The following is a 57671-nucleotide window of genomic DNA, read 5'->3' on the forward strand; positions in this document are numbered from 1 at the left end:
ATTTAATTTTAATTGTGCCTGTTGTTGTTTCGAAAATAAATTCTTAGTCATACTATTTACCACCGCTCGTTTTTTTCTTCATTATAAACAAAAATACCCTATAAGATGACCTTTTTGAAAGTGTCTATCTTATAGGGTACATTTTAAACTTCTAGTATGCCTTATTACTGTTAGTTTAACAGCGTTATTATACATTCACCAATTTAATTTTATTTGCTACACGATCTGTTAACATTTGTGTTGCTTTTGGTACGATTGGCTTAAAGATTGGATTTAAAACAGGACCAGCTAATCCTCCTGCTGTTACTTCTAAGAAGCCTGTCATTTTTGTATTTTCTGCATCAATACTTTCTGCTAGGAAATAACCGTTTCCTGAAAAGTTATCAGAAAGCCCTTTTAATTCAAATGATACTTTTGTAGGTGCTACCCATTCTAAAATAGTAATCTCTACTTGTACAGTTTTTTTCAGAACACCAACATTGCCTTTAAACGTCCAATTTGAATGTTTTTCATCAATCATTTCATGTGCATTATAACCTGGGACAAGCTTTGCCCATTTTTCCATATCACTAACGAAATCCCATACATTTTCAATTCCTACGGGTACTTCGACCATATGTGTGCCAGTTGCCATATCAATTCACTACTTTCTTTTACGAATAGCTATATTATATACGATTTCGCCCACAATTTGGCTATGCTGAAAGTTATAATTTTAATAAATTTTTTTAAATAGTAAACGATTATTTTCATTCATTAATAATCCAATGCACTTTTTAACGGGCAAAAATAAAAATCATTGCAGACAAAGGCATGTTGCATAAATTTATCAACAAAAAAATAACCTGCCAGAAAATATTTCTAGAATGTTATTTTGAAACAACTTGTTATCTTGCTAATTGCGCAAATACTTTATGGAAAGCATCAACTAATAAATAAACCTTCAAATTGAGATGGCGGTAAGAAGATGCCTTTCAACTCAAATGAAAGAACTTAATCACCTTTCATATTCTGTGGTGTAGTACTGGTTTTGCGCTACATGGATGGCTAACGGGGCAGAATAGTTCAACAAGCATTTGGATTATTTTGGTACAATCTAATTAAATGAGAGTGAGGGGGTTGAATAGATGAACAAAAAATTAGTTGGAATATTTATAGTAGGAATTTTAGGCATTGGGAGTTATTTTCTTTTTGGACAAAGTGGAAGTGATGAAAAGCTCACTTATGAAGGGGAAAATGAAAATTGGAAAGTTGAATATACAGTCAATAATATAGGTAAAGAAGAAGTGCATCGTTCTATTAACTTAAAAAATCAGGATTCAGATTTAAGGAGTATTGGAGAATTTCAATTCGCAGTACAAACTAAAATTGGTAAATGGGGCGAAGGTACAATTGAATTAGATGGAAACGGGCTGTATACAAGCTCTAGTTCTGTAATACGGAAAGAAACTTTAACTGAAAAGGATAAACCAGTCTTCACAATTAGTTGGAATGATAATGAAGAAGAGATTATCTTAGAAAGTAAATAATGAATAGTTATCTTATAAAAATTACCTCAATAATAATTAATATCATATGTAGTAGTTTGCGAAACTTATTAAACTAAAGGAGATTTTATTTAGTAAGAACAGGGCTTGTGCGTATGAAACAACTATACAACTCAAGTCCTATGGTTATGCTTCCACAGTCAACATTGTAGCCCCATACATAACTTGACAGCTCCAATCAGAAACCTGTGTAAATGATTCCTTTTCATGTACCCAAGTCCTTCCCTTATGTCCTCACAAACTCAAAGTTATGCTTCAACAGCCCCACACATGGCTTTGTAGCTCCAATTAGACAACCGTGTAAATGATTCCCCTGCTCTTGATTCAACGTTCATAAGGTGTTAAAAAACTCATAGAACCGTCCTGAGAGCAATCCATGCAACCAAGTAACCGTATTCCTGATTCCTGATTCTCACATCGTCTGAGGGCTGTTCTGAGAAGTTAGACAACAATATAAAACGCACTAACTTAATTGTGATGCGCTTTTCTTAAGCTATAAGGGCTATCCTTCAAGAAGGAGAATGCCATTAGTAAAGTGATAGTTTAGTGGAAATAAATTAATTATCATATAATTTGAAACGATAACCATGAAATTCAGTCTAATTTATTAAAGGGAGTGATGATATTGAAAAAAATCAGCTTAATTTTATCTTTAATATTATTATCTATAGGGTTATTGGGCTGTCAACAAAGTGGTAATGAGGAGAAACTCAACAAAGAGAGTTCAAAATCAACACAGGAAATAACAGATAAACCTACAATCATAGGCGAAATTGTTCAAATAGAAGGCGGAAGATTTTTAGTGGAAAGCAAAACCGAAAAATTACCAGACGGGAGACCAGAGGCGATATGGTTTTCAACGGGTGAAATTGAATCTTTAAAAGTAGGACAAAATGTTTCTGTTTGGACAAATGCACTAGAGGATAGTTATCCTCAAAAAGCAAATGCCGAAAAAATTGAGATAAATGAATAATATTTTAGTAGGGAGAGATTTGTTATTATAAAAAATAATTTGCTATTACTATCCCTGTTGGTTTTATTCTTGGGAGGATGTGCAAACAGTATTTTTGAAAATGATACTACAATTACAAGTATTGAGATTTTGAAATTCTCAAGTGCTTCACCAAGTCCTGAAGAATATAGAGAGCAAGAAGGTGAAGTTATTTCAGTCATTAAATCAAAAGAAGAAATAAAGCGATTTATTAATTCGATTGAAAGAGCAGAACAAGAAAGTACCGAAAGCATGAATATTGCATTGCCTAATCATTTAATTATATTTAAAGAAAACGAAAATGTAATCTCAACACTTGGCTATTACCCCAATATTAGTAATGAGAAGGATGAATTCCTTGATTTAGACAAAGATAAAATTTATATAATCAACGCACTGAATTTGATTCAAAAATGATAAATATTAATACCATCTTGTTCAACTAATAAGGACTTTACTTCAATAAGAATAGGACTTGCGTTTATGATTAATCTTCATATATGTAAGTCCTTTTGTTATGCTTCCTTTAACCACCCTTTTAGCTTCCCCCATCGCTCGAATGATGTTCCATTGAATCGATCAACCAATCTGTCATGGTATTCTTAAAGCGTCATTTGGTTTGTATATGAACCTGTGACAGGACAATATAGAAGCAATAGCGCAAATACTCTAGAACAGTAATCCATTCAATCAAGTATCCTTCTACAAATGGATCAGATTAGTTAAACGGAAATTTGTAACTTTATTCCACTTTTTTCGTCTGATTTATTATGAAGTTTGATTGTACCAATATTATTAAAATCATAGGAGGATATTAGTATTAAAACTTTTTATCATTGTTTAATAATGTGGATACCTTTTGGATTGTTGTTTTCCTTTGCAGCATTTGGATTAGATGTAGTAGAAGGAAATAAAATCATTACGTCAGGATATGCACTTTTTTATTTGTTCATTGCGGCATCTTTTACGTTTATTTTATATCCTATTTCATTTTTACCACTAACATTAGTCGTAAGTAAGTTTGTAAAATCCTTACTATTGAGAGTAGTGATATTTACCTTTTTTAGTGGAGTAATAGGGGCATTTGCTTTTGAAAAAATATATAATTTTCTTTTTATAGAGGAATATAATTTAAGCATTATTACTTCGATTATCATTTTTGGTATTGCAGGTTTACTCTATGCTTTTGTAGAAAATTCCTTCAAGAGAAATATAAAATTTGTTTAAATTAACGGAAGCTTTTATCTCGGATAAGCCAATGATTGGATTTAGCGGAGGTTTAGACTTCATCGTCTCGCCCTGCTGTAACAGTAAATCTTTCTCGTTAGTCATACTATTCACATTACCTAATATTTATAAATGTAGTATACTAGAATGAAACTTCTGATTATTCAGTCATCTAAGCACAGCAATTTAGTTTAAGAAAAATGTTTTAGCTTGTTCAACTATTGAGCAAAATTATGTAGTTTATCTACAAGTATAAAAAGGTGCAAGCTGAATATAGATGGAGGGGAATATGGTGAAAAGACAATGTTCAAACAAAATATTAATTTTATTTGAGTTGATTTTTTATGCAGCATTACCCTATGTTATATGGAATTTTGGTAGAGAGCCTTTAGGTGACTATACAGCAATGCTGATTTCAACCATTCCTGGTATTGTTTATACCATTTATCGTTTTATTTTAGATAAGCAATTTAACATTACTGGCTTATTTATTTTAGGTTCACTAGCACTAGGTACGACGGTAAATTTACTATCAGGTTCAGCAGAGCAAATGATTTGGAATGGTGTATATCTAAGTCTCTTTTATACATTGCTTTATATTGTTACGCTATTGATTAAGCGTCCTCTTTCTTTATATATTGCTGTTGATTTTGTATATTTGCAAGGTTATGCACGAATGGACAGAAGAGCATTATTTTTTCAAAAAGGAATCTTTAAATGGTTTCAATTTATTCAGGTTATTTTCATTATCAGAGGGCTTTTTATGGCAGGATTAACAGTATACCTACTCAATAAATATGGAATTGATGGTTATGGTGGCATGTTGATATATAAGCAAATCGCAGGGTGGGCTTTCTCGATTTTCATTATAGGCATGTTCTTTTATATAAATGTCCCAGTACGAAACTTTTTTGCTATGCAACAAAATCAATTACAAGACAACAATAATCTACCTCTCTAACAATCAAACGCAACTGTTGAATAAAAGCTTCATTTTCCTCTCCTAACAAGGACTAGTTTAATAAGAATAGGCTTGTGCTTATAAAGAAATCTCATACACAAGTCTTTTTTTATGCTTCACCACAGAAGATGAAAATGTACTCAGAACGGGTATTGAATATTACCGCTGGGAGAGGAAGCTATGGTGGCATGTGCCCTTCCGTTAGTCTGACTCCAACGACCACAGTGTATCACTGACTGTCTCCCCCTCGCGGGAAGCGCTCATGGAAGATTCATCCTACTCAGGTTGCTACACCAGCCAATGGATATATAAAACTACAGGACAAGTTGATGTATTAAGACTTAGAATCGTCTATCTGCAATAAAGTCCTCATATGTAAATTTTAAAAGCATACAAAAAACCACCTCCTATCAAATTTTTAGAATTGATAAGAAGTGGCTATTAATTAGTTACTTTGGTTGAGAATTACATATACTCGCTCAATCTGTTATCTTGCTAATTGTGCAAATACTTTATGGAAGGCATCAACTGTTTTTGCGATATGCTCTTCCGTATGTGCAGTAGAAATAAATAAACCTTCAAATTGGGATGGCGGTAAGAAGATACCTTCTTCTGCCATTAGACGGAAGTATTCAGCGAATAATTGTAAATCAGACGTTTTTGCTGATGCAAAATCAATAACATCTTCGTTCGTAAAGAAGAAACCGATCATTGAACCCGCACGATTTACAGTATGCGGAATATTGTATTTCGTTGCTGCTTCACGGAATCCAGCCTCTAATTGATCTCCTAGCTTTTTGAAGTATTCATAAGAGCTATTATCAAGGCGAGATAATGTTTCATAGCCTGCTGTCATTGCCAATGGATTCCCTGACAATGTTCCAGCTTGATAGATTGGACCAGCTGGTGCTACTTGCTCCATAATTTCCTTTTTCCCTGCAAATGCTCCGACAGGAAGTCCACCACCAATTACTTTTCCTAATGTTGTCATATCTGGTGTTACATCAAAATAACCTTGTGCACAACCATAGTCAACACGGAAGCCTGTCATAACTTCATCAAAAATCAACAATGATCCATGTTCCTTTGTTAATTCACGTAAGCCTTGTAGGAAGCCTGGTAGTGGAGGTACAACGCCCATATTTCCTGCGACTGGCTCAACAATTACTGCTGCAAGATCTGAACCAAACTTTTCGAAAACTTGTTTTGCCCCTTCTAAATCATTGTACGCTACTGTTAACGTATTACGTGCAATATCCGCTGGGACACCTGGGCTGTCAGGTAAGCCTAATGTAGCTACCCCTGAGCCTGCTTTAATAAGCAAGGAATCTCCATGACCATGATATGAGCCTTCAAATTTTAAAATTTTATCGCGCCCTGTAACACCACGAGCTACACGTAAAGCAGACATCGTAGCCTCTGTCCCCGAAGACACGAAGCGAATCATTTCCATACCAGGTAGTCGATCTAACACTAATTTGGCTAATCGATTTTCTGTATAGCTTGGTGCTCCAAACGAAGAGCCTTTCGCTGCTGTTTCAGCAATGGCTTGTACAACTTCAGGATGTGAATGACCTAAAATAAGAGGTCCCCATGATAATACATAATCAATATATTCATTGCCATCAATGTCTTTAATAATAGCACCATGACCTGATTCCATGAAAATTGGATCCATATTTACGGATTTGAATGCACGTACTGGGCTACTAACACCACCTGGCATTAAGTTAATTGCTTCAGCATAAGCTTGTTTTGATTTTTCGTAAGAACGCGTCATTTATTTCTCCTCCAACCAACGTACAACATCTTTAGCATGATACGTAATGATTAAATCTGAGCCTGCACGTTTCATGCTAAGTAACGTTTCAAGCACTACTTTTTTCTCTTCAATCCAGCCATTAATAGCCGCTGCTTTAATCATTGCATATTCACCAGAAACGTTGTATGCAACAATCGGTAATGTATAGTTATTTTTTACATCACGAATAATATCTAAATAACTTAGAGCTGGCTTAACGATTAAGAAATCTGCACCTTCTGCAATATCCGACTCTGCTTCACGGAATGCCTCCATACGATTCGATGGATCCATTTGGTATGATTTACGATCACCAAATTGAGGTGCACCATCAGCTGCTTCTCGGAATGGACCATAGTAGCTAGATGCATATTTTACGGCATATGACATAATCGGAACATTTTCAAAGCCTGCTTCATCTAGACCTGCACGAATCGCTGCCACAAAACCATCCATCATATTGGAAGGAGCGATGATATCTGCACCGGCTTTTGCTTGTGATACTGCTGTACGTGCTAAAACATCTAATGAAGGATCATTTAAAATTTGATCGCCTTCAATTACGCCACAATGACCATGATCTGTAAATTCACATAAGCATGTATCTGCAATGATTAAAAGCTCTGGGTAGCGAGCTTTAATAAGTCGTGTTGCTTCTTGCACAATACCATGATCATGAAATGCACCAGTTCCGACTGCATCTTTTTCTACAGGTAAGCCAAATAAAATAACCGCAGGAATACCTAAAGCAACAACTTCATCAATCTCAGCTTCAAGTCTATCTAATGAAAATTGAAAAACTCCCGGCATAGAAGATACTTCATTTTTAATATTTTCGCCTTCAATAACGAAAATTGGATAAATTAAGTCCTCTTTGTGTAAGTATGTTTCTTTTACCATTGATCGTATTGCAGCATTTGCACGCAAACGACGATGTCTTTGAAATTGTAATTTTGTCATTTTCTTTCTCCTACTCTCGTTATTTCCTCGATGACTGCTTGCATTGTATATACGCTCGGCATAACATCCACAATAGCACCGTGATTCAAAATAGCTGCTTCTGTAATATGACCGATTACGGCTACACGTACTGCCTCCCAACCAATTACCGAAGCTACATCCTTGGCGTAGACATCAACAGCGGAAGGGCTAGCAAAAATCACTGTGACATCGCTATTCGCATGGATACATTCAATCATTAGTTGTTTTTGGTCGTGCCGCTCAATCGTTTCATAAACTGTCCATTCCTTCAATTTAAATGGTAGCCCTTCCTTTAATGTCTTTTTCGCTTTTTCTCCACGAATAAATAGACACGTAGGATTGCTACCTGCTACACTAGGAAATTCTTGAACAAATACATCTGCACTAAATATAGAAGGCATAAAGCTCACATGGAATCCTAGCTGTTCTAAAGCTGTAGTAGTTTTAGTTCCAATAGAAGCAATTTTCCCTGGAAAATACGCTGCATTTACATTAAATCGGCGCATCTTACTAGCAAAAGCTTCTACAGCATTTTGACTCGTAAAAATGAGCCATTCAAATTGACGCGCAAACTCTAATTGCACAGCATCGTTTTTATCGATCAGCTCACAAGTTTCTATCAATGGGGCAATTACTGCTTGGCCACCTAATGCTGTAATGTCATCTATTATTGCTGTCGTCTTAGATGTCCCTGTCAAAATAATTGTTTTACCTTCTAAAGGTAAATTACTTTGCATCTTGCTCTGCCTTTACTCGTTGAATTAATTCAAAAGCACCTTGCTTCGTTAAAATCTCAGCAAGCTCTTTCCCAACTGCTTCCGCATCAGAGCCCACAACTGTTTCCTTATAAACAACTGAAGCGTCTGGTGCAGCAACAAGGCCAGTTAATGTAATTTCTTCCCCATTAGACTTTGCGTATCCTGCGATAGGAACTTGACAGCCACCATCCATAGCAGCTAGGAAAGCACGCTCTGCATGTGCTTCTTGCCATGTAATACTATCTGTTAACTTGCCTAATTCCGTTAATAGCTCCGTATCGTCTCCACGGCATTCAATACCCAGAGAGCCCTGAGCTACTGCTGGTAGACACTCTTCTACAGATAAAAACTCAGTCACTACATCATCGCTCCAGCCAAGGCGTTTTAGTCCAGCTGCCGCTAAAATAATAGCATCATATTCATCAGTTTCAAGTTTAGCTAAGCGTGTATCTACATTTCCTCGAATCCATTTAATTTCTATATCTGGACGGACGGTTAAAAGTTGAGCACTGCGACGAAGAGAACTTGTCCCCACAACAGCTCCTGCTGGAAGATCGGCAAATTTCACATGTCCTTTTGAAATAAATGCATCACGCGCATCTTCACGTGGTGGAATACAGCCAATTACTAATCCTTCAGGCAGTACTGCAGGCATATCCTTCATAGAATGAACAGCAAAGTCAATTTCTTTGTCGTAAAGTGCTTGTTCTATTTCTTTTACGAAAAGCCCTTTACCACCTACCTTAGATAGCTGCACATCTAAAATTTGATCACCTTTCGTGACAATTTCTTTTACTTCAAATTCAAATGGTACACCAGCTGCTTTTAACTCATTGATAAACCAATTTGTTTGTGTTAAAGCTAGCTTACTTCTTCTAGAACCTACAATAATTTTTCTCAACAGTCTCCAACCTCTCTTCTAATACCATAAATGGAATCGTGATAAACTACTTCCTAAAAAGAAATTAACGACAACTAATAGATAAGCGTATATATGTACCCACGCATAAGTTGTCCCTGTCAGTTTACCTTTACGATTCACATACAATATAGAGCAATACAAAATTAAAATAATAAAGGACCCAATAATCTTCGCATCAAAAATTGAAAAACTCTCTAGCGTTAGTAGTGCCCATTCAAACCCTAAAACTAAACTTACAAATAGCACTGGAATAGCAATGAAAAATGAAACATTCATCCAGTTACTCGTCTGCTGTAGTGATGGCAACCTTGTCCATATATGTGACCATTTTTTCTTTTTAAGCAAACGATATAATACTACATACAATATCGCAAAAACAAATGTTAACGAAAACACTGCGTACGATAAAATTGCAAATGATATATGAATAAACAGCAATTCCGAAATTAAAGTATCGCTAACTACTCCTGTTGACCGTTTCGGCATAAAAGTAAAGATACTAGCGAATAAAAATCCTAGTATATTAATAATAAACACCGGTAGATCAACCCGTGCAATACAATGCAAAATAATTGATAATGTCACGAGCAACCAGGAATAAAAGAGAATCCCTTCTGACAAGGATAAAATCGGAAACCGCTTCGTTTCCACAAAAGTTAATAGTATAATGGCACTTTGAATCACCCATACGAATGAAACAAGCCAAAAAGCAATTCGCCTTGCTCGTATTTGCTTATAAAAGTAATCAGTAAAGTAAAATACTAGACTGATCCCATACAAGACGATCATTACTTCATAGAGCCTTGTCATTGTCAAATCAGCCAATAGACATCCCTTCTTTATTTTGAAAGTGCTAAAGTAGTGTACTTTAGCCTAGAAAAAAAACGTTTTCGTATCCTTAGTTTACCATACAGATACGAAAACGCCTCATTTAAAAATCAGTAGAAAATCTCGTTCGCGGGAAAAAGCTCGAAGGGCAACTTTTCTAAAGTTGCACCGCGAACACATAGACATCTATCAATTATGCCTTGGCATAATTGCGTCCGGAATCGGCTTTGTGCTTGCACAAAGAACTCCTTCCCAATTCTGTGACATCCGCCGGAGGCTTTAACTTATTTCAGCGGATGTTTGGACACCTGCTGAAAAGTAACTTTAACCTGCATTCATCTCACAACCTATAGAGGTGGGAGACTTCTGTAGCCCACGCTTTGCTTTATCTACAAAAGAGATTTGCTGAAAGAAGTTAGAAAGAATACTTTGGTTCAGTGGAAGATTGTGACGACTGTAAGCGCTCTTTGCGTTCAAGCTCTTGTTCTGTCATCGCAGTAACTTCAGCTTCCACAGCATCCTCAATACCGAAAATTTGTTGGAATAAACGTAACTGTTCATTTGCTTTTGGTGAATTTGCCATTTCCTTAGCTTGTAAAATTGGTTCTTTTAACAATTGATTAATAATAGACTTTGTATGCTTACTTAAAATTTTACGTTCTCGATCCGTTAAATCAGGCATTTTATTTTCGATACTAATCATTGTCTCTTCTTGAATATGATTCGCTTTTTTACGTAAAGCCGAGATGACAGGGACAACGCCAAGAGTCGCAACCCAATCTTTAAATTGCACAACCTCATTGCCAATCATTGAAGAAATATCAGCCGCGGCACGTTCACGTTCAGCTAAGTTTGCTTCGACGATGCCTTGTAAATCATCTATATCATATAAGAAAACATTTGGTAAATCTCCAACACGTGGATCAATATCACGAGGAACCGCAATATCTACCATAAATAATGGTTTACCTTTACGCAAACGTTCAACAAATTGCATCAATTCATAGTCAATAACATAATCTGTTGCACCTGTAGACGTAATTAAAATATCCGCTTCTAATAACGAACATTGTAGTTCCTTCATAGATTTTGCTTCACCGTCAAATTTAGCTGCCAGACTTTCTGCTTTTTCGAACGTACGGTTAATTACGGTTACTTTTCCTACACCGCTACCGTATAGGTTCTCAATAGCAAGTTCCCCCATTTTTCCTGCACCTAAAATTGCTACATGTTTACGTTGTAAAGATCCAAATATTTTCTTCGCTAATTCAACTGCTGCATAAGAGACAGATACCGCGTTCTCACCGATAGCCGTTTCATTATGTGCACGCTTCGCAAATGTCACCGCTTGTTTAAATAGCTGATTGTACACCGTTCCTGTTGTTCCAATCTCTTGTCCATTTAAGAAGCTTTTTCGTACTTGTCCTAAAATTTGAGTTTCGCCAAGTACCATCGAATCAATTCCAGCTGTCACTTTGAATAAATGTTCGATTGCCTCATCTTCTTCACGAATTGTTAAATACGAAGAAAATGACTCCATAGGAAGGTCGAACCAATTTGCTAAAAATTGTTTCACAAAATGACGCCCAGTATGCAATTGATCAACTACAGCATATATTTCTGTACGGTTACATGTCGAAACAATAACGTTTTCTAATATACTTTTTTGCTTTTGCAGCGCTTCCATTGCCTGTGGTAGTTCACTCTCTATGAATGATAACTTTTCACGAATCTCAACTGGCGCCGTTTTATAATTCAAGCCTACTACGATGGTATGCATGAATAACACCTCTCACGTTCTAATTAACAAATCTCATTATAGCACAGTTCGACAAGAGTTCATCAATAATTTGTGAACATGTCATGAAGAACTGAAATTCGTCATCTACATTAGAATTATTATAAACTAAGTGTAACAAATTATACTTCCTGTTTCAAATTTAATGTTTGTACAGAACATTGTCTTAAAAGGACAGAATTAAATGGCTCTTAACCAAAACGTGTGGTTGATTTCCGTTCCGGCTTGGCGCTTTGTAGCTGTCGCTTTGCTTTCGCTACAGAAAACATTTGTTGCTGTCGCTTCGCTTTCGCACAGATAAAACATTTGTTGCTGTCGCTTCGCTTTCGCACAGATAAAACATTTGTTGCTGTCGCTTCGCTTTCGCACAGATAAAACATTGCCCGCTGACACTTCGCTTTCGCGCAGAGCTTCCTGGGGGCGTCCGATAAGCCGCTTCGCTGCAGGGTCTCGGGCCAACAGATGTCTTTTGCGCGAAAGCGTAGTGCTAACGTAGCGGCAGCAGCAGGATGTTGGTCACGAAGGAGTCGCCAAGCCTCCACTACAATCAACTTTTCCATATGACAACCGTTTTAAAAAGATCATCCTAATAGAGTCGAACTAATTTGAACGTCTCCATTATTAATTTGAACAGTTTAAATGAAATTTATTTTAAGATATAAAATAATAGCCTTTGTTTAATTATTTTTAACAAGGCTATTTTTATTTTTCTATACTATTGTTCTCGAGTCACATCAAAATGTTTGTTCCATTTAATAATCAATAGAATTGGCTATGTCCACTAAAGTTTCAGAAGTTACTTTATTCGAAACTCGTTTATCTATACTTAGCATATACTGCAAATTGTCTCTCTCAAAAACGAGGACATTAAAACCTGAAATGGTCATATATGTGGCCACAATCTCATTTTTTAATTCATAAGTTTTTACTACATATTTCTCTCTTAGAGGCAATTTATACTTAAGTGGTCGAATATCAATTTTATAGTGATTTTCGGATAATTGATCATTGATAAATGTCACTTCAAGTGTGTCATTGCCTTCATACTTTAAATCGGAGAATCGTCCAAAATGATGTGTAAAGCTTATAGGGGGTACTCTAAGAGGTAGCTTTAGTTTTTGGCTAAAGTGCTGTTCAAAATCACTCACTGCTTCTTCCACCGATTTGTATCCTATTTCCGGATATATTTCTTCATAAGGACTTGGTTTATCTTTTGCAGATGCATGTAATGTTATTAAAAAAAATGTACAAAATGAAACTAAGAAAAGATAAACAGTTCTGTTCATTTGTTTTCACCTCAAAATATCTTTAGGTGTAACATTCCCGAATTTATTAAATTTATTAGATGAACGTTTCATTACCGAAATTTTGGATGAAATTTTGGATAAGTTGATTGGGGGATTAGCAATAGAGGAACGAAGGCAAAAAACTTCATATACTGTGATAACACCTTCGTTTAGCGTAAAAAAACATCTGTTGGCCCGACGCCCCCAGGAAGAGCTCAGTCGGAACGGAAATCAACCCCACGTTATGATGAATGGCTATATCAATTTTTCATAATCAAAAAAAGCTGAACTAATTGTTAGAATTAGTTCAGCTTAAAAATAATTTTTATCTATTAATCTGTTATTGTCACGGTTTTTATAGCAATAATTTTACCGTCTTTATCATATGCTACGAATTCAATCTCATTATTAACTTTGAAGTCCTGCATTGTTTGAACTGTTTTTGTTAACATGTAAACACTATCACTACGCTTATTCAATTCAAACTGCACATCTCCACTTAAAGATGGGAATCGTACATTAACCTTTGCAACATTTGAGCAATTGCCATTAATTCTTGCATTCATTGTAATATTGCCTTTGCGTAGAGTCACTGTTGCTTCTTCAAATAAATTTTCAGGAGTCACGCAACTTGAAGACGAAGTTTTACATAAAATAGAATCAATAATTTTTTGGAAAACTTGATGTAATTGTAAGTTATCGTTAGCGTGGTAATAAGTACCACCAGTCTCAGTAGCCAGTTGCATTAAAATTGCATCATTGACTTGAGATTTTTTACCCATACTTACAGTGTAAACCTTGACCCCTTTATTTTTCGCATCGTTCAGCACTTTTGTCATTTTCGATTTACTAGTTTTGCCATCTGATACAACAATTATAGATTTAGAGGTTTTCGAGTCATTTGAGAATTTAGACAGAGCGAGATCTATACCTGCAAAAATATCTGTGGCACCTTTCTCTTTCGATGCTTTATACAGATCTTTTTTCAATACATTGTCTGTACTGCCCTCTCCAAGAACAGTAGCTTTTGTATTTGTTTCAATCACAATATTATTTTTTGCCTTTATTTGATTGATGACTTCCATCATTTTCTTACCACGGTAATTTGTTTGGTCAGAAGCTTTCATGGAAGCAGAGTAATCAACTACATAAGCGACTTCTGTTGCTAAAGAACAAGAATTTTTACTAAAGTAAGGGTTTGTGAAAATTTCCTTTGTAATTGTTTTATCTTTTAAATCCTTCAATATTGTTGCATAACGAGGATCTATTTTGTTTACTAATGTTGCCTCAGCTTTTGATTTCCCATAAATAACCGAGTCAAAGTACGCTACAGCTGTCCCTGGGCTTCCTGTATTATTTAAATAATCCGAAGTATTTGTAACAAATGAAGCTGTTTTCTCAACACCATCAAATTTAATTTTCACTGTTCCTTGATAGTCAGTAATAATTTCTCCACCTGGTCTCACTAATGTAACCATTACCTTAGTATACCGATCTTTACCAGACGGTCTTGATGCCGCATCCGCACTTTCCTTTAATGCTTCCACTCGTTTTTTATAGGCTTCTACTTGACCTAGTAATTTACCACCTTGGTATTTTAATAATACTGTTCGATCATAGTTACTCAAGCTTGTGAAAATAGCATAAATTTTCATGACACTATCATAATGCTCGAGCGTCAGTTTTTTTTCATCTGGCATATAGCTCATAAGTTGAATAATAGCGCCGACTGGGTTAATGTTTTCAACCTGCGAGGCAATCGCATCATCAATTCCTTGAATACGATAAATTGGACGCCCATCATCTGAAATCATATACATAATTTCAATCGTATCATTAATCGAATCCTTCAAGCGTTTTTCTATAATTTCTTCGAACAGCCAAACTGAAATATTATAGTTTTCAAACTGTAAAATGGCATTTTCATAGCCTAATGCAGGGTATTTTTTATCACTACCACCATATTGTAAATATATATTTTCAACATTTCCTAGAGCATTTGTTACATTTGTTTGCTGCCCAATACTAAATAGCTTTTCTTCTCTATCCATCCAATGGACGTTCACAATATTTTCTTTAAAGAACTCTGGTAATTTTTCATACGGTACATATGGAGGTGTTACATTTCCATTTTCGTCATCCGTATTTGCAGGATCATACACTTGATAATCAATGCGCATTTCCGGCTGTGGTGAGTAACGGACATGTGCATTCAGTTTTTCACCTACAAGACATTTCATACCAGGATCTGTGTTGTTAATAAGCTCAAATGAAATTGTATCACGTACAGATTTTGTTAATTTTGGTGCTATAACAATCGCAGAAACAGTAGAGCCATCTGATTGTACATTTCGAACAGCTTCACCAGATGTGTCAACGATTTTTGCACCATATGATGAAGTTACACGGAATGTATAAGATTTATCATCAGGTATTGGATCACCATTACAAGCTTTTAAAGATACTGTAATGAGCGTTGAATCTTGGTCATTTGCGATTAAATCTGGTTTTTCAACATCAATACTTTGTAGAGCATTATTAACATTCTCTGGTCCAGTAAAATCATTGTTATTATCCTTTGGCTCTTCAAATTCTGTGTTGCTTGAGCCCATGAAGCCCGGAGGTAATGTAATTTCATCGTTATCACGGCCTGCTGCAGTACGTTTTAATCCTATTACAGCAAAGTTACCGTTTTGTACACTGCGATATAAAAATTCAGCACTATCTCCACGAGTTAGTTTTGTAGAAGGATTGAAATTGGCAAATGTCTTTTTACCAGTGCTTCCTGTTGAAATTTCATTTGTGTATAAATATTGAACCGCCTGAGGCTCATCTAAATCTAAGCCTTTAAAGGCAGCATATATACGCGCAAATTGTCCACGTGTAACAGCTTTTGTCCGATTGGCTGTTGTGTAGGTACCGTTAAATGGTAAATATAAATCACTATAGAAGTTATAAGCGACACTGTCGTTATATGTTAATGCATAGTTTCGATCAAGCTTTGCAAACATGACAACAAGCTCTCGCTCAGTTAGCTGCTCATTAGGTAAAAAGTTATTAGCGCTATTCAATGAGAGTAAATCATTATCGACTGCCCATGAAATAGCTTTGAATTTACTATTATTAGTTGGTACATCATTAATTTTCGTAGCTGCCTGAGTTATAACTGGAGTTGCTGTCATCAGGACTAGTACGAAACATAGTATGGATAGAAATGCTTTTTTAGCATACGTCATTTATTGTTCAGTCCTTTCTTTAATTAAAGAACAATATGTCATCTCGATAGTTTTGTTTTAAGTCACTTTCCAAGTAATTCAAAAAACGTTCTAGTACTACTGATGCTTCTGCTCTCGTTAATGGTTGATTTGGATTAAATCGACCTACAGGGTCACCAGTCATTAAGCCTAACTCATTTACAATGTAAATACCGTCTCTTGCGTAGGCTGGAATTTGCGCATCATCCTTAAACTTTGTTATATAGCCTGGATCTGGGGCCTTATTCTCAAGCCCTAAGGCACGCACATAAATCGTAGCAGCTTGTGCTCTAGTAATTGCATTATCAGGCTTGAAATACTCTGGTGATACACCTTTAATAATTCCTTTATGAACCGCAGACTCAATATAGGCATAATCTTTTACTGTACGCTTGATATCTTTAAAAATACTTGTAGTAGTTTTCGATTTTTTCGTTTTCGGTTCTGCCATAACACGTAAGTCAACCGCCTTACCAATCGCCGCTGTAAAGTCAATACGCTTCATAGGGGTATTTGGTGAGAAGAAGTTACTTGCATCAGAGTAAATACCTAAAGAGTATAATTTTTCAATAGCTTGTTTCGCATAATGATTTGATAAATCACGGAACTTAGGAATGATTAAACGTTCAATTGTCGGCATGTATTCTGTATCTAAGTCCATATTACCATTTTGCCCAGAGGCTAAATCATACGTATATTCAGAAATAACATCCTTTTCACTTACTACCGCATATCCACCATCAAAGCTCCCTAAACTCCCTAGGTTTTCTTCATAGTTTAATACACGTGATTTGCTTGTAGATAAACGATTTTTCACATGACTTGTCTTACCATCGCTATAACTATAAACAGCTTCTGTAATTTGTGTTTCTGTTGCTCCCCAGAAATTTTCATAGCCAGCATGACGACTATCAGTATCAATTGTTACAGTATTTTGGACTGCATTTTTTCCAGTCCCTGTTTGATAGGCATATGTTTTTCTCGAAATCACATTACCTGAGAAATAATCAGAGGCTACACGATTGTCCGTTACAGTCCCTTGTGAAAATTGGAAATCAACCAATGTATATGTTGTTTTCCCAGAAACAATTTTCTCTGAATATTTTTTCACAACACCATTCGATGTTTTTTGACCAATCGTAGCATAATCTACAACATCTGATTCATATGCAATATTTCGTGTCAATGTAGCACCGTTACTTGCTGTTAGCTTTACACTATATGTTTCAGTTAACTTTCCTTTAGATTCTTTTTGTGTAAAATTAATGTCTTTACTAGTGCCTTTAAAAATAATGGGTGTTCCTGTAATGAAAACAGCTTCCTCATATGTATATTCATTTTTTACAGCACCTGTTGTTTCTAATGAAGAAGCCGATGCATTTTCTGGGATAGTAGCTCCAATAATAAATACAGCAAGAACCACTAACATTAATTTAGATAAATGTTTTCGCATTCTTTTTCTGTTCCTCTCTTTCAATCCATGCATATCCGCATCTGGAGCTGTCAATTATTTCTTTAAGATTACAAAATAATCAGGTGTGTTGATGTAAGAAAATCAATAGGAACATAACCCTTGTACCCCTGAATGAGCCTATTTTTTCCTAATCAACACACCTAAAATATTCAAGGTTAACATCTGCTCGCCTTCTACTCCTAGAGTAGCTGACGCTACGCTTTCGTTACATAAAACATTTGCCGAAAGAAGTTAATCAACTAATATTAAATGAGCTTTGACAAAACGATCTGATAATACTACTAAACGATCAGAAGGTTTTAGATCAGATGCTTGAATAACTTTACCAGCTTTAATAATTGTTGCTTGGTCTATATTCATATCAATCATTTCACCAGCTTCATACCAACGACCATTTTGCCATTGACTAACGCTCTTCACATTGATTACAGCTGGGTATTTCGATTTAACTGACTGCATTTTACCAGTTAACATTAATGGAGCAACTGGCTTAGCTTTATTAAGAATATGAAGGGCCTGTACATGGCCATCCTTCACATAGAAGTATCCATATTCCCCTTCGTATAAATGAAGCTCAATATCAGGAATGACATTATATGTTTTGTTACCATCATCTACTTTTGCCTTTGTTGAATTACTAACCGATAGTACAGTACGTTCTGTTTTCTTGAAGACATTTGACTCGATCTTCATCGCATCATCAATTTCGATTAAATAGCCATCTGTTTGTGATAAACGTCCATAATATAACTCATGACCTGCTAAGTTTGGTGACATAAAGCTATCACTTGTTACTTGTACAACTTGAGCATAATGATCACGTGCAGCTCCGTCCGAAATAACAAAGGCTGTACCATAAGCTAATAAGCCATTAGGTTCAATTAAACGACCATTTCTAATTAAAATCGTTCCATCGTGGAAGTATAATGTGCCAGCAGATTTAAGTTTTAATACTTGATATTTAGTATCCACAGAAAGCATAGGCTCATAGTAAGTTCGCTCATTGTTTTTCAATACAACAATTTTTTCAATCACTTCTTTGCCAAATTGTTTAATTGTTGCATAATATGCTTCACTGCCAATGTAATTTTTTAACTGACCTTTATCAATTTTTGTATTTCCAACATATATCGGTACCTTCGATGAAAAATTCATCGTTGATAAGGCCGTTGTTGTATCAGAACCAAATTGCCAATTTATAAAAGCATGTTGGTTTTTAACAGTTAATTTATTTGCATTGGCATTTACTGTTTGTAGCTCACCTTTATATAGGTTTTCAACTAATGTACCCGTCTCACTAATTTCGATTTTCGTGACAATGGATGTGTTTCGATTTTTAAGGCTAAGCTTAACACGATCCCCTACATATAATGCGCTAACATCAACTGCAGAGGAGTTTTTTTGGTAGCTTGTATCTTTATTTATATAGTAGGTTGTTTCTTCTCCTAAATCTGGCTTCAACATAATGAACAGTCCATTTGGATCAATACTTGTCACTACCCCAGCAAGTGTTTTAGTGTTTTGTGCAACTGTTGGAGATTCTGTTTCTTTTGTAGAATTAGAAGTACCTCTAAGCTCAACAACACTTCGAAGGGAAATTTCCGCTTCTACTTTCATCCCCATCTTAAAGCCTTCGATTGTTGTCTCTGTATTATTAATATACAGGCGGGCACTATTATTTATATTGTATGTAACCTGACGACCGCTATCATTTTGCAAAGTAATATTACTAAGCTTTTTTTCTATTACTCCATTTGGATTTTCATATTCTGAAAATGTTACATCAACAAAAGTTCCAGTCACCATTTGTGCAGCATGTGCTGTTTGATTTGATGAAAACCCGAGAACCGTTAGTAACAAAATCGTTAGTATGTATGGAATCTTCTTCAACAAATCCCGCCTCCTTAAAAAATATTATTATAAATAGTATATCGTAATATTGGTAGTTTTTACTATTAAAAAAGTTACATTTTAGTGCTTTTACATATTTTTTTAAAACTACCATTAGACACAAAGATAGAGGTAGCTTCCAATTTCAAGCTACCTTTGCTTCATCATACTTGAACGTCAATTGTATGTCCGGCTGTAGGATGTGGAGCATCTAACATTTCAACTAATTGTTCTGTATTTTGTTGTTGCATCTCCATTGCCTGTTTTGTTACAGCTAGAGATACATTTTGCATTAATGTTGCTTGATTCATTGCCATTGATAAAGCTGCGATATCCATTTAGTCCACCTCCTATGTAATTTATCGGTCAGTTGTTTCATTCATCAAGCGATTCTCCAAATTAATTTTCAATAAAAAAACATCTACTGTCCTAAATAATAGACTCAATAGATGTTTTTTTATTACATTTTACTTTCGATCGTACGCCAAGCTTCTTCAAAGCCAATTCCTTTTTCTGAAGAAAAGACAATAAGAGGGTCATTTTTTTCCATGTCTAGCGTTTCTTTCACGATTTTTTTATGCTTATCCCATTTACCTTTTGGAATTTTATCTGCTTTTGTTGCAATAATAATACAAGGAATATTGTAATGCTTTAAAAAATCATACATCATGCGATCATCAGCTGTAGGGGGGTGACGTAAATCAACAATTTGTACGACTGCCTTTAATTCATTACGCCCTGTAATGTAACGCTCAATCATTTTTCCCCATGCTTCACGCTCAGTTTTTGAAACCTTTGCATAACCATAGCCCGGAACATCTACAAAAAATAATTGTTCTTCAATTTTGTAAAAATTAAGCGTTTGTGTTTTTCCGGGCTTAGAAGAAATACGTGCTAAAGCTTTACGACCGATCATTCGGTTAATAAATGAGGATTTCCCCACATTTGAACGACCGGCTAGTGCAAATTCTGGCAGTCCATCTTCTGGATATTGGTCTGGTCTTACAGCACTTATGACCATTTCGACGTTATGGACTTTCATTTTCTTAAAAACCTCCATCCAGTGCAAGGGCTAATACTTCATCAGCCGATGACACTAGTTTAAATGTTAGTTGTTCGCGTACACTTTCAGGAATTTCCTCAATATCTCGCTCATTATCTTTCGGACAAATAATTGTGGTTAAGCCTGCTCGATGCGCACTGAGTGTTTTTTCCTTTAAGCCACCAATTGGCAGTACACGTCCACGTAAAGTAATTTCACCTGTCATGCCGACTTCACGGCGTATTGGACGGTGTAAAATTGCAGAAACAATTGCGGTTGCCATAGTAATACCTGCGGAAGGTCCATCTTTCGGCACAGCTCCTTCAGGAACGTGAATATGAATATCATGTGTTTCAAAATATTCTGCATCCACTTTTAGATCTTCCATTTTTGTACGGACATACGATAGAGCTGTTTGAGCAGATTCCTTCATGACATCGCCTAACTTCCCAGTTAACTGCAATTTTCCTTTACCAGGTGTTAATGATACCTCAATTTGTAATGTATCACCACCCACAGTTGTATAAGCAAGCCCAGTAGCTACACCGATTTGATTTTCCTCTTCTGCTTGTCCGTATCGGAAACGATGTTTACCAAGTAATTCCTCTAACGTTTTCGAGTTCACTGTTACTCGTTTTTTCTCACCAGAAACGATGATCTTAGCGATTTTACGGCATAGGGTTGCGATTTGGCGCTCTAGTCCGCGAACACCTGCTTCACGAGTATAATAACGAATGATATCCACTACTGCTTCGTCTTTAATAATAATTTGAGTTTTTTTCAAGCCATGCTCTTTTAACTGTTTTGGGATTAAGTGATTTTTCGTAATTTGCTCTTTTTCAATTTCTGTATAACCAGCAATAGAAATTACTTCCATACGATCTAGTAACGGCCCAGGAATTGTACTTAAATCATTGGCTGTTGCTATAAATAATACATTTGATAAATCATAAGGTTCTTCGATGTAATGATCACTAAATGTATTATTTTGAGCTGGATCTAAAACTTCAAGCATCGCTGCTGCTGGATCTCCCCTGAAGTCATTAGCCATTTTATCAATTTCATCTAGAAGGAATACAGGATTGATTGTCCCTGCCTTTTTCATCCCTTGGATAATACGACCTGGCATTGCCCCAACATACGTACGACGATGACCACGAATTTCCGATTCGTCTCGTACCCCACCTAATGAAATACGGATAAATTTACGATCCAAGCTTTCTGCAATAGATCGAGCTAATGACGTTTTACCTACACCTGGAGGGCCAGCCAAACATAATATTGGTCCACGTAACGATTTTTTTAACTGACGTACAGCTAAATATTCTAATATACGTTCTTTTACTTTTTCTAATCCGTCATGATCACGATTTAAAATGTCCTCTGCATGTTCAATATTCATGCGATCTTCAGTCTCAGTTGTCCATGGTAGTGATACAATCCAATCAATATAGTTTCGGATTACACCACTCTCTGCACTAGCTGCAGGAATCTTCTCATAGCGATCCAACTCTTTAAGCACAACTTCTTTCGTTGATTCAGGCATTCCTGTTTCGTCAATACGTTTACGTAATTCAGCTACTTCGCCAGTTTTTCCTTCACGGTCTCCTAGCTCAGTTTGAATAGCTTTCATTTGTTCACGTAAATAATATTCCTTTTGCGTACGCTCCATGGATTGCTTAACTTTTGTATTAATTTTCTTCTCAAGATCGAGTACTTCTTGCTCGTCATGTAAACGAATAATCAAATGATCTAATCGCTTCTTTACACTGAGCATCTCCAATACTTCTTGCTTATCTGCAATCTTAAAGGGTAAATGCGATGCAATGATATCTGCTAAATGACCTGGCTCTTCAATGTCTGCCACGGTACTAATGGTTTCAGATGTAATTTTATTGGAGCCTTTCGCGTATCTTTCGAAATACGTTAATAACGTACGCATTAAAGCCTGTGTTTCAACATCCTTACCGACTGTTTCCTCCTTAACATCGATGTCAACAATCGTATATTTATCTAACGCCCGATAGTTAGACCATGTTGCACGCGCCACACCTTCCACTAAAATACGCAGTGTCCCATTTGGTAATTTTAGCATCTGTTTGACATATGCCATGGTACCAACTGTATATAAATCTTGCTCATCAGGCTGTTCATCATGCACTTCTTTTTGCGTTACCAATAATATCAATTGGTCCTCTAGCATCGCTTGTTCTAGCGCAGCTACAGAACGATTTCTACCCACATCAATATGTAACACCATCGACGGGTATACTAAAAGTCCACGTAAAGGCAATAATGGTACACTTGTTGTTTTTTGTATTGTCACCATGCGGGTATTCACCTCCGTCAAAATTTTCTTATTCACTCCTACGCTACTAGTATGTGTCTAAAAAACTGATTCACACTAGTTAATCAATTGAGCCAAAAATTTCATCTAATTACAGTTGGCTTTATGTATGAATGAATAAAAAGCTGACTGTCGATATGTGCGAACATTGCACAATCGAAGTCAGCTAAATTACTCTTTATCTCATAACAATAGACACCCAAGTCTGTTCGTTATGCTGAAGTTTTTGTGTCGCTACCTTCATCGAGTTCAGTGCCATCTTCAAGAAGCAATTTCGGTTTTTCTTTATCCGTAATTGTTTTTGCCGTAATGATACATTTTTTCACATCTTCGCGTGAAGGTAGTTCGTACATTACATCAAGCATCGTTGACTCAATAATTGAACGAAGACCACGTGCACCTGTTTTCCGTTCTATTGCTTCTTTTGCAATTTCAGAAAGCGCACCTTCATCAAACTCAAGCTCAACACCATCTAGTTCAAGCATTTTTTGATATTGCTTAGCTAGTGCATTTTTAGGCTCCGTTAAAATTTGTACAAGCGCAGCATCGTTTAATTGTTCTAGACTTGCAAGTACTGGTAATCGACCGATGAATTCTGGAATTAGACCAAATTTTAATAAATCCTCTGGAATCAGCTTTGCCATAATTGAGCCTTCATCCACATCAATTTTGTTTGGATCTGAACCAAAGCCAATTACTTTTTCACCCTGACGACGTTTAATAATGGATTCTATTCCATCAAATGCTCCACCTACAATAAATAAGATGTTTGTAGTATCGATTTGTAAAAACTCTTGATGAGGATGCTTACGACCACCTTGTGGTGGGACACTCGCAACTGTACCTTCTAAAATTTTCAGAAGTGCTTGTTGTACACCTTCACCAGAAACATCACGTGTAATGGATGGATTTTCGGATTTACGTGCAACTTTATCGATTTCATCAATATAGATGATTCCTTTTTCAGCACGCTCGATATCATAATCTGCGGATTGAATTAATTTTAATAAGATATTTTCAACGTCCTCACCTACATAGCCAGCTTCTGTTAGAGAAGTAGCATCTGCAATAGCAAAAGGAACGTTTAATATACGCGCCAATGTTTGGGCCAATAAAGTTTTACCGCTACCAGTTGGGCCGATTAACACAATGTTCGATTTTGCTAATTCTACATCATCAATTTTACTATTTGTATTAATGCGTTTGTAGTGATTGTAAACCGCAACTGCTAAAGCTTTTTTAGCACGTTCTTGTCCTATTACATACTCATCTAAAATCGTTAAGATTTCTTTCGGTTTCGGAATATCTTGGAATTCGATTTCTTCTTCAACGCCCAGTTCCTCTACAACGATTTCTGAACAAAGTTCGATACATTCATCACAAATATAAACACCAGGACCTGCAACTAGTTTACGTACCTGTTCTTGTGGCTTTCCACAGAATGAGCATTTTAAATTGCCTTTTTCATCATTAAATTTGAACAATATGTTTCACCCCTATTCAAGCAACAATCTTACAAGATTATCGAATCTTTATCAAATAAATTGTCTGCATCTATTTACACCACGGCGTTAATGTTTCAAGATTTAAAAAAATTTCGACATTCATCGCACAAAAAACATTAACATTATAGCAAAGAATGCCAATTCATTAACTTGATGAATCTCAGCTCTTCACCATAACGTGTGGTTGATTTACGTTCCGGCTGGGCGCTTTCCTGGAGCGTCCGATGAGCCGCTTCAATCAATTTATTTCAATTTCGCCTTGGCGTAATTGTAGCTGACGCTTCGCTTTCGCTACAGATAAACATTGCGTCCGGATTTTGAATTGTGCCCAGGCCTGCAAGAGAGCCGACACGATGTCGGATGTCGGTAATGCCACAGGACGTAGCCTCATTATTCTTCAGAGGTAGGATTCTTCTACTGAATGAAGATATATGGCATACGTTTTAACAAACGTCATCCACAACTTTTGGTGCTGAACCTGGATTTCGCTAATTATACCTTTGATTTCCATGTGTGTATAACTGACTGATTCTTCAGAAACCTCTAGCGACCAGAGACCTTTCTTTTCGTTAAGATCTCTGACCCTCGACTACTATTTAGCTTGTGACTTCACGGATATAACCGATAGTACAAGTTAAAGATACTCATATTTGAGTATCTTACATTTCTTTAAAATCTATTACATTCGCCAGAGGCTTAACTTTATTCAGAAGAGGATGTATTTCGTTGTTCCTCATTTGGAAGAATTGAGACATCAATCAATTATGCCCCGGCATAATTGTGTCTGGAATCGGCTTTGTACTTGCAATTCCGTGACATCCGCCGGATGCTTTAACTTCTTTCAGCAGATGTTTGGACACCCGCTGAAAAGTGACTTAAAACCGCATTCGTATCACCACCTATAGAGGTGGTAGACTTCCGTAACTGCCGTTTCACTTACGTTACAAAAAAACATCTGTAACTGCCGCTATGCTTTCGATACAAAAAATAATTGCTGAAAGAAGTTAAACTAAAGCCTTTTCTCTGCTGAATAAAGTTAAATTTTAGCATCGTGTGAAAAGTCAAACAATACTATGTATTAGAGAAGTGTAAAGGCCATTGCCTATCCCCTTTTCAAAAAAGCACTTCCTTTAGGAGGATGTTTTTTTTGCGGTGAAAGTAGTCGTAATATTAATAATATAATTAACTGAACTAAATCTAAAGGGGCATCTAGCTTAACCTAAATAAAAAATATGTTATAAAACAAGGCACGGTTCAATGCCGTACCTTGTTTCATTTTTCTATCAAGTTACAAAAAAAATCTATTCAGTAATTTTAGCGTTTTCTACTAAAAATTCAACTGTTTTTTGAATTTTAATGTCGTTTTCAAGAACTGCTGTGCCGCCTAAAGCTCCAGTAATTTGCTCTTTAGTCATGTTAAATTGAGCAGCCATTTTTTCTAATTCAGCTTCGATATCAGCTTCAGTTGCTTCAATTTTTTCAGCTTCAGCAATTGCTTCAAGTGTTAAAGATACACGTACACGGCTTTCTGCTTCTTCTTTCATTTGTCCACGTAAATCTTCTTCTGATTGACCTGAGAATTGGTAGTAAAGGTCTAAGTTCATGCCTTGCATTTGTAAACGTTGACCAAATTCTTGTAACATACGATCAGTTTCAGAGTTAATCATACCTGCAGGTACTTCAAATTCTGCATTTTCAGCAGCTTTTTCAACTAATTGATCGCGAAGTGCTGCATCAGATTCAGCTTGTTTTTGTTCAGCAGTTTGCTCTTTGATTTTAGCACGTAAAGCTTCAACACCTTCAACTTCTGGGTCTAATTCTTTAGCAAACTCGTCGTTTAATTCTGGAAGAACTTTCGTTTTAACTTCTTTTACAGTTACTTTGAAAGTAGCTTCTTTACCAGCTAATTCAGCTGCATGGTATTCTTCTGGGAAAGTAACAACTACGTCTTTTGATTCGCCAGTTTTCGCACCTACAAGTTGCTCTTCAAAGCCAGGGATGAATGAGCCTGAACCGATTTCTAGTGGATAGTCTTCACCTTTACCGCCTTCAAATGGTTCTTCACCTACGAAACCTTCAAAGTCGATAGTAGCTGTATCGCCTTCTACGATAGCTTCATCTTCTTTAATTTCAAGCTCTGCTTTACGAGCTAATTGGTCTTGAATTTGTGCTTCTACTTCTTCGTCAGTAACTTCTACTGGAAGTTTCGCAACTTCTAAACCTTTGTACTCACCAAGTTTTGGTTCTGGTTTTACAGTTACTTGAGCAGTAAATGTGAAATCTTTACCGTGTACGAAGTTTTCTGTACCAGAAATTTCTGGGTAATCAACTGGCATAATTCCAGCTTCATCGATCGCTTTTGAATAAGATTCAGGAACGATGATTTCTAATGCATCTTGGTATAAAGATTCGATACCAAAACGTTGTTCAAACATTTTACGAGGCATTTTCCCTTTACGGAAACCTGGTACGTTAATTTGTTTTACAACTTTTTTGAACGCTTGGTCCATTGCTGCGTCTATTTCTGCAGCTGGTACTTCGATTGTTAGAGTACCGATATTACCTTCTTGTTTTTCCCATTTTGCTGACATGTATAAATACCTCCAAATAAATGATCAAGTTTAATGTTAGACAATTCATTCGTAACTACGATTTTGACAACCATTTTAGTATAACATAGATGCGTATAGTTTCAACTTATTTCATACTTCATGGAGTTCTGTTAATTTTTCTAACATTTGTATAAAGTCAAAGATTTCATAGTCCATTTCCTGTACTTTTCCTAGCATAGACTGTACAAAGTCAATATAACTATAAGCAATATCATCGGCTTCGAATGGGTGCCATTCAAACGGATACGTTACAATGGCATGCTTCGACATTAAATATTGTACCATTTCCAACGTCGATGGGTCTTGCTCTAATTTATTTTCAATTATTTTTTTTACTTCCTTATACTGAGGCAACTGATTTGGTAGGACTAAATTAATAGGATTAACAGTCAATGTTTGATCAAATTTTGATACTGAAATGTCAATTGACACTTCTTGTTCCACTAATAAAATTAATGCTAAACTCTGAACAAATGGATGGATTGTTGGATATTCAATAATAGTTTTCAATGCTGTTTTTAATTGTCGTACATTCGTTTCCATTAAGCGATGCAGTCGAATAGATTGTTCGTTTGGCGTTAACGCACTAAATTTCGAAAGTTCATACTCTTGCTCTTCTAACAATCGTTTTGCATCCTCTTTTTTTTGGAGATTCCTAGCAACCTCTTGATTCAAGCTTCTTAAGCGTTCAAATTTCTCAAGCTGATCTTCGGGAAGTACATTTTCTTCAATTAATGTAGTAATTAACGACTCTACTTGATGGTATTCCTTTAATTGCATACATACTGTAACATATAGTTCCATCACTTCCACATACAATGTCGTCCCCATAGCAAACAATTGCTCACAAACATTTTTAACTTTATCGTATTCTTTTAATTCATATAAAGCATACGCGTAGGTACTTAATGCAATTTCGTCTCCAGCTTCATATAAAAATGCTTTTTCAAAGCTTGCCACAGCCTCTTCATATTGATTATTTTCCGCATACATATGTCCTTCACGTATTAATGTCTGAACAGCACCAGGAAAAACAACAATATTGTCATGTTTGATAACATGCCGTTTTCGCTTTGTCATTTTTCTCACCTCTTTACCTCTATTTTACTTATTAGTTTCTTAATTTAATAATTATCATAACATGGGGTTGATTTTCGTATTCGACTGACCGCTTTCCAGTAAACTACTCTTGCTTAGTCACAAAGGTTTATCACACATTTGGGACGTTCCCCACCCTCACTCCAAACAATTTTACTCTTTAAGTAAATGACAACATACTTATACCAATAAATTTATCCACTGCTTATTTTTAACAAAAATATTCACTTTAATATTTCATATTTTGTAATAAATTGTATTATAATTAATAATATCTTTTATTTATTACTGTTTACAGGCATCCAGCTTTGTCTGTTTTTTAACTTCTTTCAGCATTCATCTCTCCCTCTGTAGGTGTGAGATGAATCCGGGTTTTTAGCTACTTTTCAGAGGGTGTCCAAACATCCGCCGAAATAGAGGAACTCAGTCTAAGAATGCCACATCCTGTGGCAATTTATCTGCGCGAAAGCGAAGCGTCAGCGGCAATTATGCCAAGGCATAATTGATAAAAAGTTCTTCACAAGGAGTGGAATCCATGCAATTAATAGATACAGTTAGTGAATTTGGTAGTAGCATCTCTCCTATGTTTGAGGCACTATCAATTAAAGTTGTTTCGTTATCTACAGCGGACGGTCCCCATCAGAAGGATTATCCGATTGAATTTGAAATACTCACAAGGACTAAGATTGATGTATACACACAAGAAGCAATTACACATATTATAAGTATCCAAGGTCACATTCCTGGCTCCATTTCACTTGGGCACCAACATGAGTCACTTTTTATTATTCCCCAAAGTGTACACATTGAATGCAACTATAAACTTCTAAGTATCGACAAAAAAGATATGCAACGAATCTTACTGCACTCTCAACCGAATCTTCATTATAGTGAATGGCTAATCGATGCCATTAAAAATGCAAATATTCTCGTAGAATTAAAAACCAATCAAAATACCTTTACTGAATGGCCGCTCGGTATAAAGTCAGCCGTTATATTGTAGCTAGGATGAGACATACTTTAATAAGTATGTCTTTTGTTATTGGAAACTATCGCGTCAATACAATTAAGGTGTCATTAAAAAATATGTAGTAATAAAACGAATTTCTACAATGTTTTATCTGCGCGAAAGCGGAATGTCGATGCTTACCCACAGAAAAGTGAGTAGTTTGGAACAGAAACAAATCCTCATAGTAAATTCCAAAGACATACCTGGCCATTTTGCTTTCCAACAATATTAGACATTTATTAATAAGTATATCTTTTATTGTACACTCGTTTAGTCTACCCCTTTTTGTTGCTTGTCTATCATATCAACTTTCTCTTGATTCTGGAATTCCTATTGTGAATATACCCCTATATCACTAGAAAACTTCACCAATCAACAAATTTATCTTTGTAGCGTTATAATAAAAAAAGAGCTAGCTCCATATAAGCATTTTTATTATGTCTACGTATTGTTAAAAGACAAATAATAAGGAATATATTAAAAAAATTCTCTTATAGAGAATGAACTTAACTTCGGGGGAATTACATATGGATATCAAAAACACATTGCAATTATTTTCAACAATGACACTTTCTTCGCGACAAGAATTTATGTTGCACAAGGGCGATTGGTTGTTACAAGAAATGTTAACGCACATTGGTTCACCAGATGCCGAATTACGAGACAAATTAATTTATCGTACTTTTATTGAAATACTTAGCGACAATTTACTAAGCACCGAACAGTTACAATATTTATTTGATACTGTAATAGGTGACGATTTTTTATATTTAAAGCTAGGTGAAGAATTGACAGATAGTGTCTTTACACGTTCGTTTTCTGCTTTACTTGCAGCAGGTATTCTTGCAAAAGATGCTGAACTACTGGTTTTAAATGATGATCGTCTACAAGTTTTCTTTCAAAAGATTGGCCGCTATTTATTATTGGAAAAAGATACACGAGGTCATGTTCTTGATAAGGGCTGGGCGCATAGCATTGCACATGGTGCAGATTTAGCATCAATGACGATTAAACATCCTAAATTTGATTTACAGCATGCGCCTTTATTCTTACATGCATTGAAACTTGTTACTTGGAAAGATACTGTCTTTGTCAACGATGAGGAGGAACGCTTAATTAATATAATTGAAGCGTTACTAGCTCGTAACTACTCCGAGGAAGCACTAATAGAATTTATCGAACAAGTATTTGATAAATTTGAAATGCATTTAGTGACGCAGGGCTATAACGAAGCCTTTTTTAGCGGACGTACATGTACATTAAATTTAATGAAAACATTGTACTTCGCCTTAAAGATGAATAACCTAGCCCCAAAACTTCAAAATACTATCTATGGACAAGTAGCAAAATGGCTAAAACTCGGAGCTTAAAATTAAACAATTTAACCCTTAATTGCGCCGAATGGAGATAGATTTCACCTTCTCTCTGCTTAGATCATTTATTTTCGCCTTCATAACCAAATTTAGCAAACCAAGGATATCCTTAGTTTGCTATTTTTACTTTTCAGATAAAATATCAAGAATACAATATATGGAAGTGTGTAATTATATTAACATAATTAAAAGTAGTTTCCGAAATGTCTTTTTCCAATCATCCCTTACATTTAAAGTTTATCCTTATATATCCATAATTCCGCTTTTCTCGGACTCACCTTTTTAAAAAACGCAACAAAAAAGCATTCAAGACCTTAACACAACGGCGATTTTATTACAAAATGAAGTCTAAAATGTGAAATGATATTTTCACAAAAAAAACTATTTACATAGTTACATACAAGAAACTCAGTGTTTTCAACGTTTCAACAGTGTTTATTTAATTAAACGCAAAAATACTAATATTGAAATAACGATTTTTGTTCAAAAAATGTTCATATTCACCCCCGATTTATTATTAAAAATATAAAAAAATAATTTTTTTTCATTTGAAACGGGCGTATAATCCAATGTGCAAACAATGACTTTTTGTATCGATCGATTATGACACATTGTCTGAAATCGATTACACAGATTAATGATTTTGCGAACGCTTGCACTAGACCAATCAAATACTAGATTCAATGTTTCATATTGAACCATGCCATTGTAAGTATTTCTGATTATTTGATTGGTACAACAACTAAAAGAGGTGACCTTATTACCCACTATTTATAATTTCGAATCTATACAAAAATACATGAAATTTATGAATAGCCGTTTTATAGAAAGGAGTCAAACATGAAGAAAAAGTTAAGCTTAATGTTAATTGCATTTGGAGCGCTTGCAGTTCTTTCTGGCTGTGAACCCCTAACAATCTTTGATCCAAAAGGGCCAAATGCCAAAACATTATCAGACACAATTATTTTATCCATTATTACAATGGCCTTTATATTACTAGTCGTGTACGTGCTTTTAGCATTTATGCTAACAAAATACCGTGCTTCAAAAACATCTGCCGATTATGAGCCTCCTCACGAAGAGGGTAGTCAGTTACTTGAAATTACATGGACAGTTATCCCTATTATCATCGTGGCATTCTTAGCAATTGTTACTGTAAGAACAACGAGTACAGTAGAAGCTCAACCAGCAGGTTATGACAATAAAGAGCCACTTGTTATTTACGCATCATCTTCTAACTGGAAATGGCATTTTAGCTATCCAGAGCAAGGTATTGAAACTGTAAACTATGTAAATATTCCAACTGACCGTCCAATTGAGTTCAAACTTTACTCATTCGGACCAATCACAAGTTTCTGGATTCCTCAATTAGCCGGTCAAAAATACGCAATGAGTGACATGTTAACAACTATTCACCTTGCCGCAGATGAGGTTGGTTCATTCATGGGCCGTAACTCTAACTTTAATGGTCGCGGATTTGCTGAAATGGAATTTGAAGCTCAAACTATGACACAAAAAGACTTCGACAAATGGGCTACTGATGTGAAAACAAAAGAAAAACCATTAACAGAAGAAAAATTTGATGAACTATTAAAAGCAGAACACGTTGGTCGTTCAAGCTATTCATCTACACACTTAGAATTTAGTCCAGCTCCAATGGAACATAGTGAACATATGAAAATGGGCAACATGGATCATAGTGAGATGAACCATGGGGATCATTCTGATTCACAAGAAAATTCTGAAGCAACACATTCACATTAATTTTTAAACCTGAAAGGAGCGCGTCTAATGAGTATGGAAGAAGTTTTCCATCCAATGAAAGAACCGATGATTTTAGCGGCAGCTATTAGTATCGTAGTTGGAGCAGTGGTTATCTTTGCTGGCCTTACGTATTTCAAAAAGTGGGGCTATTTCTATAAAAACTGGCTATCAACTGTTGACCATAAAAAAATCGGTATTATGTATATCGCTGTAGCGCTTTTAATGTTATTCCGCGGTGGTATCGATGCACTATTAATGCGTGCACAAACGGCAGTTCCTGATAACGGACTTCTTGATGCACAACACTATAATGAGATTTTCACAACACATGGTTTAATCATGATTTTATTCATGGCCATGCCATTCGTAATTGGTTTAATGAACGTTGTTATCCCACTGCAAATTGGTGCACGTGACGTTGCCTTCCCACGTCTAAATGCAGTCAGCTTCTGGTTATTTGCAGCTGGTTGTGGTTTACTAAACCTATCATTTATCATTGGTGGTTCACCTGATGCTGGTTGGACAGCTTACTTCCCACTATCTGGGTCAGAATTTAGTCCATCTGTTGGGAACAACTACTATTCTTTAGCTTTACAATTATCAGGGATTGGTACGTTAATGACTGGTGTTAACTTCATCGCAACAATCATTAAAATGCGTGCACCTGGTATGACATTAATGAAAATGCCAATGTTCACTTGGTCAATTTTAATTACAAACGTTATTATCGTATTTGCATTCCCAGTGTTAACTGTAGCACTTGCATTAATGATGTTAGACCGTCAATTTGGTACACAATTCTTCGCAATGCAAAATGGTGGTATGGATATGCTTTGGGCCAACCTATTCTGGGTTTGGGGACATCCTGAGGTTTATATCGTTATCCTACCTGCTTTCGGTATTTTCTCTGAAATCATTGCGACATTTGCACGTAAAAACTTATACGGCTATAAATCAATGGTTATGAGTATGGTCGTTATTTCATTACTATCATTCGTAGTATGGGCCCACCACTTCTATACAATGGGTCACGGTGTAATGGTAAACAGCGTATTCTCTATTACAACAATGGCAATCGCTGTTCCGACAGGGGTTAAAATATTTAACTGGTTGCTCACAATGAGACACGGTAAAATTCAATTTACAACTCCTATGCTTTATGCTCTTGGCTTTATTCCAATCTTCACAATTGGTGGGGTTACAGGGGTAATGCTTGCAATGGCAAGTGCTGACTATCAATATCATAATACGATGTTCTTAGTTGCCCACTTCCACTATGTATTAATTCCAGGTACAGTATTCGGTGTACTTGCAGGTTACCACTACTGGTGGCCAAAAATGTTCGGTTTCCGATTAAATGAAAAACTAGGGAAAACTGCTTTCTGGTTTATCGCAATTAGCTTCAACGTAGCTTTCTTCCCTCTATTTATTTTAGGTTTAGATGGTTACGCTCGTCGTATGTACACTTACTCTGAGTCAACTGGCTACGGTCCATTGAGCATGGTATCATTCATCGGTGCAATTGGTCTTGCTGTCGGCTTTGCGTTAATCGTATACAACATTTACTACAGCTGGAAACATATGCCGCGTAATGAAAAAGCAGATGTTTGGGATGGTCGTTCACTAGAATGGGCTACTCATTCTCCAGTACCAGAATATAACTTTGCAGTAGTTCCAACTGTTACACGTTTAGATGAATTCTGGTTCGCGAAAAAAGAAGGTCGCGATATTACAGCAGGTAAAATTGAAAAAATTCACATGCCTAACAACACTGGTACACCATTCTGGATGAGTGGATTCTTCTTCCTTGCAGCATTCTTCGCTGTATTTAATCTATGGATTCCAGCTATCGTTAGTATGCTTTGTGTATTTGGCTTTATGATTCATCGTTCATTTGAAAAAGATCATGGTCGTTACATTTCAGTTGAAGAAGTTATGGCAACTGAGAAAAGTTTGAGAGGTGATAAATAATATGAAAATCGATTCTTCACTTCCATTAGAATATAGTACAGAGGAAAATCGCCTGAAAATTTTCGGTTTCTGGGTTTTCCTTGGCGCCGAAATCGTATTATTCGCCACACTATTTACAGTGTATTTCACTCTTAATACACGTACAGGTAGTGGCCCAAGTGGCGCTGAAATTTTTGAATTAACACCAGTATTATGGGAAACATTCTTATTATTAACAAGTAGTTTCACAATTGGTCTTGGTGTTCATGCAATGCGCATTGGCAATAAAAAAGCGATGATGGCATTTTTCATCATCACACTTCTATTAGGTCTTGGCTTCTTAGGTATTGAGATCGATGAGTTTGTAACATATGTTGATGAAGGTGCAACAATTCAAACAAGTGCATTCTTATCTGCATTAATGACTTTACTTGGTACGCACGGTGCCCACGTAACATTCGGTTTCTTCTGGGGCGTTGCAATTTTAATCCAAGTAGCAAGTCGTGGCTTAAACCCACAAACGGCTAACAAAGCGTTCATCTTCTCACTGTACTGGCACTTCCTAGACGTTGTTTGGATTTTCATCTTCAGCTTCGTCTACTTGAAAGGACTGATTAGCTGATGAAGGAATTATTCCCAAAACAACATGTGATGGGCTTCGGCTTCTCACTATTACTAACACTTGTAGCATTATCTGTTGTTAAATTTGATATGTCACTTAACATGGCATTTGGTATTTTACTAGTGACTGCTCTTGCACAAGCAACTGTACAATTAGTATTATTCATGCACATCGGTGAATCTGAAGACAAGAAAACGTTATATACAACGATTTTATACTCAGTATTCGTAGGTGTTGTTACAATCCTAGGTACATTATTCACAATGATCTGGGGCTATAATTGATAAACAGAGCCGAGAAAATGACTTCATTTTCTCGGCTTTTTCTTTTTGTAAATATATTTTTTTCAACATCGAAAGCAGACTCAAACACTTCCCCTACTCTTCATACGTGCAAACATAGCGACAACTGATATAAAAAGCTACTAACTTCATACTCCCTTACTACAACGTAAAATCATTAGAATCCCTACAGCAAAATAATCTACTAGTGATAGTTTCTTGTATTAACACCTTTGGCTCTTCAACAAAACTTGTGGATGACATTTGTTAAAACGTACATCTTTTCCCCAAGCGGCTCATCATACGCCCCCAGGAAGCTTTGCTCTGTGCGAAAGCGAAGCGTCAGCAACAAAGAACTCAATCGGAATGGAAATCACCACACGTTATGGATATGAGCTACACCATTGCAATATTTCACAATAACTAACAACAGATTTATTGAGGATTGGTTACTATCTATGAATCAATTTTCTTGCGACTTATCGTAAGTAAGAAGGCTTATAAACAAATGTACAGGTTAGGCATTTACTATTATTTTAATATCGAATTAGTACCGTTTTTTAAATAACGAAACTTTTACTTTTATAGTAATGTATACTAATAGATGATGTTTTTACCAATGAATAGGAGATGAAAGTCATGAACAAATTTTTTAAAGTTTTAAGTGTTGGAGCACTAGCACTTACGCTAGCAGCTTGTAACAGTAGCGCTAGCCCAACGAAAGGTACAACTAAAACAAGTGACCTCACTTTAGAGCAAGTGTATGACAAAGCGGTGAAACGCCAGGAAGACATTAAAAGTGCGAGTGCAAAAGCGGAAGTGACTCAAGAGGCAACAATGGGGTCAGGTGACAAGGAAGAGAAATTTATCAGCGATACAAAAATGGACGTGGATGTAGTTACCGATCCACTAGGTATGCACTTCTCAATGACAACGACAGCGCCAGATATGCTTGACGAAGGCGATAAAAATAATGAAGCGTCAGTCGAAATGTACATGAATAAGGATCAAGGTATTTTCGTAAAAGACGAAACTTCTAATCAATGGTTAAAGTTACCAGGTGATGATTTCGATTCGATTTTAGAGGAAACTTCATCATCAGCAAACGCTAAGGAACAATTAGAACAGCTTAAAAAGTTTGTCGGTGATTTTAAATTCGAGCAAACAGATGATGCATATGTCTTAACTTTAGACGCAAAGGGCGATAAATTTAAAGAACTTATCGATTCTGAAATGAAAAAATCGATGAAAGATCTTAACCTTCAAGAAAATCCTCTTGATAATTTAACGATTAATAAAATGGACTACGTACTATACATTGATAAAGAAACTTTTGATACAAAAAAAATAGATGTGGATATGGATTTGAAAATAAAAGTGGAAGATGAAGAATTTTCGTCAAAAATGAAGACAGTTGTAACATATACTGATTTCAATAACCTAAAAACAATCGACATCCCAAAAGAAATTATCGATAACGCACAAACTGTTGCACAGTAAACAATATAAAAAAGGAATCTGTATACTTTAATGTACGCAGATTCCTTTTACTTTAGGTATCATTTCAATGAAATCGACTATTCCCCTAGGATTTTATTTGAAGATATATCGAAAATATCCGCAAGAATACTATAAATGAACAGAAACATTACGATTTAAAACATATTTAGCGGCCTCAACATATTCGGTTGCTGCTCTTTGGCTAATTATTGCTGTTGGGACGAAGCTTTCAAAGGCATGATAACAGCCAGGATACAAATGGAATTCAACATCAACACCAGCCTGACATAGCCTCGTTACATATTGTAATGTTTCATCACGGAATGGATCTAATTGACCGACACAAGTATAAGTAAATGGTAAATCTGATAAGTCTTCTGCTCTTGCAGCTGCAGCATATTGTGATACATCATCACCCCCATTATCCCCATTTAAATACATTTCCCAGCCCTTTTGATTTAAATCATGATTCCAAACCATATGTCCTGTAATCTCCAATGCAGAAGGTGTATTATTACGATCATCAATCATCGGATAGAGTGGCATTTGAAAACTAAGGTTAGGATAATTTCTATCACGAGCCAGTAGTGCTAATGCTGCTGTTAACCCTCCTCCCGCACTTGCACCAGCTACACCAATACGAGTACTATCAATACCTAAATCTTTCGTATTATCTGCTACCCATTTTAATGCTGTGTAACAATCTTCAAGTGGCGTAGGATAAGGATATTCAGGTGCAAGTCGATAATCCACCGATACTACAATACAATTTGCTTCATTCACAAAACGTTGGCATAGTAAATCATCACCCTCTGGAGCACCTAGTACATATCCTCCTCCATGAATCCATAAAAGCGCTGGTAAATCCCTTACTTTTTTCTTTGGCTTATAAATTCTAATACGTAGTGAATCATTATCATCTGGTCCTTGAATCATTTTGTTTTCAACAGAAATATTGTCTGCTATCGAAGCTGGTTGAGCAGTTGCAGCTAATCCTTCTCTAGTAGCCTCCAAATTATCTAAATCTAAAGGTGGCATTAGTGATAACGTCTCTCTTAGTTCTGGATCAATACGGTTTTCCATTCATTTCATCCTTTCATCATTAAAATTTCCTTTATGATTATTAAGAAGTTAATCCGCCATCAATCGTCACAACTGCACCATTTACATAAGATGCATCCGTTGATATTAAAAAACCTATCACATTTGCAATCTCTTCTGGCGATGCGAGTCTTCTCATTGGTCCGTTTTCCTCTGGATTCGTCTCTATTCCCTTCATCATATTCGTTATTACACCACCAGGACATATGGCATTTACTCTTATTCCACTAGAACCATATTCGATAGCTGCTGTTTTTGTTAGTCCAATGACACCATGTTTGCTCGCTGCATAGCCTCCTAAATATGGCTGACCTTGAATACCTGCTGAAGAAGCAGTATTCACAATAACTCCTGAATTTTGTTGCTCCATTTCTTTTAATACATATTTTAGGCCTAGAAATGCACCTTTAAGGTTAACATCAATAATCCTATCAAAACTTTCTTCCGCTAAATCTCCTAATAAAGATGGCGGGCTTAATACACCTGCATTATTAATGAAAGCATCAATCTTCCCGAATTTTTCCTTGGCTACTTCAACATACTTTTTAACGTCCTGGCTCTTGGACACATCCGCATGTACAAAAATAACATGTTGATTATGTTCCTTAACTGCTTCTAAGGTTTCCTGCCCAGTTGTTTCATCAAAATCCACTAAAACTATCGCTGTATTCTTTTTTGCTAAAAGTTTAGCAGTCTCTCTACCAATACCACTACCTGCCCCCGTAATAATTACTACCTGTTGTTCCATTGTACTTCCCCCTTCCTCGTATCATCAGTCACGATATAGTTTTTAATTTCAACATCGTATAACCTTCATAATTATTTTGGGCAATCTCTTTACAACGTTTTGTGTAATAATCAAATCCGCCATGATATATTAAAAAGCTTCGAGGCTTCCCTGTTATATTGGCGCCAGTGTACCAAGAATCGCCCTTTACATATAACGTTCCATTTGCAATTTCTCGATTATGCTTACTCCATTCTTCCTCTGCTTGTATATTGGTCTCTATTACATCAATGTCATGCTCTCGCATATATTCAATACAATTCGAGACCCATTCTACGTGCTGTTCGATAGCAGTTGGCATATTGACAAGCACAGATGGACTTTCGGGACCTGTAATCATAAACAAGTTCGGAAACCCTGCTGTCGTTAGGCCTAAATACGTTCTAACCGACGCCCCGTTCTCCCATTTATCCTTTAATACAACGCCGCCTTTTCCTTGAATATCGATTTTAAATAAAGGACCTGTCATACCGTCATAACCAGTAGCAAAAATAATAATATCTAAATCATATTGATCATTCGCTGTTTTAATGCCCACTTCTGTTATCTCCTCTATTGGTGATTCCTTTACATCAACTAATAAAACATTCTCTCTGTTGTACGTTTCAAAATAATCGGTATCTAGTATTTGTCTTTTCGTGCCATACATATACTTTGGACTTAGCTTCTCCGCTACTTTGGGATCTTTGACAACTTCACGGATTTTCGAACGGATAAACTCTGCAGCCTTTTCATTCGATTGTTCATTTGTTAAAAAATCGTTATAAGACATTGCAAAAGCAAATCCGCCTTCTGCCCAAGCATCCTCAAACACCTGCTGCCGTTTGCTTTCACTATCCTCCATCGCAGATCGATCATTTTGTATGTGAGGTGTACCCGATATAGAATTCCACATTGCATGCTTTAACGTTTCAAAGTTTTCCTTAATATTTCGAATAAATTCCTCATCATAAGGATGGTTTCTTGCAGGAACTGTATATTGTGGTGTACGCTGAAATACTGTTAAATGCTTTGCCTCTTTTGCAATTACCGGAATGGCTTGAATTCCACTTGAACCTGTCCCAATAATCCCTACTCGTTTTCCAGTAAAATCAATCTTTTCATGTGGCCAATGCCCCGTATGATACCACTTACCTTTAAATTGATTTAACCCTTTTATGTTCGGAATATTCGCGGCCGATAAGCAGCCTATTCCTGTAATGAAATACTTTGCGAAAACTTGAGTGCCATCATTTAAATGAATAAGCCATTTACTACGTTCTTCATCAAAATGTGCAGCATTTACTCGTGTATTAAATTGAATATCCTTTCGCAAATCAAAGCGATCTGCTACATAGTTTAAATAGCTTAATATTTCCTCTTGCTCCGGGAATCTAGATGTCCAATCCCACTCCTCGTACAATTCTTTTGAAAACGTATAATTATAATAGATGCTTTCAACATCACATCTAGCACCAGGATAGCGATTCCAATACCAAACGCCGCCTACTCCATCCCCCGCTTCATAAACAACGGTAGAAAATCCATTACTCCTAAGTTGGTATAACATATAAAGACCAGCAAACCCCGCACCAAGTACGATTGCATCTACCTCTTTGATTGAACGATTTTTCACACACTATTCCTCCCCCACTTCGTTAACTTGTCGAACAGAACTTCTACAAAACTAATGACTACAGAAAAAAAGAATATCTTATCTTTCATACTACAATTTACAGAAAATATTGAAAATTCCCTATTTCAAGCGTATTATATACTTAAAAAAAGGGGATATAACATGTCCAATCTTTATACCATTCAAAAACATTTTGACACTATTGATAACTTTTCGAATCACGAAGAGTTGCTAATTCACATTTTGCAGGTATATTTGAACTCATTCCCTATTAAAGATGCCTATTTATTGAGATATTCTCCAATAGGATTTGTTGCTGAAGGCATTATTCATTTAAATGAGTCTGGCGGAATCCATATCGGAGAAATTAGAGAGGAAATACGTAGTTTTCCAATTATCTATTCTGCTATTGTCGAGAAAAAAGCTAAGTTTTGTACAGGGTTGGATTATTTGAAAAACATTAGTATTAAATATGTTGTCGCCTCTAAACACAACAAACTTTTAATCGTGCCTATATTTATCGGGCCATATGTTTTCGGTTATATTTGTAGCACTCATTTTGAAGAAGATATAGAAATAAGTGATATGCTTTTAGATGATTTAACTAGCTTTGGTAATATGGTTGGACATTTATTAATTCAATCTAAAAGGAGAAGCAAAGATGTTTCTCTTAGTAAACGTGAGTTAGAGGTTAAGATGCAAGTTGCTAACGGAGACAGTACAAAGGAAATTGCATATATTTTGCATTTAAGCGAATTAACGATCAATCAATATGTAAAATCTGCAATAAAAAAACTAAAGGCTAAAAACCGTTCCCATGCTATAAACCTACTTTATAAGCAAGGTATTATTTTATAATATAACCGAAGGGAATTTCTTTCATCCCATTCGTCCATTAAAGCTGACTTCTTAATAAAGTTGAAATCCCATGTTGTTGAAAAGCTATTTATCTCAATGAAATTAAGGTAAAAACATGGTATAGCACTTCGGCAAAACGAGGGGATAATTTCCGTTCCGACTAAGCGCTTTCCTGGGGGCGTTCGATGAGCTACTACGCTTGCGCATCAGGGTTTCATCTGAGCAGTAAAAAACGAGTAGCCTTGAACGGAAATCATCCTTATTTAAAGCTTAACAACAATTACCCATAAAAGCATTTACGCTTTACAAATTTATTTACTTCATCGAAATGCTTCAGACACTATAGAATAATGAAGCAATCCTTCAAAATCTTTCAGTTCCGAATTAAGATTGTTATACGTATATTCATAGTTCATTCCTAGTTTATCTACAATTCGTATAGATGCCACATTTCCAGGATGAACAACAGCAATAACCTTACGTAAACCGATTTTATTAAACGCGTATTTCAGTAAGGCGTATGTAGCTTCAGACGCAATCCCTTGCCCTCTATAAGCTTCCGAAATACCATAATATAATTCAATCTCAGTTTCTTTCACATCATCTGGACCAAGCCCACAATACCCAATTAACGTTTGGCTTTCCCTATCTACAATGGCTAAATTAAGCTTATGTATTTTAGTAGGCGTGTTTTTTTGGTTACATTGAATGGACCACTCTATTACTCGTTGAATATCATCACGGTTAGGCACATCCTCGGGGATAAATTGATAAAAATCAGGTTCAGACACAACTGCATATAATTCATCCAAATCAGATAAAGTATATGGGCGAATTATGAGTCTCTCGGTTTCAATATGTAGATTTAAAAACATAATGATTACTCCTTAAAAATCAAAATTTAAAAGGTCTTTATTTCTTTTGCGTACTTATACTAGTCCCAATAATTTTTCATTAAATCAGTTGCCCAACGTGGCTGTTTTATTTCCCCTTTTGGTAAAAATTCTTTCATTACAGGTTTTATATCAATGATTGGTGTTCCATCAATAGCATCTAAGCCTTTAACGATTAATGTTCTATCCTTTAATTCTAGTAATTCTACAACTGTTACGCCTATTTTATTAGGTCTATTTTTACCTCTCTGTGCAAAAATACCGACTTCCGGATAGTCCGTATTATTTCTTGGATGTCTCGCTTCATATTGGATCTTTTCATCTGTAACTTTGTCAAAATAAAAAATTATTTCTAAATGAGAAAAATCTCCAATTCCCTTTAAAGACGATTCATAAATATCTTTTGTCAATTCAATAGTAGAAATGACGCCACCCCAATTGTCGTCTTCAATCATTTTTCGACTATTGCTCACTACAGCTATGGGTTGAATGTTATAGAGCATATCAAGACCTCTTCTCTTCGTTGATTTTTTCATGCATATTTCCACTTAACCCCAGTATACTTCAGCTACCACCAATGTCAATTTAAGGTAATTTACTTATGATTTCAAAAGAGATCTCAACATAATTGTCTTCCCTACAGTAAATGGCCAAAGAATTTCTTAAATGCATGTATTCACTGCTCTTTTTTGTTTTACTATTTGTAAAAATAAAACACATGAAAATGTTACGAGGGATATGTTATGGTATATTATCTACAATGAAATTTTAGAAGGTGGAAAACATGCTAGAAGTAAGTGAAAGTAAGTTAACACAATATATTTTACATTTTATTGACGATACACTCGTATTAGGTGAGGAATCATTATCACAGCCAGAGGTCATGCTAGAAGCGGCTTTTACACAGCTAGCGTTTAGCAAAATCGATTTAGAGCAGCAATTCGAATTTTTTCATGAAACAGACATTGCGTTAAACGAGGTGTACACATATGTGAGGGCAATATTTGATCAGGAGACTAGTTTCCTTGAACAATCAATCAACATTGCTAAACACTTACATAGTGTATCTCAACATCCTAACATTAAAAGCGGCGAATTGTTTATTGGACTATTTGACAATTGTTTTCTAGCTACAGAAGTTAAAAAAATAATTGCCATTGTTAAAATTGATGAAAAAGAAATGTTTTTAGATGTAAAAAACGACCACAACAAAATGGTTGTTAACGGCATTGATGGAATTAATGTGAAGAAAATTAATAACATGGCCATTATCATAGATATGGGAACTGATAAGACACCTGCTGTCTTTATGAAAACGAAAAGAAAAGAAGATATTGTCTACTGGCAAGAACGATTTTTAAAGATAAAAGCAGCCGATGAACATTATTACAAAACGAATTTAGCATTAACAGAGTGCAAAAAATATATTTTAAAAGAAGAGAGCTATAGCAACACTGAGAAACTAGGGTTTTTAAATAAAACGCTTGATTACTTTAGAAATGAAGATGAATTTCAAGTAAATAATTATATTGAAACGGTATTTGAAAATGCAGAGCCAACGCAAAAAGATATTATTATTAATTCGGTAAAACCATATGAAACCGTTATTTCTGAGAGTGCACTTGAAAAGGCTGAAAAAAAATATAAACGTAAAATTAAACTCGATTCTAATATTGAAATCCAGGTGAATGTACAGGATATCGAGCAAGTGGATGAACTAATTGAAGTAGGTTACGATGAATCTACAAATCGAAAATTCTACAAAATTTATTTCCAGGAAGAACTATAATTAAATTTTAAGAGACTTCCTTAGTTTAAAGGGGAAGCTCCTCACCATAGCGTGTGGTTGATTTCCGTTCCAACTGGGCGCTTTGTAGCTGCCGCTTCGCTTTCGCACAGAGCAGAGCTTCCTGGAGGCGTCCGAGGAGTCGCCCAGTCTCCACTCCAATCAACTGATATCAATTTCGCCTTAGCGTAATTATAGCTGTCGCTTCGTAAGCAATTATAATAATTACCAATGATTTCGTATTACCTAAAATCCACGGCTTCAAATAGCTCAATAGCTCTTCTATCACCCTAATATCCCCTAGTATTACCTATACATCGAATTTGTTAATATGTTACAATTTAGTTAAAACATTTTTGTCGGAATAGGGGGATCTTTTTAATATGTCCTATGTAAACGATTTACAGTATTATATTGATAGTGTGCTTCAATCGGGATTTTACTCGAACTTCTTTTGGTGACAACTTGTATTTCAACTATTATTTATTTAGTAACTAAAAACCAATATATTTCGTACTTATCGTCTGCACCAATATTTTATTTTCTTTCAATAATTTTGTACCACAATTCACACTTCATTCTGCTTGTCTTAGCAATGACAGTACAAGCCTTAGTTATTTTATTTATCCAGAAGAAGAATCTACTAAAGGTCATAACAATGAAAGACAAAGCTCACGACAGTATTTAACATGATAAAATAAAGGACTTGTTTTTACGATTTATCAACAAGTCCTTTTACTCTTTTAAGCTTAAAAAATATCACCTTAAACTCTCCCATATTTTAATGCTCTTGCCCAATCAGATCTATTCTGACCTTCGTTTTGTTTAATAACCTCCTTAGTATCATAAGGAATGCTTAACTGCTCAATAACCCATTCACCATCCCTTTTTTCTACAAATGTCTAATTTGCAAACGGTGTACCTGATTCAATCTTATAATAGAACGGTTCAACTTCTTCATAAGCAGGCAAACCGACACTGCCTGGATTAATAATGATTTTGTTATTAGGTAAATAAACAATCGTTGGAAAATGGGAGTGACCACAAAAAATAATATTTTGAGGAATATCTTTTACTAAATTCATTATTTCCTCTGTCTGTTTAACAGTAACGCCATGTGGAGTAATTTCATTCAACATATACAGTTCATCATTTTCAGGTGAAGCATGACAAAAGTAAAAATCATCTGTCTGAATTGAAAATGGCAGAATCAATTATGCCGCAGCATAATTGCGTCCGGAATCGGCTTTGTGCTTGCACAAAGAACTCCTTTCCGATTCCGTGACATCCGCCGGAGGCTTTAACTTCTTTCAGCGGATGTTTGGACACCCGCTGAAAGAAGTTAGTTAACCAGCTTTTATGTTCCTCTAAGAGCATGTCTATTACATATTGAATGGTTGGATTATCCGATGAAGACTGCAATAATATCCGATCACAATTCCCACTTACACTTTTAATATCTGTTCTCTGTATCATTTCATATGTTTCTAATGGGAATAACGGTCCGTAAAGAGTGTCACCTAAATTATAAACCTTATCGATATTTCTATATTTTATATCCTCTAACACTGCTTTAAATGCATCTTTATTTCCATGAATATCTGATAGTACTGCTATTTTCACCTTAATTAGTTTTACATTTCTGGAGCTTCCATACCGAAATTTGCCCATTCTTCTTTAGCTGGACCATAAATGCCTGGGACAGTTAATCCAGCCTGTCGCATAAGAACCGTCATTTGTCCTCGATGGTGATTCTGATGTTGAATCAAAAAAATTAACAGTGTACCAATTCGCATTTCTTGACCGAAGAAATTGATGTGCTCATGTAGAGTTTGATCAGTCCAATTGGTTTTTACAGCTTGCACAAACGCATTATTGACTTGAGAATAGCTATCTGCAATAAATTGTGCTGAAGTAGGAACAGGATAATCTTTAGTTGGACCTTCAAATGTTAAATTTGTATTGGAAGTTATTATGAGAATTGCCGCAACAGTATGCCAAGCAATACGTCCTAAAGTCCAATTTTCAGACGTTATTTCCTGTTGAAGAGATTCATCAGTTAGATTATTCAGTAACCTCTGTGTACAATTTGCTTCGAACTCCCAAGACTTAAAAAAATCATTTAAATTCTGATACATAATAATCCCCTCTTTCTTAAAAGTGACGACAACAAAAAAGTGCTCTCATCGTAAAGGAAATGTTTATAGATTAGTAGAGGTTTTCAATATATTTATTTAATTCTTTTTGATTAATCGATCCTTTTATCGTGTACATTAATTTACCTTTTGAATCAAATATAAACGTTGTTGGATAAGCCAATATTTCAAATGATTTTTGAAGTGTACCATCTAAATCAAGAAATATAGGGAAATTCAAATTGTATGACTCTTGAAATTTCATGGCATTTTCAATACTATCTTTAGAAGTTGCATTGATTGCTAACAGCTCAACATTTTCAGATTTATTGTTATAAAAATCCCTTAATTCAGAAGCCTCTTCTTGACAAGGTCCACACCAAGATGCCCAAAAGTTAACGATTAGGACCTTTCCATTGTATTCTTTAAATGTTGTTGATGATTCGTCTAATCGTGTTAATTTTGCATCAAAAACAAGCTGTTTTGTTCCATCTTCATTTTCTACTATCGGATTGACTGTTGCTTCTTTTATAATTACATTTTTGAAAACAATTCCTACAAGTAATACGACTAACAAAGCAGAGAAATATAAACCTAAACGTTTTTTAAATTGCATAAATGATCACCTACTACCCCTTTTCTTATACGTACCTATATTGAATTTTGATAAGCTAACATTAATTTTTCTTTGGCTTTCTGACCAGCTAATCCTGTTTTTAATAATTCATCAGATTTTTGGTGATCTAAAGTTTTTGTAAATTGATTTAATAGGTTATCTATCAAAACATCAGGCATCTCGCCTGTGCTTTGATCTGTATCTTGTCCCTTTGGTAATTTCGTTTCTTTAATCATTACTCTTTCGCCATTCAATTTTGTTACATAATGACGAATATAACCATCTTCTCTTTTAATTTCATATTTTGCTTTTGCCTCTTTATTTTTATCTAAAAATAAATCTGGTGATAGTCTATTTAATTCATCTTTTTTAATCGTATTTATGTAATTATTATTTGTAGATTGAATCCTCATTCTATTGCCCTCTTTCATTCGTTTATTCGATATCCAAAGAATAACACTTAATTAATTTTCCATCATATAAATTAATTACCATTTTAACCAATTTACTAAATTTGGTCTACTCTCTATAAATCGTAGTAGTTATCCCTTGCAAAAAAATTCTTTCGAACAAATCAGTAGTGATTCTCATATTTATTGCGAAGATTAAATTGTTGTTTTCCCCTTATAACTGGTTTGTTTATGTAATCCACGCTATGAAAAAATTTCCATAAAAAAATTGACCTCCAAATTTGTCCAATGTTATATTTACTAATGCAGTAATTTACTAAATTACTAAAATTTGAATTAACAAGGGGGATGTAATTGATGAAAATACCTACACATTTAAAGCATAAACCTGTTATTGTTGCTGAAAATTATGCCAATATTGATGGGCGCACTGCTTATCATACAGATGTACAGGGGCTCTCACTTGGCTTAGCTCAATGGAATGACAGAGGTAAGGTTGATATTTCTGCTAAAGTGTGGCGTCATACAGGTGGTAAATGGTCACGTCAATCGGAGGAATTACCACTTCATCGCGTGCTTGACCTCGCTATTTTAGTTTGTGAATCTCAGCTTCATTTTAAGGAAGCTTATCGCTACGATGATTTATATGATGAAGAAAACCCCGTTATTAAACGTGTTGGCTTACAGGGGGATGCAATGACAGTGGAAGTATGTACGGAAAATGAACAAATTAAAGAGGATATTAAGCTCTTTAATCAAGCATTAAGTGCAGATGGTGAACTAATTGGCGAACGCCTACGCACGCTATCACATATTTTAAAGGAAATGGGTTATTAAAACCTAAGAGGGGATAAAAATGGATCAACAAATTTTACATGATGATAAGAAACTGCAAAAAGCTTTTTTTAACTTTTTAATCCCTGTTATGCTAGCGAATGTGCTTCAGTCACTAGGGCAAGTCTTTGGCATGTTTATCGTTGGGCGCAATTTAGGTGTTGATGCGCTAGCAGCAATTTCAGCATTCTTTCCATTCTTCTTCTTTTTAATGGCATTTGCTATTGGAATTGGCTCAGGTAGCTCGATTTTAGTAGGGCAAACGTATGGGGCTGGCAATCACGAGAAGATGAAGGAGGTTGTAGGGGTAACTTTAGCCTTTACAACGATTTTATCGATTGTCGTTGCGATTTTTGGTGGCTTTTTCATTGAGTGGATTTTACGCTTTATGCAAACACCTGCAAATATTTTAGATATGAGTATTAGCTATGCTCAAATCTTATTTTTCACACTACCGATTATGTTCTGGTATTTGGTGTACACAACCTTTATGCGTGGTGTAGGTGACTCTAAAACACCTTTTTTATTTTTAGTCATAAGTGTCATTTTAAATATCGCATTCCTACCACCATTAGTTTTCGGTTGGCTTGGTCTGCCTAAGTTTGGCTTAAATGGCGCCGCTTATGCTTCTGTTTTATCGAATTTGGTGACGATGTTATTATTATTTGCCTACTTGCATAAAACAAAGCATATTTTACGCTTAGACAAATCGATCTTACAGCATTTTAAATTAAAGAAGGATGTTTTATCTTCATTATTAAAGTTAGCCATTCCTGCAAGCATAAGTATGGTTGCGATCTCTGTAGCAGAAATTGCTGTAATAGGCTTCGTTAATGTTTACGGCTCCGATGCTACTGCCGCTTACGGTGTTGTCAATCAGGTCGCTAGTTATGCACAGGTGCCAGCGATGAGTATTGCAATTGCGACATCTGTATTTGTGGCTCAGGCTTTAGGGGCAAACTCAACAGATATGATTAAAAAAATTCGTCAATTAGGTGTGCTTGTTAACTATATTTTAGGTGGAGCGATTATTTTAATTATGTATTTATTTGCCGAGCCTATTTTATCTTTCTTTATTGATAAACAGGATACGGTACTTATCGCCAAGGATTATTTATATATCGCGTTTTGGAGTTATTTAATTTTTGGTCATACACAAACCGTTTCAGCTACAATGCGAGCTACAGGTGTTGTCTTATGGCCTACAATCTTCCTAGTCATCGCAATTTGGGTAGTCGAGGTACCATTGGCGTTTATGTTATCGCACTACACTACATTCGAGCTAAACGGCGTTTGGATCACTTACCCTGCTGCCTTCTGTGTGCATTTTGTATTACAATACGCGTACTTCAAGCTAGGCTGGCAAAAACGAACATTAAAAGCAATGCTCAGCGATTAATTTTTATGATAGAGTCTGTAGACAAAGTTATATAGGTGTTTGGGGTAAATAGGTATGTTTCCTTTTCGCATAAAAAAGAGGCATCCTAATGAAAGGATGCCTCTTTTTATGGTTACATCATTAAAATTAAAGTTTTACGATGTTTGTAGCTTGAGGTCCGCGTTGTCCTTCTTCTACTGAGAATTCAACTTTTTGACCTTCTTCAAGTGTTTTGAAACCATCACCTTGGATAGCTGAGAAGTGAGCGAAAACGTCATTTCCGCCTTCTACTTCGATGAATCCAAAACCTTTTTCTGAGTTAAACCATTTTACTGTACCTTGTGCCATTTTACATGACCTCCATTAATTGTATTTCAATAAAATCATTTTTCTTCAAAAGAAAAAATTCACATATTACAAAAAGCATCAAACAAAACACGATTACTCTTTGTAATATGTGAATTTATTGTTCTCTTGAAAACGATTTTATTAATACTTAATATATAAGAAAAAATCATATTTGTCTAGTGCAAAAGAAGAATTTCTAAAATTTAGTCTCTAATTTACCCACTTTGTTACTAAAATAAGTTCAACTACGAGGTATATTTAATCCTTTTTAGATCAATGTACTCCGTTAGTTGAACCTTGCGTTTACTTAATATTTTAAGAAAGAACGTAAAAAGAAAATCCATTTGAAGCAAAAAGAATGTGATGGTTTTAGCCTTTGTTCCTTTATTGCTAATCCCCAAGGAGTCGCTCAGTCTCCACTCCATCAACCACTTCATGTTGCATGTATCTTATCTTCTGGCATGTCACCCTAATTTATAGTGCTGAAAGAAGTTAAAGTGTTTCATATATAACCTGTCCCATTTGAGTGACGTCATAATCTCCTAGTGCGACTACTTCTGATTGGAAATCTGGTGAATGTAAAATCTCTTTTACCGATTCAACCAGCAGTTGGTTTTCAGGTGTTTTTAATAAGACAATATCATAACGTTCTCTAATAAGTGGTATAAAGTCAACCTCTATGAGTTTTGATATTTTTTCAGTACCTATTCCAATATCTGCATTCCCCTTTGCGACAGCAGAAGCTACATCTATATGGCTCATTTCTTCTTCGTTATACCCTTCTATTGAGGTTGGAGATATGTGATGAATACGTAATTGTTCATCGAGGAAAGTACGAGCACCTGAACCTTTTTCACGGTTCATCAATTTTAGTGATTTAGTCTTAAAATCATCCATTGATTGAATTTGCAATGGATTTCCTTTTTGAACATAAAAGCCTGCTCGGCGTGAAATCAGATTGAGAAGAATATAAGAGTGACTTACAAAAATCTTTTTCAAATAAGGTGTATTATATTCCCCTGTATCACCATCGTACAAATGTAAACTGGCAATATCACATTCCCCATTGTACAGCGCCATAACACCATTAAAGCTACCTTCATGTGAGCGCAATACTTTATTTGATTGTTTTTTCTCTATATATTTTCCTAATAAGTCTAAGGCTAAATCTTGCCCGCTAATAATAATTTTTTTATTTTTTGACGAAGGATTAGTCGAGGCAGTAGATGCAGCAGAAGTTGCTCCTGTCTTGTTCTTTTGTATATATAATTGTAAATCGGTTTTATCCACACGCATTTGTCGACCTACACGAAAAATAGGTAAATCTCCCTTTTTCACTAAATCGTAGATCGTTAATTTTGAAACCTTTAATAATTGAGCAACCTCTTCAATCGTATAGGAATGTTCCTGTGACATGTAAAAAATCTCCCCTTATGCTTCTATTGAAACTATAGTAACTTAATTATAATATTTTTGGACCATCACCAAAACGTGTGGTTGATTTCCGTTCCGACTGGGCGCTTTGCCGCTGTCGCACAGTTAAAACAATTGTTGCTGTCGCTTCGCTTTCGCACAGTTAAAACATTTGTTGCTGTCGCTTCGCTTTCGCACAGATAAAAGATTTGCCGCTGCCGCTTCGCTTTCGCGCAGAGCAGAGCTTCCTAGGGGCGTCCGATGAGCCGCTTGGGCCAACAGATTTTTTTTGCGCGAAAGCGTAATGCTAATGAAGCGTCAGCAAAGTATTTTTGTCTGTGCGAAAGCGTAGTGCAACGTAGCGACAGCAACAGCACGATGTTGGTCACTAAGGCGTTATCACAGGACGTGATGTTTTTAGCCTTCGTTCCTATATTGCTAATCCCCAAGGAGTCGCCCAGCCTCCACTCCAATCAACTTATTTACATAGTATACGTTTAACAAAACTCATCTACAACTTTTGGTGATGAACCATATTTTTAACATCTTGAAAGATTCTAGCGATTTGGTATTTCTTTTTTAGACATAACTAATTATAATTAGTTATGTCTTGTTATAACGAGTTATAAAAGGAGTATCATTCAAAATGAAAAAGTATTACAGTTTAATAGCTTCATTGTTACTAATGGTCGGCATTTTAGCAGGTTGTGGTAGCCAAGGGAGCAACAACAAAACAAACGAGCCTGTTGAATTAACAATTTCCGCAGCAGCTAGTTTACAAGATTCATTAGAAGAACTTCAAAAAGCCTATGAAAATGAACACGATAATATTAAAATCACATTTAACTTTGGTGGCTCTGGTGCTTTACAACAACAAATTTTAGAAGGTGCTCCTGTAGATCTTTTCTTTTCAGCAGCAGAAGATAAGTTTGATGAATTAGTACAAAAAGGTTTAATCGATAAAAAACAAGGAACTGATCTTTTAGCGAACGAATTAGTGTTAGTCGTTCCTAAGAAAAATGAAAAACATATTCAATCATTTGGAGACTTATCGAAAGTTGATAAGATTGCCGTTGGTACACCTGAAACGGTTCCTGCTGGCAAGTACGGTATAGAAACATTGAAGAACATGAACCTTTGGGAAAATGTAGAATCAAAAGTAGTCTATACAAAAGACGTACGACAAGTTCTTACTTATACAGAAACTGAAAATGTTGATGCAGGGTTGATTTATAAAACAGATGCCCTTGTGTCAGAAAAAGTCGATGTCGTTGCTACAGCCAAAGAAGATACACATACACCTATTATTTATCCTGTAGGTGTTATCAAAGATAGTAAGCATACAAAAGAAGCGGAAGATTTCTATCACTATTTACAAAGTGAACAGGCGATGAAAGTATTTAAAAAATACGGTTTTCAAGGAACTCATTAATAAATGAGTACAGATTTCTGGTCACCTCTTAAACTTTCTATCGAGATAGCACTTGTGTCAGGAATAATTGTAATAGTAACAGGTATTCTATTTGGTAAATGGATGGCAAAACGCAATTTCAGAGGAAAATTATTTCTAGAAACAGTGTTACTTTTACCATTAGTATTACCTCCTACTGTAGTAGGATTTCTTCTAATTATTATTTTTGGTAAAAACAGTGTGCTAGGTAACTTGATTACATGGCTTTTTAACCAACCCGTTATGTTCACATGGTGGGCGGCCGTCATCGCCTCTACTGTGGTTGCATTTCCTTTAATGTATCAATCAGCAAAAACTGGCTTTGAATCTGTTGATGTGGACATTGAGAACGCTGCACGTGTTGATGGTGCTAACGAATGGCAAGTTTTTTTCTTTATTTCTATCCCTCTTGCATTAAAATCAATTGTCTCCGGTGGAATTTTAAGTTTCACACGAGCTTTAGGTGAATTTGGTGCAACCTTAATGTTTGCTGGAAACCTTCCAGGCAAAACGCAAACTACGCCACTTGCTATTTATATGGCGATTGGTTCGGGTAACATGTCACTCGCTTGGTCATGGGTGATTTGTATGATAGGTATTTCCTTCCTTATGCTTCTGAGCGTTCATTTCATTAAGGCATAAAGTAAAAGATGTAGTCGGTACAAACTAAACTGTACCAACTACATCTTTTCTTTTTACCCTCCACTAATGGGTGGAATAAAGGCGATTGTATCCCCGTTATTTACTATCGTTGTATCTGTTGCAAATTCCTCATTTACTGCTGTCATGACATGTTGTAAATTAATTTGTGGATAGTGCGTTTCCATCCATTCTTTAATTTGTCCAACTGTACGGTCCGACAGATCTACACATAATTTAGACTCACCGATAATTTCTTGTAAGTGAGCAAATAGTAATATGTTAATCACAAGATTCCTCCTCTCTGATTGATGGATTTCCTTTTGGATAAGGGACATTTTCTAATTGATCACCAATCCATTCAGTCCCATCTTCCCAATACTCTTTTTTCCAAATAGGCACAATTTGTTTAATACGATCAATAGCAAATTCATTGGCTTCATAGGCTATTTTACGATGTGGTGATGAAACCGCAATGACTACGGCAATATCCGAAATTTCTAAATGACCAACACGATGTGTAATGGCTACTTTCGCTTCTGGCCATCGCTCTTGTATTTCTTTAGATATTTGTTCGAACATTTTAATAGCCATAGATGGATAGGCCTGATATTCCAAATGTAGTGTTTTCTTGCCTTTCGTCATTTCACGTACTGTTCCAATGAATACAGTGATTGCACCAGCATTTCGATCTGTTACTTTTTGTCTAACTTCTTCAACATCAATTGGTTTATCTATGATTTCAAACAACGATGTAGTCATGATTTTCTCCTCATTTCCTCACTCAATTATGCCTCGGCATAATTGCGTCCGGAATCGGCTTTGTACTTGCACAAAGAACTCCTTTCCGATTCCGTGACATCCGCCGGAGGCTTTAACTTCTTTCAGCAGATGTTAGCACAGCCGCTGAAAAGTAACTTAAATCCTCATTTTATCTCATCACTATAGAGGTGGGAGACTTCTGATGAAAGTAGTTAGAAATTCCATATATTGTGCTTTTTCTTGAATTGAAAAAGTTGGATAATCTAACGGTTTATTTAGTGGATATGTTGGCCAATAAAGAACACAAACGATATTGGTTACTTTTTGTAGCAAAGATTGATCTTCTGCGTGTCGCAAAAGAACAACCTTCGGATAGTCTTCATTTTTATAGCCTTCAATGAAAATGATATCCATATTAAATGTTTCATAAATAGCTAGTATTTCAGCAAGTTGCCAGTTACTTTGATGAATGCTCATGCGCAAAATACCTTCTCCCTCAACTGCTGTCACACTTGCACCAGCCTTCTCATGACGAACACTATCTTTTGAACTTTCTATCATAGGGATACCACCATGTCCATGATGCTTGATTGTTCCTACACGAAAGCCTTCTGTGGTTGCTTGTGTAATGAGTTGTTCCATTAACGTTGTCTTCCCACTATTTTGATAGCCTACGATTTGTAAGATTTTTCGATGTTGCCCCATGGCCACTCACTTCCCTGCAAATCTTCTAATAATAAAACAACAACTTGCATTCCTTTTTCGTATCCACGTGATCCACCTGGTAATACAATAAAAGAATTGGCTTCTGCTAAGGATGAAACAGCACTAGATTTATCGAACCCAGAAGGAGCTGCAACTAATTGACCGTTTTCGTAAGAAGTATTCGCACGCACAAAACGGGTAAACGGATTCGGTTTTTTAAAGTCCGCATTTAAAACAGCCTGCTCTCTACGTAGATGAGGTTGCTTATTACCAAAAGCTGTACGAATAATCGGTCGTGTAAATAATTCAAAACCAACATAGCAAGCTGATGGATTGCCTGAAAGTCCAAATAATAATTGACCATTTCGAGCCGCAACAGTTGTTACACTACCTGGTCGCATTGCTACTTTATTAAAAAGTACTTGTGCGTCAATGGCTTCATAAATGGCAGGTAAGTAATCGTAATCACCTACTGATACTCCTCCTGTTGTAATCAAAATGTCTACTTCCTGAAGAGCTTTTTCAACAGCTTGTATACATAAATTTAGATCATCGCTAAACTTACCAAAATATTTGACGGTTGCCCCAGCACGTTCAATTTGAGCCATTATCATATATGCATTGCTATTACGAATTTTTCCTGGCTGCAAAGCATCACTCGGTTCAAGTAATTCACTTCCTGTTGCAATAACGCCAACGATTGGTTTTCGAAAAACAGGTACTTGATCATAACCAAAAGTAGCAAGTAATGCGACAACACCTGGATTGATGTATTGTCCTTTTTCAATAAGAATTGCGCCTTTTTGAACGTCCTCTCCCTTATAGGAAATATTTGTTCCTGTTTCATAAGAGCGTTTAATAGACATATACTGTTGATTGTCTTCTTCAAATGTGTGCGTTAATTCTAGCATAACGACTGCATCACATCCGTTTGGGATTGGCGCTCCTGTCATAATGCGCACCGCTTCATGATTACCTACTTCTCTCTCATATACATAGCCCGCTCCAATTTCCCCAACCACCTTAAAGGTTACTGGATCGTCTGAACGCGCCTCTTGACTATCGACCGAGCGAATAGCATAACCATCATAAGGTGAGCGATCAAAAGCTGGTACATCTTGATCTGCAGCAACATCTTCTGCTAAAAAACGTCCATGTGCTTGCTGTAGTGAAACGACCTCTATTTTTTCTTGGAATGCAAACTCCATGACACGTTGAACAGCTTCTCCAACAGCAATTGGTTTTCTTTTTTCTAACATTTTAGAACACTCCTTTATCCGAATAAACGATAATAAATGGTTTTAGCTTTTTGTATATCTTGTACACCGTGAATGACAACTCGTCCATCTTGGAAAATCACTATTCGATAATCTTCCGCTTGGCACGATAGTAAATAGGGATTTTGTTGAATAGCACCATAGGGACTAAGTTGGACAGCGAGCTGATCAAAATTATAGTGAATCGGTTTTGCTGGACGTATTTGAATAGCATCACGACCACATAATACATTTAACTTTGTTTGATTTTCATAGGATAAATACGGATAGGTCGGATTTTTGCCACAGGATGGACAATCATGATTGCGAATTTTTTCCACGTTTATTTCATAGTGTTGATTTTGCCAAACATCAAAAGTTAAATAACTTTTTCGTAATGCTTCTTCATCGCCTACTAAAAATTTTAATACCTCAGCCACTTGATAAGCTGCGACGATTTGAACCGTTGGACTAATAATTCCTACTGTATCGCATGTCATCCCTGTATTAGGCATCGCTGCTAGCAAACAATGTAAACAAGGTGTTTTACCTGGCACAATCGTATAAGTAGCGCCATAACTCCCAACACAAGAACCATAAACCCAAGGAATTTGATATTTTTGTGCAAGATCATTCATCATAAAGCGAATATCAAAGTTGTCCGTTGCATCCAGCATTATATCGACATCTGCAAGCAGTGGGATTATTTGCTCTGTACACGCATCAAAAATATATTCGTTAATTTCTACCTCTGCGTTAATGCTTTGTAGTCGTTTTTTTGCAGCGATTACTTTTGGGACTTTTTCTTGTGCATCTTGTTCGGTATATAGTTGTTGTCTTTGTAAATTACTCCACTCTACATAATCACGATCAATAATCGTCAATTTTCCGACGCCTGCCCTTACAAGAGCCTCTGCGCTAGCACTGCCTAAAGCACCAACTCCTATCATCAGGACATGCTTTTCTTTTAGTAGTAGCTGCCCGTTTTCTCCGATTGGGCTGAATAATTGTTGTCTAGAATATCTATTATGCATAAACGTTTTTGCCTTTCTTTCTATGAATTTTAGTTTGACCTTTTAATTTATAGCTTTATAATAAAAGCAATGTTTTTCAGCAAAAACAAAAATCAACTCTATAAAAGGAGGTCTTTTACCTTGCATCCCACACATAGTGAACTTCCTATACGAGCTGCCATTTTAACAGTGAGCGACACACGCACGCAGGCGGATGATCGTGGTGGTCAGCGTATTCAATCATTACTTCAAGAAGCTTCATTTGAATTAGTAGACTACCAAATATCAAAAGATGAACCTCTTGAAATCTCAAACCACGTACAAAAATGGTGCGATGATCATGCCATTAATACCATTATCGTAACAGGAGGAACAGGATTTACACCGAGAGACCAAACTTACGACACGATTCTCCCTCTTTTCGAAAAAGAAATGATGGGCTTTGGTGAATTATTTCGAACGCTAAGCTATGAAGAAATCGGCCCAAAAGCCATGTTTAGTCGTGCAACAGCAGGTAGTCGCGATAAAACGGCTATCTATGTACTACCAGGTTCAACTAATGCCGTGACACTTGCCATGACAAAGCTGATTCTTCCTACTGTGCAACATTTCGTCGGTGAGTTGAATCGCATATGAAAATGGCGGGTGTTGTCTTAGCAGGCGGTCAATCTTCACGGTACGGTCAACCGAAAATGTTTGAATTATTTGCTGGTCTGCCCTTATATAAGCACAGTCTCATAGCCTTACAAAAAAATCAACTACAGCCTTTAATTATTGCTACGAATGCTAGTTTGCAATCAAAGTTTGTAGAAGAAAATGTCCAATGGATTATTGAAAAACAGCCTCATCAA

The 57671-nt window shown here is 35.9% G+C and carries 60 protein-coding genes (1 of these 60 running past the window's edge); 22 read left to right on the forward strand and 38 right to left on the reverse strand.

The window, feature by feature from the left end; translation table 11 throughout:
• Positions 1-187: 187 nt before the first annotated feature.
• Positions 188-634: a CoxG family protein gene (locus tag AC1DCY_RS07650; protein ID WP_477348895.1), complete on the reverse strand. Its 447-nt coding sequence runs from the start codon at positions 632-634 to the stop codon at positions 188-190.
• 493 nt (positions 635-1127) lie between these two features.
• Between AC1DCY_RS07650 and AC1DCY_RS07655 the strand changes: the two genes are divergently transcribed.
• From AC1DCY_RS07655 to AC1DCY_RS07675, 5 genes are all read left to right on the forward strand, one after another.
• Positions 1128-1529: a hypothetical protein gene (locus tag AC1DCY_RS07655; RefSeq protein ID WP_477348897.1), complete on the forward strand. Its 402-nt coding sequence runs from the start codon at positions 1128-1130 to the stop codon at positions 1527-1529.
• A gap of 643 nt (positions 1530-2172) precedes the next feature.
• On the forward strand, positions 2173-2520 hold the full coding sequence (locus AC1DCY_RS07660) for a DUF3221 domain-containing protein (protein ID WP_477348899.1): 348 nt from the start codon (positions 2173-2175) through the stop codon (positions 2518-2520).
• Between the two features lie 69 nt (positions 2521-2589).
• Positions 2590-2955 (forward strand): hypothetical protein, encoded by a 366-nt coding sequence (locus tag AC1DCY_RS07665; protein WP_477348901.1) that lies wholly within the window; start codon positions 2590-2592, stop codon positions 2953-2955.
• Between the two features lie 447 nt (positions 2956-3402).
• Positions 3403-3765, forward strand: a complete 363-nt coding sequence (locus tag AC1DCY_RS07670) for a hypothetical protein (RefSeq protein ID WP_477348903.1) — start codon at positions 3403-3405, stop codon at positions 3763-3765.
• Positions 3766-4054: 289 nt separating this feature from the next.
• Positions 4055-4726, forward strand: coding sequence for a VC0807 family protein (locus tag AC1DCY_RS07675; protein ID WP_477348904.1), 672 nt, complete (start codon positions 4055-4057; stop codon positions 4724-4726).
• A 487-nt stretch (positions 4727-5213) separates the two neighbouring features.
• Here AC1DCY_RS07675 and hemL read toward each other — a convergent pair whose 3' ends face one another.
• The 18 genes from hemL to AC1DCY_RS07765 all read right to left on the reverse strand — a co-directional run bounded on the left by hemL (position 5214) and on the right by AC1DCY_RS07765 (position 28304).
• Positions 5214-6506 (reverse strand): glutamate-1-semialdehyde 2,1-aminomutase, encoded by a 1293-nt coding sequence (hemL, locus tag AC1DCY_RS07680; RefSeq protein WP_477348906.1) that lies wholly within the window; start codon positions 6504-6506, stop codon positions 5214-5216.
• Entirely contained in the window at positions 6507-7487 is a 981-nt protein-coding gene (gene hemB, locus AC1DCY_RS07685; RefSeq protein WP_477348908.1) for a porphobilinogen synthase, read from the reverse strand.
• On the reverse strand, positions 7484-8245 hold the full coding sequence (locus AC1DCY_RS07690; RefSeq protein WP_477348910.1) for a uroporphyrinogen-III synthase: 762 nt from the start codon (positions 8243-8245) through the stop codon (positions 7484-7486). The genes hemB and AC1DCY_RS07690 overlap by 4 nt, the downstream gene beginning before the upstream one ends.
• The gene (gene hemC, locus AC1DCY_RS07695) at positions 8235-9167 is read right to left on the reverse strand and encodes a hydroxymethylbilane synthase (RefSeq protein ID WP_477348911.1); all 933 of its coding nucleotides are present in this window, start codon (positions 9165-9167) and stop codon (positions 8235-8237) included. The genes AC1DCY_RS07690 and hemC overlap by 11 nt, the downstream gene beginning before the upstream one ends.
• 18 nt (positions 9168-9185) lie before the next feature.
• Complete coding sequence (gene ccsA, locus AC1DCY_RS07700; RefSeq protein ID WP_477348913.1) at positions 9186-10013, reverse strand: cytochrome c biogenesis protein CcsA; 828 nt, start codon at positions 10011-10013, stop codon at positions 9186-9188.
• Positions 10014-10431: 418 nt separating this feature from the next.
• Entirely contained in the window at positions 10432-11796 is a 1365-nt protein-coding gene (hemA, locus tag AC1DCY_RS07705) for a glutamyl-tRNA reductase (RefSeq protein ID WP_477348915.1), read from the reverse strand.
• A 209-nt stretch (positions 11797-12005) separates the two neighbouring features.
• A complete protein-coding gene (locus tag AC1DCY_RS07710) occupies positions 12006-12374 on the reverse strand; it encodes a hypothetical protein (RefSeq protein WP_477348917.1) in 369 nt (122 codons plus the stop codon).
• Between the two features lie 192 nt (positions 12375-12566).
• The gene (locus AC1DCY_RS07715) at positions 12567-13100 is read right to left on the reverse strand and encodes a hypothetical protein (protein WP_477348918.1); all 534 of its coding nucleotides are present in this window, start codon (positions 13098-13100) and stop codon (positions 12567-12569) included.
• A 332-nt stretch (positions 13101-13432) separates the two neighbouring features.
• Positions 13433-16336 (reverse strand): vWA domain-containing protein, encoded by a 2904-nt coding sequence (locus AC1DCY_RS07720; protein ID WP_477348920.1) that lies wholly within the window; start codon positions 16334-16336, stop codon positions 13433-13435.
• Positions 16337-16355: 19 nt separating this feature from the next.
• Entirely contained in the window at positions 16356-17807 is a 1452-nt protein-coding gene (locus AC1DCY_RS07725) for an S-layer homology domain-containing protein (RefSeq protein ID WP_477348922.1), read from the reverse strand.
• Positions 17808-18059: 252 nt separating this feature from the next.
• Positions 18060-19718 (reverse strand): hypothetical protein, encoded by a 1659-nt coding sequence (locus AC1DCY_RS07730; protein ID WP_477348924.1) that lies wholly within the window; start codon positions 19716-19718, stop codon positions 18060-18062.
• Positions 19719-19882: 164 nt separating this feature from the next.
• Positions 19883-20056, reverse strand: coding sequence for a YjfB family protein (locus AC1DCY_RS07735; RefSeq protein ID WP_012295488.1), 174 nt, complete (start codon positions 20054-20056; stop codon positions 19883-19885).
• Between the two features lie 122 nt (positions 20057-20178).
• A complete protein-coding gene (gene yihA / locus AC1DCY_RS07740; protein WP_477348926.1) occupies positions 20179-20760 on the reverse strand; it encodes a ribosome biogenesis GTP-binding protein YihA/YsxC in 582 nt (193 codons plus the stop codon).
• A gap of 4 nt (positions 20761-20764) precedes the next feature.
• Positions 20765-23089 carry an endopeptidase La gene (gene lon, locus AC1DCY_RS07745; RefSeq protein ID WP_477348928.1) on the reverse strand — a complete coding sequence of 775 codons (2325 nt, stop codon included), beginning with the start codon at positions 23087-23089 and terminating at the stop codon, positions 20765-20767.
• A 230-nt stretch (positions 23090-23319) separates the two neighbouring features.
• Positions 23320-24591: an ATP-dependent protease ATP-binding subunit ClpX gene (gene clpX / locus AC1DCY_RS07750; RefSeq protein WP_477348930.1), complete on the reverse strand. Its 1272-nt coding sequence runs from the start codon at positions 24589-24591 to the stop codon at positions 23320-23322.
• A gap of 259 nt (positions 24592-24850) precedes the next feature.
• Positions 24851-24988, reverse strand: coding sequence for a hypothetical protein (locus tag AC1DCY_RS07755; protein WP_477348932.1), 138 nt, complete (start codon positions 24986-24988; stop codon positions 24851-24853).
• A gap of 925 nt (positions 24989-25913) precedes the next feature.
• Positions 25914-27203, reverse strand: a complete 1290-nt coding sequence (tig, locus tag AC1DCY_RS07760; protein WP_477348934.1) for a trigger factor — start codon at positions 27201-27203, stop codon at positions 25914-25916.
• Positions 27204-27314: 111 nt separating this feature from the next.
• Positions 27315-28304 carry a hypothetical protein gene (locus tag AC1DCY_RS07765; protein ID WP_477348935.1) on the reverse strand — a complete coding sequence of 330 codons (990 nt, stop codon included), beginning with the start codon at positions 28302-28304 and terminating at the stop codon, positions 27315-27317.
• 553 nt (positions 28305-28857) lie between these two features.
• On the opposite strand from AC1DCY_RS07765, the gene AC1DCY_RS07770 reads away from it, so the two are divergent.
• The 8 genes from AC1DCY_RS07770 (at position 28858) to AC1DCY_RS07805 (ending at position 36821) form a co-directional block, all read left to right on the forward strand.
• Positions 28858-29325, forward strand: coding sequence for a hypothetical protein (locus AC1DCY_RS07770; protein ID WP_477348937.1), 468 nt, complete (start codon positions 28858-28860; stop codon positions 29323-29325).
• Between the two features lie 533 nt (positions 29326-29858).
• Complete coding sequence (locus tag AC1DCY_RS07775) at positions 29859-30701, forward strand: DUF2785 domain-containing protein (RefSeq protein ID WP_477348939.1); 843 nt, start codon at positions 29859-29861, stop codon at positions 30699-30701.
• Positions 30702-31544: 843 nt separating this feature from the next.
• Positions 31545-32468: a cytochrome aa3 quinol oxidase subunit II gene (gene qoxA, locus AC1DCY_RS07780; RefSeq protein ID WP_477348941.1), complete on the forward strand. Its 924-nt coding sequence runs from the start codon at positions 31545-31547 to the stop codon at positions 32466-32468.
• Positions 32469-32495: 27 nt separating this feature from the next.
• On the forward strand, positions 32496-34439 hold the full coding sequence (gene qoxB / locus AC1DCY_RS07785; protein WP_477348943.1) for a cytochrome aa3 quinol oxidase subunit I: 1944 nt from the start codon (positions 32496-32498) through the stop codon (positions 34437-34439).
• Position 34440: 1 nt separating this feature from the next.
• Positions 34441-35040, forward strand: a complete 600-nt coding sequence (gene qoxC, locus AC1DCY_RS07790; protein ID WP_477348945.1) for a cytochrome aa3 quinol oxidase subunit III — start codon at positions 34441-34443, stop codon at positions 35038-35040.
• Positions 35040-35324 (forward strand): cytochrome aa3 quinol oxidase subunit IV, encoded by a 285-nt coding sequence (gene qoxD / locus AC1DCY_RS07795; protein ID WP_477348947.1) that lies wholly within the window; start codon positions 35040-35042, stop codon positions 35322-35324. The genes qoxC and qoxD overlap by 1 nt, the downstream gene beginning before the upstream one ends.
• 261 nt (positions 35325-35585) lie before the next feature.
• The gene (locus AC1DCY_RS07800) at positions 35586-35744 is read left to right on the forward strand and encodes a hypothetical protein (RefSeq protein WP_477348949.1); all 159 of its coding nucleotides are present in this window, start codon (positions 35586-35588) and stop codon (positions 35742-35744) included.
• Positions 35745-35960: 216 nt separating this feature from the next.
• Positions 35961-36821 carry a DUF6612 family protein gene (locus AC1DCY_RS07805; RefSeq protein WP_477348950.1) on the forward strand — a complete coding sequence of 287 codons (861 nt, stop codon included), beginning with the start codon at positions 35961-35963 and terminating at the stop codon, positions 36819-36821.
• 129 nt (positions 36822-36950) lie between these two features.
• Here the strand turns inward: AC1DCY_RS07805 and AC1DCY_RS07810 are convergent, their stop codons facing one another.
• From AC1DCY_RS07810 to AC1DCY_RS07820, 3 genes are read right to left on the reverse strand one after another with little or no spacing between them, the layout of a single operon-like run.
• Positions 36951-37904 (reverse strand): alpha/beta hydrolase, encoded by a 954-nt coding sequence (locus AC1DCY_RS07810; protein WP_477348951.1) that lies wholly within the window; start codon positions 37902-37904, stop codon positions 36951-36953.
• A gap of 40 nt (positions 37905-37944) precedes the next feature.
• Positions 37945-38670, reverse strand: coding sequence for an SDR family NAD(P)-dependent oxidoreductase (locus AC1DCY_RS07815; RefSeq protein WP_477348953.1), 726 nt, complete (start codon positions 38668-38670; stop codon positions 37945-37947).
• Positions 38671-38698: 28 nt separating this feature from the next.
• Positions 38699-40324, reverse strand: a complete 1626-nt coding sequence (locus AC1DCY_RS07820; RefSeq protein WP_477348955.1) for a flavin-containing monooxygenase — start codon at positions 40322-40324, stop codon at positions 38699-38701.
• A 162-nt stretch (positions 40325-40486) separates the two neighbouring features.
• On the opposite strand from AC1DCY_RS07820, the gene AC1DCY_RS07825 reads away from it, so the two are divergent.
• Positions 40487-41182, forward strand: a complete 696-nt coding sequence (locus AC1DCY_RS07825; protein WP_477348957.1) for a response regulator transcription factor — start codon at positions 40487-40489, stop codon at positions 41180-41182.
• A 320-nt stretch (positions 41183-41502) separates the two neighbouring features.
• Here AC1DCY_RS07825 and AC1DCY_RS07830 read toward each other — a convergent pair whose 3' ends face one another.
• Both AC1DCY_RS07830 and tsaA read right to left on the reverse strand, forming a co-directional pair.
• The gene (locus tag AC1DCY_RS07830) at positions 41503-42057 is read right to left on the reverse strand and encodes a GNAT family N-acetyltransferase (RefSeq protein WP_477348958.1); all 555 of its coding nucleotides are present in this window, start codon (positions 42055-42057) and stop codon (positions 41503-41505) included.
• Positions 42058-42116: 59 nt separating this feature from the next.
• Positions 42117-42578, reverse strand: a complete 462-nt coding sequence (gene tsaA, locus AC1DCY_RS07835; RefSeq protein WP_477349128.1) for a tRNA (N6-threonylcarbamoyladenosine(37)-N6)-methyltransferase TrmO — start codon at positions 42576-42578, stop codon at positions 42117-42119.
• 281 nt (positions 42579-42859) lie between these two features.
• On the opposite strand from tsaA, the gene AC1DCY_RS07840 reads away from it, so the two are divergent.
• Positions 42860-43864 (forward strand): nucleoid-associated protein, encoded by a 1005-nt coding sequence (locus tag AC1DCY_RS07840; RefSeq protein ID WP_477348960.1) that lies wholly within the window; start codon positions 42860-42862, stop codon positions 43862-43864.
• A 41-nt stretch (positions 43865-43905) separates the two neighbouring features.
• On the opposite strand, the gene AC1DCY_RS07845 is transcribed toward AC1DCY_RS07840, so the two are convergent.
• The 6 genes from AC1DCY_RS07845 to AC1DCY_RS07870 form a co-directional block, all read right to left on the reverse strand.
• Positions 43906-44037, reverse strand: coding sequence for a hypothetical protein (locus AC1DCY_RS07845; protein WP_477348962.1), 132 nt, complete (start codon positions 44035-44037; stop codon positions 43906-43908).
• 726 nt (positions 44038-44763) lie between these two features.
• Positions 44764-45000 carry a hypothetical protein gene (locus AC1DCY_RS07850; protein WP_477348964.1) on the reverse strand — a complete coding sequence of 79 codons (237 nt, stop codon included), beginning with the start codon at positions 44998-45000 and terminating at the stop codon, positions 44764-44766.
• 43 nt (positions 45001-45043) lie between these two features.
• Entirely contained in the window at positions 45044-45532 is a 489-nt protein-coding gene (locus AC1DCY_RS07855; RefSeq protein WP_477348966.1) for a metallophosphoesterase family protein, read from the reverse strand.
• Entirely contained in the window at positions 45496-45999 is a 504-nt protein-coding gene (locus tag AC1DCY_RS07860) for a DinB family protein (protein WP_477348967.1), read from the reverse strand. Before AC1DCY_RS07860 ends, AC1DCY_RS07855 begins: the two co-directional genes overlap by 37 nt.
• Before the next feature lie 70 nt (positions 46000-46069).
• Positions 46070-46612, reverse strand: coding sequence for a TlpA family protein disulfide reductase (locus AC1DCY_RS07865; protein ID WP_477348969.1), 543 nt, complete (start codon positions 46610-46612; stop codon positions 46070-46072).
• A 35-nt stretch (positions 46613-46647) separates the two neighbouring features.
• A complete protein-coding gene (locus AC1DCY_RS07870; protein WP_477348971.1) occupies positions 46648-47025 on the reverse strand; it encodes a hypothetical protein in 378 nt (125 codons plus the stop codon).
• Between the two features lie 354 nt (positions 47026-47379).
• On the opposite strand from AC1DCY_RS07870, the gene AC1DCY_RS07875 reads away from it, so the two are divergent.
• Both AC1DCY_RS07875 and AC1DCY_RS07880 read left to right on the forward strand, forming a co-directional pair.
• Positions 47380-47859 (forward strand): DUF6530 family protein, encoded by a 480-nt coding sequence (locus tag AC1DCY_RS07875; protein WP_477348973.1) that lies wholly within the window; start codon positions 47380-47382, stop codon positions 47857-47859.
• A gap of 19 nt (positions 47860-47878) precedes the next feature.
• The gene (locus AC1DCY_RS07880) at positions 47879-49255 is read left to right on the forward strand and encodes an MATE family efflux transporter (RefSeq protein WP_477348975.1); all 1377 of its coding nucleotides are present in this window, start codon (positions 47879-47881) and stop codon (positions 49253-49255) included.
• Positions 49256-49381: 126 nt separating this feature from the next.
• On the opposite strand, the gene AC1DCY_RS07885 is transcribed toward AC1DCY_RS07880, so the two are convergent.
• The 3 genes from AC1DCY_RS07885 to AC1DCY_RS07895 form a co-directional block, all read right to left on the reverse strand.
• Entirely contained in the window at positions 49382-49582 is a 201-nt protein-coding gene (locus AC1DCY_RS07885; protein ID WP_049667605.1) for a cold-shock protein, read from the reverse strand.
• Between the two features lie 492 nt (positions 49583-50074).
• On the reverse strand, positions 50075-50998 hold the full coding sequence (locus tag AC1DCY_RS07890) for a substrate-binding domain-containing protein (RefSeq protein WP_477348977.1): 924 nt from the start codon (positions 50996-50998) through the stop codon (positions 50075-50077).
• Between the two features lie 123 nt (positions 50999-51121).
• Complete coding sequence (locus tag AC1DCY_RS07895) at positions 51122-51274, reverse strand: hypothetical protein (RefSeq protein ID WP_477348979.1); 153 nt, start codon at positions 51272-51274, stop codon at positions 51122-51124.
• On the opposite strand from AC1DCY_RS07895, the gene AC1DCY_RS07900 reads away from it, so the two are divergent.
• The 3 genes from AC1DCY_RS07900 to modB all read left to right on the forward strand — a co-directional run bounded on the left by AC1DCY_RS07900 (position 51257) and on the right by modB (position 53087).
• Positions 51257-51496 carry a hypothetical protein gene (locus AC1DCY_RS07900; RefSeq protein ID WP_477348981.1) on the forward strand — a complete coding sequence of 80 codons (240 nt, stop codon included), beginning with the start codon at positions 51257-51259 and terminating at the stop codon, positions 51494-51496. The two genes, AC1DCY_RS07895 and AC1DCY_RS07900, sit on opposite strands and share 18 nt — an antisense overlap.
• Before the next feature lie 145 nt (positions 51497-51641).
• A complete protein-coding gene (gene modA, locus AC1DCY_RS07905) occupies positions 51642-52427 on the forward strand; it encodes a molybdate ABC transporter substrate-binding protein (RefSeq protein WP_477348983.1) in 786 nt (261 codons plus the stop codon).
• Positions 52428-52430: 3 nt separating this feature from the next.
• The gene (modB, locus tag AC1DCY_RS07910; protein WP_477348985.1) at positions 52431-53087 is read left to right on the forward strand and encodes a molybdate ABC transporter permease subunit; all 657 of its coding nucleotides are present in this window, start codon (positions 52431-52433) and stop codon (positions 53085-53087) included.
• Between the two features lie 53 nt (positions 53088-53140).
• On the opposite strand, the gene moaD is transcribed toward modB, so the two are convergent.
• The 5 genes from moaD to AC1DCY_RS07935 form a co-directional block, all read right to left on the reverse strand.
• Positions 53141-53374, reverse strand: coding sequence for a molybdopterin converting factor subunit 1 (gene moaD, locus AC1DCY_RS07915; protein ID WP_477348987.1), 234 nt, complete (start codon positions 53372-53374; stop codon positions 53141-53143).
• Complete coding sequence (locus AC1DCY_RS07920) at positions 53367-53846, reverse strand: molybdenum cofactor biosynthesis protein MoaE (protein ID WP_477348988.1); 480 nt, start codon at positions 53844-53846, stop codon at positions 53367-53369. Before AC1DCY_RS07920 ends, moaD begins: the two co-directional genes overlap by 8 nt.
• A gap of 180 nt (positions 53847-54026) precedes the next feature.
• Entirely contained in the window at positions 54027-54557 is a 531-nt protein-coding gene (gene mobB / locus AC1DCY_RS07925; protein WP_477348990.1) for a molybdopterin-guanine dinucleotide biosynthesis protein B, read from the reverse strand.
• Positions 54518-55810, reverse strand: a complete 1293-nt coding sequence (locus AC1DCY_RS07930; protein ID WP_477348992.1) for a molybdopterin molybdotransferase MoeA — start codon at positions 55808-55810, stop codon at positions 54518-54520. Before AC1DCY_RS07930 ends, mobB begins: the two co-directional genes overlap by 40 nt.
• 14 nt (positions 55811-55824) lie before the next feature.
• Positions 55825-56841 carry a thiazole biosynthesis adenylyltransferase ThiF gene (locus AC1DCY_RS07935; RefSeq protein WP_477348994.1) on the reverse strand — a complete coding sequence of 339 codons (1017 nt, stop codon included), beginning with the start codon at positions 56839-56841 and terminating at the stop codon, positions 55825-55827.
• A gap of 120 nt (positions 56842-56961) precedes the next feature.
• Here AC1DCY_RS07935 and AC1DCY_RS07940 point away from each other — a divergent pair, with 120 nt between their 5' ends.
• Both AC1DCY_RS07940 and AC1DCY_RS07945 read left to right on the forward strand, forming a co-directional pair.
• Positions 56962-57456 (forward strand): MogA/MoaB family molybdenum cofactor biosynthesis protein, encoded by a 495-nt coding sequence (locus tag AC1DCY_RS07940; RefSeq protein WP_477348995.1) that lies wholly within the window; start codon positions 56962-56964, stop codon positions 57454-57456.
• Positions 57453-57671 carry the beginning of a molybdenum cofactor guanylyltransferase gene (locus AC1DCY_RS07945; RefSeq protein WP_477348997.1) on the forward strand. Its footprint extends 372 nt past the window's final position, so the window shows 219 of its 591 coding nt (coding positions 1-219); it begins with the start codon at positions 57453-57455; its stop codon lies beyond the right edge, outside the window. The genes AC1DCY_RS07940 and AC1DCY_RS07945 overlap by 4 nt, the downstream gene beginning before the upstream one ends.

The sequence above is a fragment of the Lysinibacillus sp. 10T31 genome (assembly GCF_056394365.1).

Coding starts and splice junctions, on each gene's coding strand:
- AC1DCY_RS07650 (WP_477348895.1), bottom strand. CDS start 634: ATGGCAACTGGCACACATATGGTCGAAGTACCCGTAGGAATTGAAAAT.
- AC1DCY_RS07655 (WP_477348897.1), top strand. CDS start 1,128: ATGAACAAAAAATTAGTTGGAATATTTATAGTAGGAATTTTAGGCATT.
- AC1DCY_RS07675 (WP_477348904.1), top strand. CDS start 4,055: ATGGTGAAAAGACAATGTTCAAACAAAATATTAATTTTATTTGAGTTG.
- hemL (WP_477348906.1), bottom strand. CDS start 6,506: ATGACGCGTTCTTACGAAAAATCAAAACAAGCTTATGCTGAAGCAATT.
- hemB (WP_477348908.1), bottom strand. CDS start 7,487: ATGACAAAATTACAATTTCAAAGACATCGTCGTTTGCGTGCAAATGCT.
- AC1DCY_RS07690 (WP_477348910.1), bottom strand. CDS start 8,245: ATGCAAAGTAATTTACCTTTAGAAGGTAAAACAATTATTTTGACAGGG.
- hemA (WP_477348915.1), bottom strand. CDS start 11,796: ATGCATACCATCGTAGTAGGCTTGAATTATAAAACGGCGCCAGTTGAG.
- AC1DCY_RS07710 (WP_477348917.1), bottom strand. CDS start 12,374: ATGGAAAAGTTGATTGTAGTGGAGGCTTGGCGACTCCTTCGTGACCAA.
- AC1DCY_RS07715 (WP_477348918.1), bottom strand. CDS start 13,100: ATGAACAGAACTGTTTATCTTTTCTTAGTTTCATTTTGTACATTTTTT.
- AC1DCY_RS07720 (WP_477348920.1), bottom strand. CDS start 16,336: ATGACGTATGCTAAAAAAGCATTTCTATCCATACTATGTTTCGTACTA.
- AC1DCY_RS07725 (WP_477348922.1), bottom strand. CDS start 17,807: ATGCGAAAACATTTATCTAAATTAATGTTAGTGGTTCTTGCTGTATTT.
- AC1DCY_RS07735 (WP_012295488.1), bottom strand. CDS start 20,056: ATGGATATCGCAGCTTTATCAATGGCAATGAATCAAGCAACATTAATG.
- yihA (WP_477348926.1), bottom strand. CDS start 20,760: ATGAAAGTCCATAACGTCGAAATGGTCATAAGTGCTGTAAGACCAGAC.
- lon (WP_477348928.1), bottom strand. CDS start 23,089: ATGGTGACAATACAAAAAACAACAAGTGTACCATTATTGCCTTTACGT.
- tig (WP_477348934.1), bottom strand. CDS start 27,203: ATGTCAGCAAAATGGGAAAAACAAGAAGGTAATATCGGTACTCTAACA.
- AC1DCY_RS07765 (WP_477348935.1), bottom strand. CDS start 28,304: ATGACAAAGCGAAAACGGCATGTTATCAAACATGACAATATTGTTGTT.
- AC1DCY_RS07770 (WP_477348937.1), top strand. CDS start 28,858: ATGCAATTAATAGATACAGTTAGTGAATTTGGTAGTAGCATCTCTCCT.
- AC1DCY_RS07775 (WP_477348939.1), top strand. CDS start 29,859: ATGGATATCAAAAACACATTGCAATTATTTTCAACAATGACACTTTCT.
- qoxA (WP_477348941.1), top strand. CDS start 31,545: ATGAAGAAAAAGTTAAGCTTAATGTTAATTGCATTTGGAGCGCTTGCA.
- qoxB (WP_477348943.1), top strand. CDS start 32,496: ATGAGTATGGAAGAAGTTTTCCATCCAATGAAAGAACCGATGATTTTA.
- qoxC (WP_477348945.1), top strand. CDS start 34,441: ATGAAAATCGATTCTTCACTTCCATTAGAATATAGTACAGAGGAAAAT.
- qoxD (WP_477348947.1), top strand. CDS start 35,040: ATGAAGGAATTATTCCCAAAACAACATGTGATGGGCTTCGGCTTCTCA.
- AC1DCY_RS07805 (WP_477348950.1), top strand. CDS start 35,961: ATGAACAAATTTTTTAAAGTTTTAAGTGTTGGAGCACTAGCACTTACG.
- AC1DCY_RS07810 (WP_477348951.1), bottom strand. CDS start 37,904: ATGGAAAACCGTATTGATCCAGAACTAAGAGAGACGTTATCACTAATG.
- AC1DCY_RS07815 (WP_477348953.1), bottom strand. CDS start 38,670: ATGGAACAACAGGTAGTAATTATTACGGGGGCAGGTAGTGGTATTGGT.
- AC1DCY_RS07825 (WP_477348957.1), top strand. CDS start 40,487: ATGTCCAATCTTTATACCATTCAAAAACATTTTGACACTATTGATAAC.
- AC1DCY_RS07830 (WP_477348958.1), bottom strand. CDS start 42,057: ATGTTTTTAAATCTACATATTGAAACCGAGAGACTCATAATTCGCCCA.
- tsaA (WP_477349128.1), bottom strand. CDS start 42,578: ATGCTCTATAACATTCAACCCATAGCTGTAGTGAGCAATAGTCGAAAA.
- AC1DCY_RS07840 (WP_477348960.1), top strand. CDS start 42,860: ATGCTAGAAGTAAGTGAAAGTAAGTTAACACAATATATTTTACATTTT.
- AC1DCY_RS07850 (WP_477348964.1), bottom strand. CDS start 45,000: ATGTTGAATGAAATTACTCCACATGGCGTTACTGTTAAACAGACAGAG.
- AC1DCY_RS07855 (WP_477348966.1), bottom strand. CDS start 45,532: ATGGGCAAATTTCGGTATGGAAGCTCCAGAAATGTAAAACTAATTAAG.
- AC1DCY_RS07860 (WP_477348967.1), bottom strand. CDS start 45,999: ATGTATCAGAATTTAAATGATTTTTTTAAGTCTTGGGAGTTCGAAGCA.
- AC1DCY_RS07865 (WP_477348969.1), bottom strand. CDS start 46,612: ATGCAATTTAAAAAACGTTTAGGTTTATATTTCTCTGCTTTGTTAGTC.
- AC1DCY_RS07870 (WP_477348971.1), bottom strand. CDS start 47,025: ATGAGGATTCAATCTACAAATAATAATTACATAAATACGATTAAAAAA.
- AC1DCY_RS07875 (WP_477348973.1), top strand. CDS start 47,380: ATGAAAATACCTACACATTTAAAGCATAAACCTGTTATTGTTGCTGAA.
- AC1DCY_RS07880 (WP_477348975.1), top strand. CDS start 47,879: ATGGATCAACAAATTTTACATGATGATAAGAAACTGCAAAAAGCTTTT.
- AC1DCY_RS07885 (WP_049667605.1), bottom strand. CDS start 49,582: ATGGCACAAGGTACAGTAAAATGGTTTAACTCAGAAAAAGGTTTTGGA.
- AC1DCY_RS07890 (WP_477348977.1), bottom strand. CDS start 50,998: ATGTCACAGGAACATTCCTATACGATTGAAGAGGTTGCTCAATTATTA.
- AC1DCY_RS07900 (WP_477348981.1), top strand. CDS start 51,257: ATGAGCCGCTTGGGCCAACAGATTTTTTTTGCGCGAAAGCGTAATGCT.
- modA (WP_477348983.1), top strand. CDS start 51,642: ATGAAAAAGTATTACAGTTTAATAGCTTCATTGTTACTAATGGTCGGC.
- modB (WP_477348985.1), top strand. CDS start 52,431: ATGAGTACAGATTTCTGGTCACCTCTTAAACTTTCTATCGAGATAGCA.
- AC1DCY_RS07920 (WP_477348988.1), bottom strand. CDS start 53,846: ATGACTACATCGTTGTTTGAAATCATAGATAAACCAATTGATGTTGAA.
- AC1DCY_RS07930 (WP_477348992.1), bottom strand. CDS start 55,810: ATGTTAGAAAAAAGAAAACCAATTGCTGTTGGAGAAGCTGTTCAACGT.
- AC1DCY_RS07935 (WP_477348994.1), bottom strand. CDS start 56,841: ATGCATAATAGATATTCTAGACAACAATTATTCAGCCCAATCGGAGAA.